At 66.7% G+C, this 56,629-nt stretch carries 55 protein-coding genes and 1 other RNA gene (2 of these 56 only partly in view); 26 read left to right on the forward strand and 30 right to left on the reverse strand.

Translation table 11 applies throughout. The features are described from left to right. The 4 genes from L1787_RS18750 to L1787_RS18765 form a co-directional block, all read right to left on the reverse strand. Window positions 1-88: the beginning of a trans-sulfuration enzyme family protein gene (locus L1787_RS18750; RefSeq protein WP_235710639.1), read on the reverse strand. Its footprint begins 1,055 nt before the window's first position; 88 of the gene's 1,143 nt are visible here — the first part of the coding sequence; it begins with the start codon at window positions 86-88; the stop codon falls past the left edge of the window. Then, complete coding sequence (locus L1787_RS18755; RefSeq protein WP_235710640.1) at window positions 88-828, reverse strand: ABC transporter permease; 741 nt, start codon at window positions 826-828, stop codon at window positions 88-90. The genes L1787_RS18750 and L1787_RS18755 overlap by 1 nt, the downstream gene beginning before the upstream one ends. Continuing rightward, window positions 825-1,535 carry an ABC transporter permease gene (locus tag L1787_RS18760; protein ID WP_235710641.1) on the reverse strand — a complete coding sequence of 237 codons (711 nt, stop codon included), beginning with the start codon at window positions 1,533-1,535 and terminating at the stop codon, window positions 825-827. Before L1787_RS18760 ends, L1787_RS18755 begins: the two co-directional genes overlap by 4 nt. A gap of 92 nt (window positions 1,536-1,627) precedes the next feature. After that, window positions 1,628-2,398 carry a transporter substrate-binding domain-containing protein gene (locus L1787_RS18765; RefSeq protein WP_439648302.1) on the reverse strand — a complete coding sequence of 257 codons (771 nt, stop codon included), beginning with the start codon at window positions 2,396-2,398 and terminating at the stop codon, window positions 1,628-1,630. A 278-nt stretch (window positions 2,399-2,676) separates the two neighbouring features. Between L1787_RS18765 and rplU the strand changes: the two genes are divergently transcribed. The 15 genes from rplU to L1787_RS18835 all read left to right on the forward strand — a co-directional run bounded on the left by rplU (window position 2,677) and on the right by L1787_RS18835 (window position 16,755). Next, a complete protein-coding gene (gene rplU / locus L1787_RS18770; RefSeq protein ID WP_235710642.1) occupies window positions 2,677-2,994 on the forward strand; it encodes a 50S ribosomal protein L21 in 318 nt (105 codons plus the stop codon). Between the two features lie 15 nt (window positions 2,995-3,009). Then, window positions 3,010-3,297 carry a 50S ribosomal protein L27 gene (gene rpmA / locus L1787_RS18775; RefSeq protein ID WP_235710643.1) on the forward strand — a complete coding sequence of 96 codons (288 nt, stop codon included), beginning with the start codon at window positions 3,010-3,012 and terminating at the stop codon, window positions 3,295-3,297. Between the two features lie 325 nt (window positions 3,298-3,622). Continuing rightward, the gene (gene obgE, locus L1787_RS18780; RefSeq protein WP_235710644.1) at window positions 3,623-4,657 is read left to right on the forward strand and encodes a GTPase ObgE; all 1,035 of its coding nucleotides are present in this window, start codon (window positions 3,623-3,625) and stop codon (window positions 4,655-4,657) included. Next, on the forward strand, window positions 4,645-5,808 hold the full coding sequence (gene proB, locus L1787_RS18785; protein WP_235710645.1) for a glutamate 5-kinase: 1,164 nt from the start codon (window positions 4,645-4,647) through the stop codon (window positions 5,806-5,808). The genes obgE and proB overlap by 13 nt, the downstream gene beginning before the upstream one ends. Beyond that, on the forward strand, window positions 5,805-7,088 hold the full coding sequence (locus L1787_RS18790; RefSeq protein WP_235710646.1) for a glutamate-5-semialdehyde dehydrogenase: 1,284 nt from the start codon (window positions 5,805-5,807) through the stop codon (window positions 7,086-7,088). The genes proB and L1787_RS18790 overlap by 4 nt, the downstream gene beginning before the upstream one ends. Before the next feature lie 26 nt (window positions 7,089-7,114). Beyond that, window positions 7,115-7,729, forward strand: a complete 615-nt coding sequence (locus tag L1787_RS18795) for a nicotinate-nucleotide adenylyltransferase (protein ID WP_235710647.1) — start codon at window positions 7,115-7,117, stop codon at window positions 7,727-7,729. Between the two features lie 107 nt (window positions 7,730-7,836). Then, the gene (gene rsfS, locus L1787_RS18800; RefSeq protein ID WP_235710648.1) at window positions 7,837-8,238 is read left to right on the forward strand and encodes a ribosome silencing factor; all 402 of its coding nucleotides are present in this window, start codon (window positions 7,837-7,839) and stop codon (window positions 8,236-8,238) included. Further along, window positions 8,196-8,705 carry a 23S rRNA (pseudouridine(1915)-N(3))-methyltransferase RlmH gene (locus L1787_RS18805; protein WP_235710649.1) on the forward strand — a complete coding sequence of 170 codons (510 nt, stop codon included), beginning with the start codon at window positions 8,196-8,198 and terminating at the stop codon, window positions 8,703-8,705. The genes rsfS and L1787_RS18805 overlap by 43 nt, the downstream gene beginning before the upstream one ends. A gap of 34 nt (window positions 8,706-8,739) precedes the next feature. After that, on the forward strand, window positions 8,740-10,008 hold the full coding sequence (locus L1787_RS18810; protein ID WP_235710650.1) for a murein hydrolase activator EnvC family protein: 1,269 nt from the start codon (window positions 8,740-8,742) through the stop codon (window positions 10,006-10,008). Then, the gene (locus L1787_RS18815; protein WP_235710651.1) at window positions 10,005-11,342 is read left to right on the forward strand and encodes a S41 family peptidase; all 1,338 of its coding nucleotides are present in this window, start codon (window positions 10,005-10,007) and stop codon (window positions 11,340-11,342) included. Before L1787_RS18810 ends, L1787_RS18815 begins: the two co-directional genes overlap by 4 nt. A 393-nt stretch (window positions 11,343-11,735) precedes the next feature. Beyond that, window positions 11,736-12,101 (forward strand): DUF423 domain-containing protein, encoded by a 366-nt coding sequence (locus L1787_RS18820; protein ID WP_255720640.1) that lies wholly within the window; start codon window positions 11,736-11,738, stop codon window positions 12,099-12,101. 2,212 nt (window positions 12,102-14,313) lie between these two features. Next, entirely contained in the window at window positions 14,314-14,784 is a 471-nt protein-coding gene (locus L1787_RS18825) for a helix-turn-helix domain-containing protein (protein WP_235710653.1), read from the forward strand. 188 nt (window positions 14,785-14,972) lie between these two features. Next, window positions 14,973-16,361, forward strand: coding sequence for a class II fumarate hydratase (gene fumC, locus L1787_RS18830; protein ID WP_235710654.1), 1,389 nt, complete (start codon window positions 14,973-14,975; stop codon window positions 16,359-16,361). A gap of 3 nt (window positions 16,362-16,364) precedes the next feature. Then, window positions 16,365-16,547 carry a DUF4169 family protein gene (locus L1787_RS26130; protein WP_369415115.1) on the forward strand — a complete coding sequence of 61 codons (183 nt, stop codon included), beginning with the start codon at window positions 16,365-16,367 and terminating at the stop codon, window positions 16,545-16,547. Continuing rightward, window positions 16,507-16,755 (forward strand): ribbon-helix-helix domain-containing protein, encoded by a 249-nt coding sequence (locus L1787_RS18835; protein WP_235710655.1) that lies wholly within the window; start codon window positions 16,507-16,509, stop codon window positions 16,753-16,755. Before L1787_RS26130 ends, L1787_RS18835 begins: the two co-directional genes overlap by 41 nt. 82 nt (window positions 16,756-16,837) lie before the next feature. Here L1787_RS18835 and L1787_RS26135 read toward each other — a convergent pair whose 3' ends face one another. Both L1787_RS26135 and L1787_RS18845 read right to left on the reverse strand, forming a co-directional pair. Then, a complete protein-coding gene (locus L1787_RS26135) occupies window positions 16,838-20,578 on the reverse strand; it encodes an AsmA family protein (RefSeq protein WP_235710656.1) in 3,741 nt (1,246 codons plus the stop codon). A gap of 139 nt (window positions 20,579-20,717) precedes the next feature. Continuing rightward, window positions 20,718-22,118 carry an FAD-binding oxidoreductase gene (locus L1787_RS18845; RefSeq protein WP_235710657.1) on the reverse strand — a complete coding sequence of 467 codons (1,401 nt, stop codon included), beginning with the start codon at window positions 22,116-22,118 and terminating at the stop codon, window positions 20,718-20,720. Between the two features lie 84 nt (window positions 22,119-22,202). Here L1787_RS18845 and L1787_RS18850 point away from each other — a divergent pair, with 84 nt between their 5' ends. Together L1787_RS18850 and L1787_RS18855 are read left to right on the forward strand one after the other, a co-directional pair. Next, a complete protein-coding gene (locus L1787_RS18850) occupies window positions 22,203-22,694 on the forward strand; it encodes a thioesterase family protein (protein WP_235710658.1) in 492 nt (163 codons plus the stop codon). Between the two features lie 74 nt (window positions 22,695-22,768). Next, window positions 22,769-24,412 carry a chloride channel protein gene (locus tag L1787_RS18855; protein WP_235710659.1) on the forward strand — a complete coding sequence of 548 codons (1,644 nt, stop codon included), beginning with the start codon at window positions 22,769-22,771 and terminating at the stop codon, window positions 24,410-24,412. A gap of 48 nt (window positions 24,413-24,460) precedes the next feature. Here the strand turns inward: L1787_RS18855 and L1787_RS18860 are convergent, their stop codons facing one another. Beyond that, window positions 24,461-26,257 carry an aminopeptidase P family protein gene (locus tag L1787_RS18860; RefSeq protein ID WP_369415116.1) on the reverse strand — a complete coding sequence of 599 codons (1,797 nt, stop codon included), beginning with the start codon at window positions 26,255-26,257 and terminating at the stop codon, window positions 24,461-24,463. Between the two features lie 258 nt (window positions 26,258-26,515). On the opposite strand from L1787_RS18860, the gene L1787_RS18865 reads away from it, so the two are divergent. Continuing rightward, on the forward strand, window positions 26,516-26,737 hold the full coding sequence (locus L1787_RS18865; RefSeq protein ID WP_235710661.1) for a hypothetical protein: 222 nt from the start codon (window positions 26,516-26,518) through the stop codon (window positions 26,735-26,737). A gap of 22 nt (window positions 26,738-26,759) precedes the next feature. Here the strand turns inward: L1787_RS18865 and L1787_RS18870 are convergent, their stop codons facing one another. The 7 genes from L1787_RS18870 to ssrA form a co-directional block, all read right to left on the reverse strand. Next, window positions 26,760-27,689, reverse strand: coding sequence for a 50S ribosomal protein L11 methyltransferase (locus tag L1787_RS18870; RefSeq protein WP_235710662.1), 930 nt, complete (start codon window positions 27,687-27,689; stop codon window positions 26,760-26,762). Window positions 27,690-27,878: 189 nt separating this feature from the next. After that, window positions 27,879-29,525 carry a chaperonin GroEL gene (gene groL / locus L1787_RS18875; RefSeq protein WP_235710663.1) on the reverse strand — a complete coding sequence of 549 codons (1,647 nt, stop codon included), beginning with the start codon at window positions 29,523-29,525 and terminating at the stop codon, window positions 27,879-27,881. Window positions 29,526-29,569: 44 nt separating this feature from the next. After that, window positions 29,570-29,881: a co-chaperone GroES gene (groES, locus tag L1787_RS18880; protein ID WP_235710664.1), complete on the reverse strand. Its 312-nt coding sequence runs from the start codon at window positions 29,879-29,881 to the stop codon at window positions 29,570-29,572. 374 nt (window positions 29,882-30,255) lie between these two features. Continuing rightward, window positions 30,256-31,125 (reverse strand): MBL fold metallo-hydrolase, encoded by an 870-nt coding sequence (locus L1787_RS18885; RefSeq protein WP_235710665.1) that lies wholly within the window; start codon window positions 31,123-31,125, stop codon window positions 30,256-30,258. A 128-nt stretch (window positions 31,126-31,253) separates the two neighbouring features. Beyond that, a complete protein-coding gene (locus L1787_RS18890) occupies window positions 31,254-31,712 on the reverse strand; it encodes a methylglyoxal synthase (RefSeq protein WP_235710666.1) in 459 nt (152 codons plus the stop codon). 9 nt (window positions 31,713-31,721) lie between these two features. Further along, the gene (locus L1787_RS18895; protein ID WP_235710667.1) at window positions 31,722-32,294 is read right to left on the reverse strand and encodes an SspB family protein; all 573 of its coding nucleotides are present in this window, start codon (window positions 32,292-32,294) and stop codon (window positions 31,722-31,724) included. A 321-nt stretch (window positions 32,295-32,615) separates the two neighbouring features. Next, window positions 32,616-32,982, reverse strand: a transfer-messenger RNA (tmRNA) gene (gene ssrA / locus L1787_RS18900). A gap of 186 nt (window positions 32,983-33,168) precedes the next feature. Here ssrA and L1787_RS18905 point away from each other — a divergent pair. The 7 genes from L1787_RS18905 (at window position 33,169) to L1787_RS18935 (ending at window position 39,196) form a co-directional block, all read left to right on the forward strand. Further along, on the forward strand, window positions 33,169-33,414 hold the full coding sequence (locus L1787_RS18905) for an excalibur calcium-binding domain-containing protein (RefSeq protein ID WP_235710668.1): 246 nt from the start codon (window positions 33,169-33,171) through the stop codon (window positions 33,412-33,414). A 10-nt stretch (window positions 33,415-33,424) separates the two neighbouring features. Then, window positions 33,425-34,216, forward strand: a complete 792-nt coding sequence (locus L1787_RS18910) for a thymidylate synthase (protein ID WP_235710669.1) — start codon at window positions 33,425-33,427, stop codon at window positions 34,214-34,216. Next, the gene (locus L1787_RS18915; protein ID WP_235711017.1) at window positions 34,216-34,713 is read left to right on the forward strand and encodes a dihydrofolate reductase; all 498 of its coding nucleotides are present in this window, start codon (window positions 34,216-34,218) and stop codon (window positions 34,711-34,713) included. The genes L1787_RS18910 and L1787_RS18915 overlap by 1 nt, the downstream gene beginning before the upstream one ends. Window positions 34,714-34,855: 142 nt before the next feature. Beyond that, a complete protein-coding gene (hflK, locus tag L1787_RS18920; RefSeq protein WP_235710670.1) occupies window positions 34,856-36,073 on the forward strand; it encodes an FtsH protease activity modulator HflK in 1,218 nt (405 codons plus the stop codon). Next, entirely contained in the window at window positions 36,073-37,476 is a 1,404-nt protein-coding gene (gene hflC / locus L1787_RS26140; protein WP_369415117.1) for a protease modulator HflC, read from the forward strand. The genes hflK and hflC overlap by 1 nt, the downstream gene beginning before the upstream one ends. An 8-nt stretch (window positions 37,477-37,484) precedes the next feature. After that, the gene (locus tag L1787_RS18930) at window positions 37,485-37,673 is read left to right on the forward strand and encodes a DUF2065 domain-containing protein (RefSeq protein ID WP_235710671.1); all 189 of its coding nucleotides are present in this window, start codon (window positions 37,485-37,487) and stop codon (window positions 37,671-37,673) included. Between the two features lie 20 nt (window positions 37,674-37,693). Then, entirely contained in the window at window positions 37,694-39,196 is a 1,503-nt protein-coding gene (locus tag L1787_RS18935) for a Do family serine endopeptidase (RefSeq protein ID WP_235710672.1), read from the forward strand. 84 nt (window positions 39,197-39,280) lie between these two features. Here L1787_RS18935 and L1787_RS18940 read toward each other — a convergent pair whose 3' ends face one another. The 14 genes from L1787_RS18940 to L1787_RS19005 form a co-directional block, all read right to left on the reverse strand. Then, complete coding sequence (locus L1787_RS18940) at window positions 39,281-40,042, reverse strand: SDR family NAD(P)-dependent oxidoreductase (protein ID WP_235710673.1); 762 nt, start codon at window positions 40,040-40,042, stop codon at window positions 39,281-39,283. 9 nt (window positions 40,043-40,051) lie between these two features. Further along, a complete protein-coding gene (locus tag L1787_RS18945; protein ID WP_255720673.1) occupies window positions 40,052-41,014 on the reverse strand; it encodes an acetamidase/formamidase family protein in 963 nt (320 codons plus the stop codon). Between the two features lie 51 nt (window positions 41,015-41,065). Further along, window positions 41,066-41,779, reverse strand: a complete 714-nt coding sequence (locus L1787_RS18950; RefSeq protein ID WP_235710675.1) for an ABC transporter ATP-binding protein — start codon at window positions 41,777-41,779, stop codon at window positions 41,066-41,068. Next, window positions 41,769-42,488, reverse strand: coding sequence for an ABC transporter ATP-binding protein (locus L1787_RS18955; RefSeq protein ID WP_235710676.1), 720 nt, complete (start codon window positions 42,486-42,488; stop codon window positions 41,769-41,771). Before L1787_RS18955 ends, L1787_RS18950 begins: the two co-directional genes overlap by 11 nt. Then, a complete protein-coding gene (locus L1787_RS18960; protein WP_235710677.1) occupies window positions 42,485-43,594 on the reverse strand; it encodes an ABC transporter permease subunit in 1,110 nt (369 codons plus the stop codon). Before L1787_RS18960 ends, L1787_RS18955 begins: the two co-directional genes overlap by 4 nt. Then, window positions 43,591-44,463, reverse strand: coding sequence for an ABC transporter permease subunit (locus L1787_RS18965; protein ID WP_235710678.1), 873 nt, complete (start codon window positions 44,461-44,463; stop codon window positions 43,591-43,593). The genes L1787_RS18960 and L1787_RS18965 overlap by 4 nt, the downstream gene beginning before the upstream one ends. A gap of 147 nt (window positions 44,464-44,610) precedes the next feature. Continuing rightward, the gene (locus L1787_RS18970; RefSeq protein ID WP_235710679.1) at window positions 44,611-45,843 is read right to left on the reverse strand and encodes an urea ABC transporter substrate-binding protein; all 1,233 of its coding nucleotides are present in this window, start codon (window positions 45,841-45,843) and stop codon (window positions 44,611-44,613) included. Then, window positions 45,844-46,455: an ANTAR domain-containing response regulator gene (locus L1787_RS18975; RefSeq protein WP_235710680.1), complete on the reverse strand. Its 612-nt coding sequence runs from the start codon at window positions 46,453-46,455 to the stop codon at window positions 45,844-45,846. Next, a complete protein-coding gene (locus tag L1787_RS18980) occupies window positions 46,452-47,612 on the reverse strand; it encodes a transporter substrate-binding domain-containing protein (protein WP_235710681.1) in 1,161 nt (386 codons plus the stop codon). Before L1787_RS18980 ends, L1787_RS18975 begins: the two co-directional genes overlap by 4 nt. Before the next feature lie 263 nt (window positions 47,613-47,875). Continuing rightward, a complete protein-coding gene (gene pdxA / locus L1787_RS18985) occupies window positions 47,876-50,086 on the reverse strand; it encodes a 4-hydroxythreonine-4-phosphate dehydrogenase PdxA (RefSeq protein ID WP_235710682.1) in 2,211 nt (736 codons plus the stop codon). A 39-nt stretch (window positions 50,087-50,125) separates the two neighbouring features. Next, window positions 50,126-51,040, reverse strand: a complete 915-nt coding sequence (locus L1787_RS18990; RefSeq protein WP_235710683.1) for an SMP-30/gluconolactonase/LRE family protein — start codon at window positions 51,038-51,040, stop codon at window positions 50,126-50,128. A gap of 17 nt (window positions 51,041-51,057) precedes the next feature. Beyond that, on the reverse strand, window positions 51,058-52,356 hold the full coding sequence (locus L1787_RS18995; RefSeq protein ID WP_235710684.1) for a TRAP transporter large permease: 1,299 nt from the start codon (window positions 52,354-52,356) through the stop codon (window positions 51,058-51,060). Window positions 52,357-52,360: 4 nt separating this feature from the next. Beyond that, a complete protein-coding gene (locus L1787_RS19000; RefSeq protein WP_235710685.1) occupies window positions 52,361-52,903 on the reverse strand; it encodes a TRAP transporter small permease in 543 nt (180 codons plus the stop codon). Between the two features lie 5 nt (window positions 52,904-52,908). Further along, a complete protein-coding gene (locus tag L1787_RS19005; protein WP_235710686.1) occupies window positions 52,909-53,895 on the reverse strand; it encodes a TRAP transporter substrate-binding protein in 987 nt (328 codons plus the stop codon). 307 nt (window positions 53,896-54,202) lie between these two features. On the opposite strand from L1787_RS19005, the gene L1787_RS19010 reads away from it, so the two are divergent. Then, the gene (locus L1787_RS19010; RefSeq protein ID WP_235710687.1) at window positions 54,203-55,090 is read left to right on the forward strand and encodes a LysR family transcriptional regulator; all 888 of its coding nucleotides are present in this window, start codon (window positions 54,203-54,205) and stop codon (window positions 55,088-55,090) included. A 31-nt stretch (window positions 55,091-55,121) separates the two neighbouring features. On the opposite strand, the gene L1787_RS19015 is transcribed toward L1787_RS19010, so the two are convergent. After that, complete coding sequence (locus L1787_RS19015; protein ID WP_235710688.1) at window positions 55,122-55,904, reverse strand: cyclase family protein; 783 nt, start codon at window positions 55,902-55,904, stop codon at window positions 55,122-55,124. Beyond that, window positions 55,901-56,629, reverse strand: partial view of an SDR family NAD(P)-dependent oxidoreductase gene (locus L1787_RS19020; RefSeq protein WP_235710689.1) — the 3' portion only. Its footprint extends 504 nt past the window's final position; the window shows 729 of its 1,233 coding nt (coding positions 505-1,233); its start codon lies beyond the right edge, outside the window; its stop codon occupies window positions 55,901-55,903. The genes L1787_RS19015 and L1787_RS19020 overlap by 4 nt, the downstream gene beginning before the upstream one ends.

Consider the following 56,629-nt stretch of genomic DNA (forward strand, 5'->3'; position numbering starts at 1 on the left):
GGTCGATCGGGCCGACGACGCCCCCGGTCGCGGAATTGTGTTGTCCGTTCGCCTGGGCGGCGATGGTCGCGCGTTGCCAATCACTCATCAGCTCATCACTGGCTGCCCGGCGGGGTCAACCACAGCCTCCTTGCGCTCGCGATCGAGGTGACGCGTCAGGCGCCGCTCGAAGATGTCCCACAGGCGCCGGAGAGTCTCAACCAGCACGAGGTAGAGCGCGGCGGCGTAGAAATAGACGTCGAAGCGGAAGGTATCCGAATAGGCAAGGCGCGTCTCGCCGAGAAGGTCGTAGACGGTGACGACCGAGGCGACCGCCGAGCCCTTGATCATCAGGACGATTTCGTTGCCGAACGGGCGCAGAGCGAGAAGCGCGGCCTGGGGCAGGATCACGCGCATGAAGGCGACGCGCCGGCCGACGCCGAGCGCCCGGGCCCCCTCCCATTGCCCTTCCGGCACCGCCAGAATGGCGCCCCGGAAGATCTCGGCCTGATAGGCCGCGGTGTTGAGGCTGAAGGCGAGGAGGGCGCAGTTGAACGGATCGCGCAGGAAATTCCACAGCCCCAGCGTGCGCCAGAGGCCGGAGAATTGGCCGAGCCCGTAATAGATCAGGAAGAGCTGGGCAAGGAGCGGTGTCCCGCGAAAAAGGCCGATATAGAACCACGCGAACGCCTTCAGCCACCAGCGGGGCGACATCCGCGCCGCGGCGACACCCATGCCGATGATCGCCCCGAACGCCACCGACATGCCGACGAGCTGGATGGTGACGAGAAAGCCGTCGAGGAGATCGTCGCCATATTCCGCGAGGATCGGGGGCAGGTACTCGGTCATCGCGCATACCCCCGGCTGAAGCGCGCTTCGAGGAGCGCGAGGATCGCCATCGAGACCAGCGAGATGATGAAATAGATCACGATCGCGACGGTGAAGAAGAAGAACGGCTCCTTGGTCGACCCGACCGCGATGAAGGTGCGCCGCAACAGGTCGGGCAGGGCGATGACCGACACGAGGGCGGTGTCCTTCAGGAGGACGAGCCAGAGATTGGAAAGGCCCGGAAGGGCGAGCCGCATCACCTGAGGGATAAGGATTTTGCGCAGGATCGGCCAGCGCCCGAGGCCGAGCGCTTCGGCCGCCTCGACCTGGCCGCGATTGATTCCGTTGAGCGCCCCCATGAAGACCTCGGAGGCGAAGGAGGCCGAAACCGCGCCGAGCGCGATGACGCCGGCGAGGAAGGCGGAAATCTCGATATGCACCGAGGTGACGAAGGACAGCACCCAGCGGATGGCCATCGACAGGCCATAATAGACGATGAAGAGGGTGATCAGCTCGGGCAGGCCCTTGAAGATCGTCGTGAATATGGTGGCCGGAACGCGCAGGCGCGCATTGTCCGAGCGGCGCATCAACGCGAGGCAAAAGCCGAGAACGAGCCCCACCGGGGCCGTCGTCAGGGCAAGAAGCAGCGTGATGCGCAGGCCGGCGAGGAGCTCATCGCCCCAGCCGTCGGGCCCGAAGCGAAGCAGTCCGAGCAGGCTGTCGTCCATAAGCGGGATATCCGGTGAACTCTTCTATCGGCTGTCTGGACAGGACACGTCGCAAAAAAAGGCGGCCCGTGTGAAGGGCCGCCTCGTCGGCGTCAGTCGCCGTATACGTCGATGTCGAAGTGTTTGTCGTTGATCTGTTTATAGACGCCGTTGGCGCGGATGGCCGCGATGGCCGTGTTGAACTTTTCCTTGAGCTCGGTGTCCTCCTCGCGCACGGCGATGCCGGCGCCGGGGCCGTGGATGATCGGATCGTTCTTCAACACCTCGAGGATCTTGCAGCACGCGCCGTCCTCGGAGTTGACCCAGGTGGAAAGGACCGTCGAATCGTCGATCGCCGCGTCGATGCGGCCCGATTGCAGGTCGAGCTTATATTCCTCCGGCGTGCCGTAGCGGCGAAGCTCGGTGTCGGGGAAGAATTTTTCGGCGTAATTCGCATGGGTCGTCGAGGACTGCGCGCCGAGGATGATGTCCGCCATGGATTCGGGGCTCGCATCGGCGAGGGACGAATCCTTCGGCACGGCGATGGCGGGCGGGGTATTATAATATTTGTCGGTGAAATCGACGATCTCGTCGCGCGCCGGCGTCATCGACATGGACGCGATGATGGCGTCGAACTTGTTGGCGAGGAGGGCGGGGATGATGCCGTCCCAGTCCTGGGTGACGAACGTGCATTCCGCGTTCATCTCGTCGCACAGCGCTTTCGCGATATCGATGTCGAAGCCGACGAGGTTGCCGGCCGAATCGAAATAGTTGAACGGCGGATAGGCTCCCTCAGTCCCAATCCGGAGTTGCATCTTGTCTTGTGCAGCGGCGGGTAGAACGGTCGCAAGGGCGAGGGCTGCGACGATAATCATGCGGTTCATGGAACCACTCCTATCCTGCTCTTTCGATACGCATCTTGACGGTTCGGGGTCGGCATGCAAGCGCTGCGCCGCTTTCGAGACTGTCGGAGTCGCGGATTCCAGAAAAGAGGCGCGAGACGCTTGACTTCGGCCTCTCCCGCTCGTAACTCCCAGCGCTCAGAGTTAAGAACCGCTGCCCGGAGCGCGTCGGCACGGCCGGCGCGCTTGTCGTTGCAACAAGCGTGGCGACACGCCGGCGACGACGAACCGTAGGTAAGCGCAGTCGACGGTGAGGCGAAATGTTCGCGGTAATTAAAACGGGCGGCAAGCAGTACAAGGTTGCCCCCGGTGACGAGTTGAAGGTGGAGACCGTGGCCGGCGCCGCGGGCGACGCCATTTCCTTTGATGACGTTCTGATGGTCGGCGAGGGTGATTCCACCACCATCGGTTCCCCGACTTTGGCGGGCGCTTCCGTGAAGGCGGAAATCGTCGACCAGGTGCGCGGCAAGAAGGTCATCATCTTCAAGAAGCGCCGTCGGCAAAATTCGCGCCGCCGCAACGGTCATCGTCAGCCCCTGACGCTGGTCCGTATCACCGGCATCGAAGCGTCGGCCTAAGGCAGGAGAGCAAGCATGGCACATAAAAAGGCAGGCGGTTCCTCCCGCAACGGTCGCGATACCGCTGGTCGTCGTCTCGGCTTCAAGAAGTTCGGCGGCGAGGCGGTGGAGCCCGGCAACATCATCGTCCGTCAGCGCGGCACGCGTTGGCATCCGGGCGACAATGTCGGCATGGGCAAGGATCACACGATTTTCGCGCTGATCCCCGGCCACGTGGCGTTCCGCAAGAAGCTCGGCCGCACCTACGTGACCGTGAACCCGGTCGCCTCGGAGGGTGACCCGACGGCGATGGCCGCGGAGTAACACGAGACACACGGCAGGATACGGGCGACGCCGAGGCGTCGCACGCTGACGCCGCGCTGATCGGCGCCGAGCGGGCCACGGCTCCCGGCGCCGCATGGATCGGCCGCGGCGTGGCCTTGTTCGTGACATCCAAGCATGAGACGAGGTCGCGCGCGGCCTCCGCCTCGGTGGCAACGGGCCGCCGAGGCTTTTCGTCTGTCCGGCGCAGAGTTCGGGCGCGCTGGCCGCACGTTCGGTGCGGTGACGGCCGCGCGGCAGCGGGCAATCACTATTCGAAGCGCGCGTCCGTCGCGAAGACGCGCACAGAGCGCGCGGGGCGGCGATCATGAAATTTCTCGATCAAGCGAAAGTCTATGTGCGCTCCGGCAATGGCGGGGGCGGCGCGGTCTCGTTTCGCCGTGAGAAATATATCGAGCAAGGTGGCCCCGACGGCGGGGACGGCGGGCGCGGGGGCGACGTGTGGGTCGAGGCCGTCGAGGGCCTCAACACGCTGATCGACTATCGCTATCAGCAGCATTTCCGGGCCGGTCATGGCGTCGGCGGCGCCGGTCGCAACAAGACGGGCGCCAACGGGGACGATGTCGTCCTCAAGGTGCCGGTGGGCACCGTGGTCCTGTCGGACGACAAGGAGGAGGTGATCGCCGACCTCACCGAGGCGGGCCAGCGCGTGCAGCTCCTGCGCGGCGGCAATGGCGGCTTCGGCAATCAGCGCTTCAAATCCTCGGTGAACCAGGCCCCGCGCCATGCCAATCCCGGCCAGAAGGGCGAGGAGATGGCGATCTGGCTGCGGCTCAAGCTGATCGCGGACGCCGGCCTCCTGGGGCTTCCGAACGCGGGCAAGAGCACCTTCCTCGCAGCCGTCTCCGCCGCGAAGCCGAAGGTCGCCGACTACCCCTTCACGACGCTCCACCCGCATCTCGGCATCGCCGAGGTGGACACGCGGCGGCTGGTGATCGCCGACATTCCGGGCCTCATCGAGGGGGCGAGCGAAGGCGTCGGGATCGGCGACCGCTTTCTCGGCCATATCGAGCGCTGCGCGGTCCTCCTCCATCTCGTCGACGCGACGAGCGAGGATGTCGTCGCCGATTATCTGACGGTCGAGAACGAGCTCGCCCTTTATGGCGAGGGGCTCGCCGAGAAGCCGCGTATTCTGGCGCTGTCGAAGATGGACGCGGTGCCGGACGGGGCGGAGGAGAAGATCGCCTCCCTCACAGAGGCGACCGGGCGGCCCGTCATGCTGGTGTCGGCCGCCACCGGCAAGGGCGTCACCGAGGTGCTGCGCGCGCTCGCCGACGTGGTGATCGCGCATCGCGAGGAAGACGCGGCCGCCGGCAAAGAGGACGAAGCATGGCGCCCCTGACGGAAACGATCGAGCAGGGGACGACGGGCCGCGTCTCGGCGGCCAAGCGCATCGTCGTCAAGCTCGGTTCGGCGCTGATCGTGGGCGCGGACGGCAATGTGCGGCGAAATTGGCTCGCCACGCTGTGCGCCGATCTCGCGCGGCTTCACCACAATGCCGACGTCGTCGTCGTCTCCTCCGGCGCGATCGCGCTGGGGCGGACGCCGATCGGCTACGGCAAGCGGCCTTTGCGGCTCGAAGAGAGCCAGGCGGCGGCGGCGGTCGGGCAGATCGCGCTTGCGGCCGAATGGTCGGGCGCGCTCGCCGCCGAAGGGGTGAGGGCGGCGCAGGTCCTCCTCACTTTGCGCGACACCGAAGAGCGGCGCGCCTACCTCAACGCCCGCTCCACCATCGCCGAGCTCCTCAAGGCGCGCGTCGTCCCGGTGATCAACGAGAACGACACGATCGCCACCAGCGAGATCCGCTATGGCGACAATGACCGGCTCGCCGCCCGCGTCGCGGCGATGATCTCGGCCGACTGCCTCGTTCTCTTGTCCGACGTCGACGGGCTTTATACAGCGCCGCCCGCAGACGATCCGGCCGCCGAGTTCATCCCCGAGGTGACGCACCTCACGCCCGAGATCTGGGCGATGGCGGGCGATGCGGGCTCGGCCCTTTCACGCGGGGGAATGAAAACCAAGATCGACGCCGCGCGCATCGCGACGAATGCCGGTGTCGCGATGGCGATCGGCTCCGGCCATGTCGACAATCCGCTCCGCCGGATCGACGAAGGCGGCCGCGCGACCTGGTTCCATCCCCGCTCCGACCCGGTGACGGCGCGCAAGATCTGGATCTCCGGCGCCCTTCAGGTGAGCGGTGCGCTCCTGCTCGACGAGGGGGCCGTCAAAGCGGTCATCAAGGGGCGCAGTCTGCTCCCGGCCGGGGTGCGGTCCGTCGAGGGATCATTCGCCCGGGGCGATGCCGTGCGGCTCCTCGGACCGGACGGGGTGGAGATCGGTCGCGGGCTCGTCGCTTATGATGCGGACGATGCTCGCTTGATTGCTGGGCAGAAAACGAAAACTATTGCCGAACGAATAGGCGCGCGGGCGCGCGCCACGATGGTCCATCGCGACGACATGGCGCTGAACGAGGCGCCGCCGGAGGCTTTGTGAGCGCCACCCGACCCCAGACCCGCGACACGGCGGAGGATCCTGCCTCCACCGTCGCCGAGCTCGGCCGCCGCGCGCGTGCCGCGCAGCGCACGCTGGCGCTCGCGAGCACCGAGGCGAAGCGGGGCGCGCTCGCCGCGATGGCCGCCGCCGTGCGCGCCGACGCGCAGACGATCCTTGCCGCCAACCTCGCCGACCTCGAAGCCATGGACCCGGCGAGCGCCTATTATGACCGCGCCCAGCTCGACACCGAGCGGCTCGAGGCGATCGCCGCCGCGATCGAGGCCGTCGCCGCGCTGCCCGATCCGGTCGGCCGCGTTCTCGCCTCCTGGGAGCGCCCCAACGGGTTGATCATCGAGCGCGTCGCGACGCCGCTCGGCGTGATCGGCGTGATCTATGAGAGCCGGCCGAACGTCACCGCCGACGCGTCGGCGCTCGCGCTGATGTCCGGCAACGCGATCATTCTGCGCTCCGGCACCGACACCGCACGTTCGGCGACCGCGATCGCGGACGCCTTGCGCAAGGGACTTCGCGAGGCGGGTCTCGCCGAGGACGTGATTCAGCTCGTTCCGACACAGGATCGCGCCGCCGTCGGCGCGATGCTCGCGGGCGCCGACGGCGGGATCGACGTCATCGTTCCGCGCGGTGGGCGCAGCCTGGTGGAGCGTGTGGAGCGGGAGGCGCGGGTGCCGGTCTTTGCTCATCTCGAAGGCCTCTGCCACATCTATGTCGACGTGCACGCCGATCGCTCGATGGCGGTCGCGGTGACGCTGAACGCCAAGATGCGCCGGCCTGGTATCTGCGGTGCGGTCGAGACGCTTCTCGTCGACGAGGCGATCGCCGACAGCCACCTTCCGGCGATCGCGAGCGCGCTCGCCGATGCCGGTTGCGAGCTGCGCGGCGACGATGCGGCGCGTGTCATCTACCCGATGCACCCCGCCGACGAGACCGACTTCGCCACCGAATATCTCGCCCCGATCATCTCGATCGCCGTGGTCGGCGGCGTCGAGGGTGCGCTCGCCCATATCGCGCGCTATTCCTCCCACCATACTGACGGGATCGTCACCAACGACGAGCCGACGGCGATCCGGTTCATGCAGGAGGTCGATTCGGCGATCGTGGTGCACAACGCCTCGACACAGTTCGCCGATGGCGGCGAATTCGGCATGGGCGCCGAGATCGGGATCGCGACGGGCCGCTTTCACGCGCGCGGGCCGGTCGGTCTCGAGCAGCTCACGACGTTCAAATATTGCGTCCACGGGCAGGGTCAGACACGGCCGTGAACGATCCGCATCCCGGGTTCGGCGACATGTCGTTGGACCCCTCTTATCTGCGTGTGCCGCGGGCCGGAGCGGGCCAACGCATCGCGTTGTTCGGCGGCTCGTTCAATCCGCCCCATCGCGGCCATCGTCACGTCGCGCTCGCCGGGCTGAAGCGGCTCGGTGTCGACAAGGTGTGGTGGATGGTGACGCCCGGCAATCCGCTGAAGGCGAACAACAATCTCGCCCCCTTGGCGCAACGCATCCATCTGACGGAGCGATATGCCGATCATCCGCGAATGGTCGTCACCGCGTTCGAGGCGACGATCGGAACCCGCTATACCGCCGATGCCATCGCCTATCTGAAGCGCCGCTTTCCGGCCGTGAAGTTCGTCTGGCTGATGGGGGGCGACAATCTCGCCCAGCTCCACCATTGGCTGAAATGGCGCGACATCATGTGGCAGGTGCCGGTTGCGGTGGTGGATCGGCCGGGGGCCTCGCCCTCCGTTCTCGCCAAGCCGGCGGCCGGAATGTTCGCCGATGCGCGCATTCCGGAGGCGGAGGCGCGCCGGCTCGCCGATAAGAAACCTCCGGCCTGGGTCTTTCTTCACGGGCCGCTCGACCCCACATCATCGACTCTTTTGCGCTCAAAGGCGGCGTTTTGAACGGTAAGTCTTGAAAGCGACATGGACAAAAACTTATCTTTTGCATTGGGCGTCCTTCGATTCGAAGGAACGTCCGGGCGCAGTCTATGAAAGGAACCCGCGCACACATGGCATTGACGTCCGATGGGACGGCCCACACGTCCCATAGCGAAGCGTACGGCGATACCGCCGTCCCTCTCGCCGTCGTCCTCGAGAGCCTTGAGGATTCCAAGGCCGAGGACATCGTCGCCATTGATGTGACCGGCAAAACGCCGATCGCCGACCATATGGTGGTCGCTTCGGGCCGATCGCACCGCCACGTGGGAGCAATCGCAGATCACCTTTTGCGTGACCTCAAGTCCGGCGGCGCCAAAGCCGTCCGCGTCGAGGGGCTGAATAGCTGCGATTGGGTCCTGATCGATGCGGGGGACGTGGTTATCCACGTCTTTCGCCCGGAAGTCCGCACCTTCTACAATCTCGAGAAGATGTGGCAGATCGACAGCGCTTCGCAGGTGGAGCTCGTCGTCTGAACATCCTCGTCCTTGCCGTCGGCAAGGCGTCGAAGGGGCCGGAACGAGACTTGTGCGCGCGCTATCTGGAGCGCGCGTCCAAATCGGGCCGACAACTCGGGCTTTCGTCGGTCACCGTGAAAGAACTCGCCGACGCGCAGGGGCCGACGCGCGCGGCGCTCGAGGGCGATCGTCTGCTCGCCCAGCGTCCGCCCGGTGTCCTCGTCGCGCTCGACGAAACGGGGGCGGCATGGTCGAGCATCGACTTCGCGAACCGCCTGCAGACCTGGCTCGATGAGGGCGCGGGAACGGTGACGTTCGCGATCGGCGGCGCCGATGGACATTCTGACGCGGTCAAGTCGGCGGCGAGCCATCGCGTTTCGCTGGGCGCGATCACCTTGCCGCATCTCCTCGCACGCGCCATCCTGCTCGAACAGATCTACCGAGCGGTGACGATCCGGCTCGGGCACCCTTATCACCGCGCTTGATCGGATCACCGCGCTAGATCGGAGCCGCCGCTCGATGGTGACGCGTCTCAGTGTCCTGCCGTTCCTGCTCGCGGTGTGCCTCGCGGCGGCGGTGGCGGCGCATGCGCAAGACGCTGCGGCCCCGGCGGCGGAGGACGAAGCCGGCGCGATCGCGCGCGAGCGACAGCAGCTCCTCACCCGCCTCGACCGCCTGCGCGAGCAGACCGAGGCCACCGAGGCGCGGGCGAAATCATTGAGCGACGCGCTCGTCGATCTGTCCGGGGACGAGGCGAAGCTGCGCCAGCGCCAGGAGGAGACCGCCGCGAAGGTCTCCGACTTGGAGCAGCGGATTTCCGACGAGGAGGTCGCGCTCGAGCAGCTCACCGACGATCAGGCGGCGATCCGCCATCGCCTCGCCGCCAAGCGCGAGGAGCTTGCGACCGTGCTGATGGCCTTGCAGCGTCTCGGACGGCGGCCACCGCCTGCGCTGTTCGCCGGCAATGACGGCGCGATCGGCACGGTGCGGGGCGCCATTCTCCTCAACACGATCCTTCCCTCGCTGGACGATGAGGCGAGGGCGCTCGTCACGACCCTATCGGAGGCGGCGCGGCTCGCGGCCGACGAACGCCAGCGTTGGAACGAGTTGCGGCAGGATCTCGCCTCGCTCCAAACGGAGCGGCAGCGCCTTTCCGAGCTCGGCGAGGAGCTCGAGCGGCGCCGCGCGATCTCGGTCTACGAGCGCGAGCGGGCTGCCGCGGACCTTGCACGCCTTGCCGAGGAGGAGGGGAGCGTCGCCGCTTTGCTCGATCGGCTGACCCGTGAACAGGCGCCGCAACCGCTTCCGCCGAATGAAGATTTCGTAACGCGGCGCGGAAATCTGGCCATTCCGGTTGCGGGGCAAATCGTTTCCGAATATGGCGACCCAACGCAAACTGGGGCGCTTTCGGAAGGAATTACGATTGCGGCGCTCCCACAGTCGACGGTGATATCGCCCTCGGTGGGCAATGTGCTCTTCTCTTCACCATTCCGTGGCTATGGCCATGTCTTGATCATCGACGCCGGGGATGGCTACCATATGGTGCTGGCTGGTCTCGAAGAGACATCGGTGGCGCCGGGGGACCAAATAGAAACGGGCACGCCTCTGGGGCGCATGGGACGGTCGAGTCGACGCTCCACGGTGGCGTCGGCCGGTGTCAAAGGGTCAGCCCTACTTCAGGCAAGACCCGCACTTTATGTTGAGTTGCGCAAGGACGGCGCGGCGATCGATAGTCACGGGTGGTGGCGCGACGAAACCGCAGTCGAAATTGGAAGGACAGGTGGATGATTCGTCGGATTGGTTTGGTGTTGACCGGCGCAGCGCTCGGGGCGGCCACGGTGATTGCTGTCGCAGACCCGGGCGCATTGCTTCCGATGAGCGCGAAGGCGGCCTCGTCGGACACCTATCGTCAATTGAACCTGTTCGGCGATGTGTTCGAGCGGGTGAAGGACGATTATGTCGAGGCTCCGAACGAGCAGGAGCTGATCGCGAACGCGATCAACGGGATGCTGTCCTCCCTCGACCCGCATTCGAGCTACATGCCGCCGGACGATTTCCGCGACATGCAGGTTCAGACCCGCGGTGAATTCGGCGGCCTCGGCATCGAGGTCACGATGGAGGGGGAGTTCATCAAGGTCGTCACCCCGATCGACGATACGCCGGCCTTCGAGGCGGGCGTCCTCGCCGGTGATCTCATCACCCATCTCGACGGTGAAGACGTTGCAGGCCTGACCCTTGCCGAAGCGGTCGAGAAGATGCGCGGTCCGGTCAACACGGACATCGTGATCACCGTTCGCCGCGAAGGTTCGGACGAGCCGATCGACATCACGATCACGCGCGACATTGTCCGCATCCAGTCGGTGAAGTGGGAAGAGATCGGCGACGATATCGGCTATATCCGCATCTCCCAGTTCAACGAGCGAACCTTCGACGGTGTTCGCAAGGCCCTGCGCGAGATTTCGGCCGACGTCAGCGACGACCAGCTGAAGGGCTATGTGATCGACCTGCGCAACAATCCGGGCGGCTTGCTCGACCAGGCGATCTCCGTGTCCGATGCCTTCCTCGACCGCGGCGAGATCGTCTCGACCCGTGGCCGCGAGGAGGACGAGACGCAGCGTTACAGCGCCCGCGCCGGCGACCTCACCAACGGCAAGCCGGTGATCATCCTGATCAATGGCGGTTCGGCCTCCGCCTCGGAGATCGTGGCCGGTGCGTTGCAGGATCACCGCCGCGCGACGATCGTCGGCACCCAGTCCTTTGGCAAGGGCTCCGTCCAGACGATCATCCCGCTGGGCTCCAACGGGGCGATCCGTCTCACGACGGCGCGGTATTACACGCCCGCGGGCCGCTCGATCCAAGCGAAGGGCATCGAGCCCGACGTCGAAGTGATCCAGCCGCTTCCCGAGGAGCTGCGCGGCAAGGTCGAAGCGCGGGGCGAGGCGTCTCTGCGCGGCCACCTCACCTCCGAGGACGGTGAGGACGGCGAGCGGACCGGGTCGTTCGCCTATGTGCCCCGTGAGCGCGATGACGACGAGCAGCTCAAATACGCCTTCGAGCTTCTGCGCGGCATCAAGGTCAACAAGGTGTTCCCGCCGAACCCGAACGAGGGCATCCCGAACTGAGACCGGCGCGGGCGCCACGCGATCGCATGGCGCTGCGCGGTTCCGATCCGCGACACGAGACGGAAAGCGAGCCCTCGGGCTCGCTTTTTTTGTGGACCGACCCCATCCGTCGCGGCGCAGAAGCCCTGAGTGGCTGTCCGAATATTTCCGGCCGAGAAACAATCGTATCACGTCGATCGCGCACGGTTCTTGCTAGGCTCTGTCCGAAAGTGACGATCGAAGGACCGCGCCGGCGTCTGACAGTCGCCGGATCGGCCTTTTTCGTGACAGAGATCGAAGAGCGCCTGTGATGTCCGCATGGATGTGGCAGGTTCTTCGTCGGGGCGCAGGAATCGTTCACAGGCTCGGTGCCGGCGTCGAACGAGGCTGTTTTAGAAAAGACGAGGTTTCTCAATGCGGGTTGTTGTGGTCGGAGCGCTGTATGGCGCCGTCGCGGTTGGGTTGGGCGCCGTTGGAGCACATGTCCTCGACGGGGCCGTCCCGGTGGAGAGCAACGAACTCCTGAGGACAGCGGTGTTCTATATGGCGCTTCACGCGGCGGTCATGGTCGCGATGGGCGCGCTCAAGAACCATGTGCTGCCGATTTTGCTCGGCGCCGCATCCTGGGCGATCGGCGTCGGCGTCCTGTTGTTCTCCGGTTCGCTGATCGCCATGACGCTCGGCGGCCCGATCGAACTGATGTACGTGACACCGGTGGGGGGCGGCTTGTTGATCATCGGCTGGCTGCTCCTCGCCGTCGCGGCCGCACGCCGCATCTGAGCGAGCCGCCTCCGGGGCGCGGAGGCTGTCGAAGGCCGCCGCGATAGCGGTGTTGATGGATGCCCCGCGGCATGAGCGTTTCGCCTGTCGCGGGGTGAGGCGCCTGCAAGGGGCGCGACGCTCGCCGCGGGTGATGCGCCTGCCGCGGGCAAAACGCCTGCCGGATGCGGGGCATTGCGCTTCTCTGAGGATTGCCCTGCACCGTGGTGGCGGCCGAGGTCGCCGGCCGACCGGGCTGGTGGACAGTCCTCGCCCCATTTTGGCGCGTGGCCGGCGAATGCCGCCACCCGTCATCCGGTGAGCACCAGCGCTGCGGCGGTGCTTCGCCGCTTCCTCGCGGCGCCATTCGTCGGAAACCGCGAGCATCGCGCGCTGAATAGGCGCGACCGTGGTCCGATCGCCGCGGCGATCGAAGACTCACCCTGACCTGTGCGGATTGGCAAGCGACGCTTTGGACCTCGCATGATCGGGTTCGCCGCCGCCATCGCGTGGCAGGGCGCTCGCCCGAATCCACCTCATTGCAAGGACTGCCTCACGCCGGTTTGAACCGCGTGGGCGGCGCGGTTCCGCGCTGTGAACCGCGCGAAATCCCCGCCAACGGTCGTGACATATGACCAGTTCCGCGCCGTGACGCGTCACCTTCCCCGAAGTCATCATACGAATGTTTGGCTGGATCTTTGGCTTCCGCCATTGGGGGCAGAAAGAATTTGTTGGTCTACACTCAAATCTAGTAATGACGAAGTCGTCGCCGCAGCAATCGGCCGCGTTGAGGCCGGAAATCGCCGCGGAGGGCGCTATATCAGCTAGCTCAATCCGGCATGAGCATGCCTGCCATGACAACGAGATATGGCCAATCGTCGCGCAATCAGCCTCTTTGACGCACATGCGAGCAATTTTGAATTGTGTTTTGCCGAATAGGAAGAAGCGGGGCGAAGCCGTCGCAGCGTGACCCATTATATTGCATTAAGGCAATTTCGGTTTTCTAAAAATCGAAACCGCCTTTTTCGCTTTGAAAGGTTGTCAGCGCCCGGCGCGAGGAGCGTCACAAAAGAATAACAAAGCGCCGGGGTGGATTACGAAATAATCACAATCGCCATGCGCCCTTCGCATACGACTTATGCGCTGCGGGTAGGCTGGGGCCAGGTTGCGGGTGCGGCATTTTCGGTGCGGCGAGGGGGCACGCGATCTTGTGGATGGCGGCGCGAATTTGCGCGATCGGGCGCGCGGGCCGCAATTGCCGAGGGATGGCGCGCGACGGCACGCGCCTAAAGGCCGACGCAAGCGTCAGCAATCGGTCAGGCTAATCGCAATATTGGGGGAATGGCTGGTGCCGCAGGGGAGGATTGAACTCCCGACCTCACCCTTCTTACCACCTCGGCTTTCGCCGCCGCGTCCACCGACGCGTTCGTGGTCTGGACTATCCCTTCGCCCGCTTCCCGTCGGGAAGGGAGGGCGCCGCCCGTCTAGTCTCTACACCGTCCCGCGGAGCGGGCTTGGCTCGGGATCGGCAACGGCAAGGCCGCCAGCTTTCCCCGAATTTGAGCGGTTTCCACCCCGCGATTTCTCGCGAGGGAGGCAAGATCGTTACCAAGGGTGCGCTCTACCACTGAGCTACTGCGGCAACGCGAGGGGGCATAGCACCGCTTTTGCCGCACGTCCACATCCTTCCGACATGCGGTTGTGGGTAGATGAAAACCAACTGCGCCTTTTAATAGCAGGGGGTAGCGTTCCCAACCAAATGGAGGCATACCACAAAGCGCACAAACGTTCGGATTTGTGCGCGGCCTGCGTTGTTGCAATTTGTTCTGGCTTTTTTGCAGCGACGAAGGCGGAAATGGACAGGCCATTGCGGGCGTTGTGACGGGCCTGTGCGGCAACAAAAATGCGGACCAATCGCGCATTGGCGTTGCGTGATCACGACGTGACGTTTAATTGCATATGCCAAATCGAATGGGGTTTGGCACAACGGAGCTCCATCGGGATGGGCGAATTGGGAAGTATACACTGTATTGGGTTGTCGATTCAGCCCGGATCAGTTACGTCCCCAAAGCGCAATCTCGTCGGCGAAGTAATGTTCATGAATTCAAGTCCATCCTCGTGGGGTGGGGTTGGGCTCGTTGAGTGTTGCAGTGAATCCGTCACGTCCAATTCACTCGGATTGCGCCAATGTGCCCGGCTCAGTCCGAACTGGGACCAGTGAGGATATTTAGGAATGACCAACGCGTCGGCTGAACGGAACACCATGTCGGAGTCGCGACCTGAAAACGTACCGAACCAGCGCTCTGCCAACTCCGTTGACAGTCATGTTGGATCGCGTGTGCGCCTTCGCCGCTTGGAGCTCGGCCTGAGCCAGGAAAAGCTTGCCGATCAACTCGGCATCACGTTCCAGCAGGTTCAGAAATACGAGCGCGGCACCAACCGTATCGGGGCGAGCCGGCTCCATCAGATCGCCCTCGTCTTGCAGGCGCCGATCACGTACTTCTTCGACGGTGCGTCCGAGCACGCGCTGCCGCGCAACAGCGACGCGTCGCCGCTCGCACAGGCGCTCAGCGACCCGGCGACGGTCCGTCTGGTGCGCGCGTTCGCGAGCATCAGCGACCCGCATTTGAAGCAGAAGGCCGTCGGCATCATCGAAGCGATCGCCGAGACCTCGTCGTCCGCTCGCTCGGACGAGCCGGCCTGATCACGGCCGCACCGGCGCGCCCACCTGGCCGAGCCCCTCGGCCGAACGGGACGGCGCGCCGAGGCAGCCTCGAAGCTTGCCGATCAAGGGCTGACACAGCCCGGTTCGCAAAATTACGCGCGAAAGTCGTTGGAAGGGCCGTCCGATCGCTGCTATCTGGCACGTAAGAAATACGAGGCCTTGCGCGGATGAGCACCAGAACCGAAACCGACTCCTTTGGACCCCTCGAGGTTCCCAGCGAACGCTATTGGGGCGCGCAGACCGCGCGGAGCCTGATCAATTTCAAGATCGGCACCGACAAGATGCCGGCCCCCGTGATCCGCGCGCTCGGCATCGTCAAGAAAGCGGCCGCGCTCGCCAACAAGGATCTCGGCAATCTCGACCCGAAGATCGCCGATGCCATCGCCGCCGCCGCCGATAAGGTGATTGCCGGCGAGATGGACGATGAGTTTCCGCTCGTCATCTATCAGACGGGGTCGGGCACCCAATCCAACATGAACGCCAACGAGGTGATCTCGAACCTCGCGATCGAGCGCCTCGGCGGAACCGTCGGCTCCAAGGATCCGGTTCATCCCAACGACCATGTGAACCGCTCCCAGTCGTCCAACGACACGTTCCCGACCGCGATGCACGTCGCCGCCGTCGAGGAGGTGACGCACCGGCTCGTTCCCGCGCTGAAGCACCTGCGTGACGCGCTCGACGCGAAGGGCAAGAGCTTCGCCGGCATCATCAAGATCGGCCGCACCCACACCCAGGACGCCACCCCGCTGACGCTGGAGCAGGAATTCTCCGGCTATGTCGCGCAGCTCGATTTCGCGATCCAGCAGGTCGAGGCCTCGCTCGCCGGCCTCCTGCCGCTGCCGCAGGGCGGCACTGCCGTCGGCACCGGCCTCAACGCGAAGCCGGGCTTTGCCGAGGGTGTCGCCGCCGAGATCGCCGACATCACCAAGCTCCCCTTCGTGACGGCGCCGAACAAGTTCGCCGTGCTCGCCGCGCACGATGCGTTCGTCGCCGCCCATGGCGCGCTCAACACGGCCGCGACCGCGCTCTTCAAGATCGCGAACGATATCCGCCTTCTGGGCTCCGGGCCGCGCTCCGGCCTCGCCGAGCTGTCGCTGCCGGAGAACGAGCCCGGCTCCTCGATCATGCCCGGCAAGGTGAACCCGACCCAGTGCGAGGCGCTGACGATGCTCGCCTGCCGCGTCTTCGGCAATCAGACGACGATCACCGTCGCCGGCAGCCAGGGCCATTTCGAGCTGAACGTCTACAAGCCCGTCATGATCGATGCGTTCCTCCAGTCGGTCCGGCTCCTCACCGACGGGGCGATGAGCTTCACCGATCATTGCGTCGTCGGCATCGAGGCGAACCGGGAGCGGATCCAGGATCTCATGGAGCGCTCGCTGATGCTCGTGACCGCGCTCGCCCCCGAGATCGGCTATGACAACGCGACGAAGATCGCCAAGCTCGCCCACAAGAAGGGGACGACGCTGCGCGAGGAGGCCGTCGGCGGCGGCTTCGTCGACGAGGCGACCTTCGATCGCGTCGTGCGTCCCGAGAAAATGATCGGCCCCGCCTGATCGATGAGCTCTGTCATCAATCTCAGGCGCGTGCGAAAACAGCGTGAGCGGGAGGCCAAGAAGGCCACCGCAGCCGAAAGGCGCGCGACGTTCGGGCGAACCCGAGATGAGAAGGAGCGTGACGACGGCGAAGGCGCGAAACTCAATGCCAAACTCGACGCGCACCGGATCGACCGGTCTCAGTAAGCGCTCGGTGGTCCTTCATGGCCATGCGACCAGCGTTGCGCTGGAGCCGGCTTTTTGGGACGCGCTACAGCGCTGGGCGAGCGAGGAGGGGCTGTCGACGGCCGCCCTCATCGCCTCGGTCGACAGGCGGCGGGAGGCCGGTTCGCTCGCCTCCGCCCTCCGCGTCGCGGTGCTGCGTTGGGCGTTCACCGCAGAGCGAAAAGACTGAGCGAGCAATCGCACGAAAGGCTCGCCCCCCGGGGCGGGCCTTTTTCGTGGGTGACGGCGATGACCGAACGCGGATCGGCGCCTCAATCGGCGCCGATGGGCGCATCTTCGGGCCGCATCGGGAAGGGGCGCGGGTTTGCCGTGTCCGGGGCGGCCGCGTCACCGGCCGAGCGGCGCAATTCCTCGCTCGTCCGCTCTCTGGCGCCCCGTCTCGCCTCGTAAGGGCTCTTCGGCTCGTCGAGGCCGCTGAGTAATGCGCCGATGGCATCCCGTCCGGCCGGCTCAAGCGCCGCGCCGCGCTGGGGGGCGGTCGCCGCGTCGCCGGGGGGCGGGGCGGGCGTCGGATCGGCCTCGTCCGCATCGCCCGCGGGCGGCGTTTCGGCCGAGGTGTCGGCGTTCGGAGCCGCCGGGCCGGCCGCATCTCGATCGGCAGGCGCGGGCGCGGCGGGAAGGGCGGCGTCGCGAGCGTCGGCCTCGGCGGCGAGCTCCTGGTTTTGCTCCTCCACCTGTTCGATCTGGCGCTGGAGGTCACGCAGGTTGAGCCATGCGGCGAGCGCTGCGCTCTCCACGGTGCGATCCGGCGCTGCGAACGGGCCGCCGATCCTCAGCCCGACCGGCGGTGCCCCCGGATCGGCCGCCGCGATCTGCCAGTTGCTCACCATTCGTTGCACCGCAAGATCGATCGAGGCGTCGACGAGCCGGAGCGCTCCGTCCGGCGCGATCGCCGGATCGCGCAGATTGAGGGTTCCGTTGACAAGATCGAGGCGCGCCTCTGCCGTCGTGAAGGCGAGGTCGCCGGCGTCGAGGTGCGCGACCACGCGTTCGCTGATCTGCGCCCCGTCGATCGCCGTGTCGGGGAGGGAAAGCGGCGCCGGGTCGAGGTCGGCGAAGCGGCCGCTCCGCAGCGTGAGACCGCCGCTGCCCGAAAGGCTGTTGACGAGATCGGCGACGGTGTAGCCCGAGGCATCGGCGTCGAGCGTCGCCGTCAGCGCCCCGGTCGCGACCGGGCGACCATCGCGGCGCGGCACGAGGTTGGCGAGCGCGACGTCGGAGAGCGCGACCGACGCATCGAGCCGCGCGAGCGTTCCCTCCCGCGACAGGGTGAGATCGCCCGCGACGGTGCCCCCCGCGAGCATGCCTTCGAGGCCGGCGATCGACAGACGGTCGGAGGTGAGGCCGAGGTCGAAACGGGCATCGCCGATGCGTTGGCCGGCGACGGTGAGTGCGCTCGCGGAGATCGCGAGATCGACGGGGATCGCCGGCAGCAGCGGCGCGCCGAAGGTCGTGGTCGGCCAAGGGGCGGTGTCGTTTTCCGTCCACGCGTCGGGGCCGAGAGCGAGGGTCGTTAGCCGTTCGAGGTCGAGGGGGCCGAGCGTCAAGCGTCCGTCGATGCCGGCCCGGCTTCCCGCGAGGGTCCCGCTGGCGGTGACGCCGGCAAGGCTCGCCCGCAGATCGTCGAGCCGCATCCCGCCCTCGCCATCGTCGCCGAGGGTGCCCGAGAGGCGCACCGGGCCGGCGTCGGGGAGCGTGGTTCCGACAAGGGTGCCGATCGCCGGCAGGGCGGCGGCGGAGGCTTCGAGTTGGCCGTCCCATCCGAGGCGGCCGTCGAAGCGCGCCGATCCGTCGAAACTCAGATGGGCGCCGGCCGCGGCGAGGGAGGCGTCGAGGTCGATGCCGGTGACGGCGCGGCCGTCGGCGGTGAGGCGAAGCTCGCCGGGCGAAGCCGTCTCGAGATCCCCGGCGGAGAAGCCGAGCTGACGCATCAAGGTCACCGCGTCGGGATTGCTGGCCTCGAGGCGGAGGGCGAGGGGGCGCGTTGCCCATTCGCCTTCGAAGGGCGCGCCGGTCGCCGACAGCGACAAGGCGGTGCCGCCGAGTGCGCCGGAGAGCGTCACCGACAGATCCTGCCGCCGCTCGCCGGGCCGCCCCACGACGGAGAAGCGCACGTCGCCCGGCGTGAAGGACGGAACGACCGAGGCGAGCTTCGCGGCAATGTCGCTTCCCGGAAAGACCTGCGCGAGGCCGGCGGCGAGGGCGGCGCCGTCGGCGAGGAGCAAGGTGCCGTCGATCGTCCCGACGGGCGCTTGGGTGAGGTTGCCGATGGTGCCCGACGCGAACACCTGCGCGCCGGCGATATTGTCCGCGACCAAGGCGTCGATCGTCAGCGTATCGTCCCGATAGTCGGCGTCGATCGTCAGCGAGGAGCCTTCCACCGAGCCGAGGCGCAAACGGTCGACCGAAAGGTCGAGGAGGATGTCGGCCCCAGCCTCGGCCGACAGTCCCGCGAGGGAGAGGAGCTGCGAGCTCGACACGATGTCGGCGAGGTTGAGGAGCGGGGCGTTGAGGGCGACGTCGAACACCGCATTTCCGTCCGCCGGGGCGGGACGATAGCGCGCCCGCCCGCTCGCCGCCGTATCCCCGATCCGCACGCGCAGGCGCTGGGCCTCCACGCTGCGGGCCGAGGCGTCGAGATCCGCCTCGATCAGGATCGGCTGGATCACGGTCTCGGCAACCGGCTCGCCGGTCCACCAGCGGATGAGCGTCGTCGGCTGCGAGGCACGCGCACGGATTGCGCCTTGATAGGCCCCGTCCCGGACGATGCCGTTGGTGTCGATCAGACTGTCGCCCGGAAAGAGCGCTTCGGCCCGCTCGATCACGAGGCCGTTGAGCGAGGTGTTGAGCGCGACCGACACGTCGCGCACCAGCGAGCCGCCGGAGACGATCGTACCGATATCGATCTGAGCCGAGAGGGGAAGGCGCGGCAGCGCGCCGCCGATGTCGGCGAAGAAGGGAGAGAGGTGGGCGAGGAGCCGCGTGAAGGCCTCGCGCGGGGGACGGGCCTGCGGCGTCGATACGGCGTCGGACGGATCCTCCCCGGCGAGGACGCGGTCGATCCGGTCGAGATCGACCTGACGCGATTCGAGCGCGATCCAGACGGGCTCGTTCGCAGTGAGGTGATATTCGGCCCGGCCCGACAGCTCCAACGGCGCTCCGGTCGGCCCGTAACGCAGCGTCGTCCGGGAGAGGATGGCGGTCGCGCTGTCGAGCGAGAGGTGACCGTCGATCGTGAACGGCGTCGGCCCATTGCCGGCCATCACGAGGCGTCCACTCACCGACGGGGCGGAGGGCGCGGGATCGAGCGCGCCGTCGAGGGTGATCGTCGGACCGCCATCGGCCGGGGCGAGGCGGGCGGAGAGCGCCATCGTGCCGTTCGCATCGAGCGCGCCACCGGCGATGCGGAAGGCGTTCAGCGTGCCGCCGAGCGCGAGCGAGCCGTTGACGTTGAACGGACCGCGCAGCGAACGGGCGCTGCCGGTGAGGTCGATGCCGTCGAGCGTGCGGGTAATACCGGTTCGTGCATCGTGGATCGAGGCGCTGAGGCCCTCCACCTCGACCTCCTCGACCTTGACGTCGGACGCGTCGAAGAGGGAGCCGAACCGCCGCTCGGCCGTGAGGTCGGGAACGGCGAAGCGTCCATCCGGCTCGACCCGAACGAAGATCGTCGGCCGGTCGAGCCGCATGTCGCGGATGGAGAGCGCGCCGCTGAAGAGCGGGGCGAGGTCGATGTCGAGCTCGACCGTCTCCGCCTCCATCAAAGGCGCGTCCTCGGGGCCGATCCGCACGTCGGACAACCGGATACGCGGGCGAGGGAGAAGGCGGATATCGGCCTCTCCCTCGACGGCGACGCGGGTGCCGAGGACGCGCTCGGCGTTCGCCTCGATGCTGGTCCGGTAAAGCGTCCAATCCACGAAATGCGGACCGACGAGCGCTGCCGTCAGCGCCATAACCAACGCAACGCCGAACGTGATGACGATCCAATTCACGCGATAGCCTCGTTGCCTGACGCGCCCGTCACCGGCGCGGGATCGGGATGGGACGGGATGGTGGCTCCTTGCTGTCGTCGCGGACGATAGGGCGGACGATGGGGCGGAGGCGCGCGCCGAAGCGCGCCTGACCGTGCGATCAGAAGATCTTCCCCGGGTTCAGGATATCGTGCGGATCGAGCGTCGCTTTGATCGCCTTCATCACGTCGACGGTGCCGCCGAGTTCCTGGCGCAGATATTTCATCTTGCCCTGGCCGATGCCGTGCTCGCCCGTGCAGGTGCCCTCCATGCGGACCGCGCGCTCGGCGAGACGCTCCATATAGAGCGCGGCGCGGGCCCGCTCGTCCGCATCGTCCCGGTCGACGAGAAGGAGGGTGTGGAAATTGCCGTCCCCCACATGGCCGACGATCGGGGCGATGAGATCGAGCTCCACGAGATCGGCCCGCGTCTCCTCGACGCACTCGGCGAGGCGCGAGATCGGGACGCACACGTCCGTCGAGATGCCGGCGGCGCCGGGGCGCAGGCCGAGCGAGGCCCAATAGGCATCATGCCGCGCCTGCCAGAGCTTGCTGCGGTCCTCCGGCCGGGTCGAATAGGTGAACGGACCGCCGCCGAGATCCTCGGCGATCGCCGAAACGGCCTCGGCCTGTTCCTTCACGCCGGCCTCTGAGCCGTGAAACTCGAGGAAAAGGGTCGGCTGCTCGGGAAGGTCGAGCTTGGAATAGGCGTTGACGGCGCGCATCTGCAACGCGTCGAGAAGCTCGATGCGGGCGACGGGAATGCCGCACTGGATGGTCATGATCGTCGCGTTGCAGGCCGCTTCCACCGAGGGGAAGGGGCAGACCGCCGCGGAGATCGCCTCCGGGATGCCGGACAGCTTCAGCGTGATCTTCGTGATGATGCCGAGCGTGCCTTCCGAGCCGATCAGGAGGCGGGTGATGTCGTAGCCGGCGGAGGATTTCTTCGCCCGGCTCGCGGTGCGAATCACCTGGCCGTCGGCCATCACGGCCTCGAGCGAGATCACATTGTCGCGCATCGTCCCGTAGCGGACGGCGTTGGTGCCGGAGGCGCGGGTCGCGGCCATGCCGCCGATGGTCGCATCGGCGCCCGGGTCGATGGGGAAGAAAAGGCCGCGATCGCGCAGATATTCGTTAAGCTGCTTGCGGGTGACGCCGGGCTCGACGGTGCAGGTGAGGTCTTCCTCATGCACGTCGAGGACGCGGTTCATGTGGGAGAAATCGATCGAGATGCCGCCCGCCGGCGCGTTGACGTGCCCTTCGAGGGAGGTGCCGACGCCGAATGGGATGATCGGCACGGCATGGGCGCGGCACAGATCGACGATTTCGACGACCTCCTCCGTGCTTTCCACGAAAATAACGGCGTCGGGCGATTCGGTCGGCAGCCATGTCGTCGTATGGCCGTGCTGGGCACGCATCGCCTCGCCGAGGTCGCAACGCTCGCCAAAGCGCTCCTTGAGGATCGGCACCGCCAATGCAATTCCATTGTCGTTGCGCGAAGGGCGTCTTAACGGCAGCGCCATTTTCCCGGTTCCATCGTTGTGAGGCTTTTGCAACACCCTAGCAAAATGCGCCATGATCACAACAGGATCGCAGGAAAGGGAGCCATGCTGAATACCTCCGGAGCCACAGCTCCGCTCGTCTGGTCGGACCCGTTTTCGATTGAGCTCGGGTGGCTGGACGCCAACGGCCATCTCAATATGGCCTACTATCACGTGATGTTCGACCGCACGGTGGACCTCGCGCTCGAAATGATCGGGCTCGGGGACAGCTATCGTGACAAGCACAATGCGAGCGTCTTCAACGTCGAAACCCATGTCGTGTATCGCCGCGAGGTGCAGGCGCACGATAAAGTGAGCGTCAGTTTCCAGCTTCTCAGCCGGGATCAGAAGCGCCTCCACGTCTTCCAGACGATGGTGCTCGAGGACGGCGAACTCGCCGCGACCTCCGAGAGCCTCTTCGTCCATGTGGACCTCAACGAACGCCGTTCGGCGGCGATCCCCGCCGATGCGGGGGCGGCGGCCGACGCCATGATCGAGGCGCACAAGGCGGCCGGCGAACCACCGATGGCGGGGCGCCGTATCAGTCCGCTGTCCTGATGGACGGTGGCGCCGAGCCTTCGGATCCGCAGGAGCGCGGTGAGGCGCCCGGTCGCGCTCCGGCCGGGCGGTTTATGCGTCTGTTGCGAAAGCTGCAGGCCGGGCAAGGCTGGGTGCGCACCACCTATTCGCGGACGGGCGAGAACATTCTCGCCTTCCTCGCCGACCGGAATCCCGTCATGTGGCTCTTCGCCCTTGCCGTCGGCGCGGCGGTGGGGGCGGCGGCCGTGGTCTTCCGTCTCGGCATCGGGGCGGTCCAATGGCTCTGGCTCGGCGAGTTCAGCGAGTACACTCTCGATGCGATCGCCGCGCAGCCTTGGTGGCGGATCGTCGCGGCGACGACTGTGGGCGGCCTCGTGGTGGGCCTCCTCAACACCTATGTCCTCACCGGCCGGCGGCCCGGCGGCGTCGCCGACGTCATCGAGGCCTCGGCGCGGGGCGGTCACGGGGTAAGCGCGAAGAACGGGCTCTGGTCCGCGCTCGCGACCGTCATCTCGCTCGGCGCAGGCGCTTCTGCCGGCCGCGAGGGGCCGGTCGTCCATCTCGGCGCGACGCTCGCCGTCGGGTTGACGCGGATCGCCCAACTGTCCCCTCAGGCCGGGCGCATCATCCTCGCTTGCGGCGCGGCGAGCGCGATCTCCGCCTCGTTCAACGCGCCGATCGCCGGCGTCCTCTTCGCGCACGAGGTGATCCTGCGCCACTATGCGGTGAGCGCCTTCGTTCCGATCGTGATCGCGTCGGTTTCGGGAACGCTGGTCGCGCGTCTTCTCTTCATCGGCGATGTCGCGGCCTTCCAGATTCCGCAATATTCGATCGGCTCCTATTGGGAGATGCCGGCCTTCGCCCTTCTCGGCGTGGTCGCGGCCGGCGTCGCCATCACCTTCCAGTTCGCCCTGATCGTGTTCGACGAGACCGCCCGCCAGATTCGGATGCCGGCGTGGTTCCGGCCGGTGCTCGGCGGGCTCATCGTCGGGACGATCGGCGTTTTCGTGCCGGAAATCCTCAGCGTCGGTTACGAGGCGACCGATACCGCGCTGCACGGCCACTTCGCGATGACCACCATGATCATGCTCGTGGTGGTGAAGATCCTCGCGACCGCCATCACGCTCGCCTCACGCTTCGGCGGCGGCATCTTCAGCCCGTCCCTTTATCTCGGCGCGATGACCGGCGGAGCCTTCGGCCTCATCGCCGCGATGGCCTTTCCGGAGCTTGCCTCACAGCACGGCCTCTACGCGATCCTCGGCATGGGCGCCGTCGCGTCCGCGCTCCTCGGCGCGCCGATCTCGACGACGGTGATCGTGTTCGAGCTGACCGGCGGTTACGCGCTCTCGATCGCGCTCCTCCTCACCGTGTCGATCGCGACCGGGCTGCATCTCGCGGTCCACGGCCGGTCCTATTTCCACTATCAGCTCGAAACGCGCGGCATCGTCCTCGCCAGCGGACCGCACCGCTATTTCCTGAAGACCATCATGGTGTCGAGCTTCATGACGGCGCGGCCCGAGCCGGAGCCGCTGGTCGACGTGGCGGAGAGCAACACGCTGCGATCCAACGACACGCTGGAGACCGCGCTCCGCGGTTTCAATGACACGGGCGCGGACCTCCTTTATGTCGTCGATCCGCGCGAACGGGGCACCCTGGTGGGAACGGTGAGCCACATTCAGGCGCTGCGGGCCTATAACCGCCTCCTCGTCGAGACGAGCGAGGAGGAGCACAAATAGTCCGCGGAGCGCCGGCCGGTGCTCCCGCTCCCCTCGCGGCGCCGCCGCCTAAAGGATCGCGGCGACGGGCCGCGTCCGCGCCTCCAGCCAGTCGCGTTCCTTGGCGTCGAGATCGCCGGACAGCGCGCCGCGGACGCGGGCGTGGTAGCAATCGAGCCAGCCGAGTTCATCCGGCGTCAGGATATTCGGGACGATGAGGCGCGTGTCGATCGGGGCGAGGGTCAACGTCTCGAAGCGGTGCATCGCGATGACACCGCCCGGCGGCACGGTCGCCTCCCGAACGAGGACGAGATTCTCGATCCGGATCCCGTAGGCGCCGGTGTGATAGTCGCCCGGCTCGTTGGAGATCACCATGCCGGGCTCGAGCGCGACGCGGCCGCGCTTCGAGATCGATTGCGGTCCCTCATGCACCGAAAGGTGAGCGCCGACGCCATGCCCCGTCCCGTGCTTGAAGTCGTGCCCCGCGCGCCAGAGGGCGATGCGGGCGAGGGGGTCGAGCTCGGAGCCCATCGTCCCCTCCGGGAAGCGGGCGAGGGAGACGGCGATCATCCCCTTGAGGACGCGGGTGAACTGGATGCGGAACACCTCACCCGGATCGCCGGCGGCGATGGTGCGGGTGACGTCCGTCGTCCCGTCGGGATATTGCGCGCCGGAATCGATCAGCACCGGGTCGCCGGCCTCGATCGTTCGGTTCGTCGAGCGGTCGACACGATAGTGCACGATGGCGCTGTTGGGGCCCGAACCGGCGATCGTGTCGAACGAGATGTCGACCGCGCCGACCTCGCGCCGGAAGGCTTCGAGCTTTTCGACGAGGTCGATCTCGCTTCGGCCGACGGCGTTCTCGTCGAGCCAGGCGAGGAAGCGGGTGAGGGCGACGCCGTCCCGCTGATGTGCGGCGCGCATGCCGGCGAGCTCGGCGGGGTTCTTCACCGCCTTGAGGCGCAGCGTGGGATCGGTGACGGCGGAGAGCCGGCCGCCCGCCTCGATCGCGGCGAGGGCGGCGTCGGAGGAGCGCGCGACGTCCGCCTCGACCGTCAGCCCTTCCGAGAGGGCGGCGAGGGTCGCGAGGAAGGCCTCGGGCGGCACGATGGTGGCGAACGGGGCGACGGCGTCCATCACCGCGTCGGGCACCTTCTCCGGGTCGACGAAGACGGTGATCTTCCCCTCGCGCGGAATGAACACGCGGGACAGCACGAGAGGCGTGTGGGCGATGTCGGACCCGCGCCAATTGAGGAGCCAGCTCACGGCGTCGCTCTCGGCGACGAAGACGGCGTCACCCGTCATCGTCTCGCGGACGGCGGCGATCTTCGCCTCGGCGCTCTCACCGGCGATCTCGATCGGGTGGAGGCGCACCTTGCCGCGGGGCGGGGCGGGGCGATCGGTCCAGATCTCGTCGACGGGGTTCGATTCGAGGTGGACGAGGGTGAGATCCTTCGCGCGCTTTTGCAGCGCCTCGAGGTCGGCCCGGCTATGGAGCTTGGGATCGATGCCGAGGGAGAGGCCGGCAAGGTGCGCCTTCATCCAGGTCTCGGCCGCCTTCGCGTCGCTGACCCGGGTGAAGATGTCGCCCGGCACCTGCGCGTCGGCTTGGATCGTGTAGCGCCCATCGGTGATGAAGAGCGCCGTCTCCTTCAAGATGATGGCGCGGCCCGCTGATCCGGTGAAGCCCGTCATATAGGCGAGACGCTCCTCCGAGGCGGGGAGATACTCGCTCTGATAGGCGTCCTCGTGCGGGACGACGAACCCGTCGACCCCGAGGGCGTCAAAGAGATGGCGGAGCCTGGCGACACGATCGGCCAGGGCATCGGCGGCGACGGAGGGAGGGTCGAAGGTCTGGAACGGCATGGCTGACATTTGCGCGAAGGAAGGCGGCCGGCAAGTCCTCCGATCAGAGCGCGGAGCGCTCATAGCGGCCGGCGGGTGAGCGCACCGTGTGTGAGCAGCGCGTGCACACTTTTGTTGCGTTGCAATATGCGAAGGCAGCCATGCATGGCGGCGCGTTGCGGGAAGTCCCCTGATCGTTAGGTATGGCCCAACGCCGCTGCGCAGCCGACCCCTTTCAAAATGGTTGCTGCAGCGCAGCAGGATTGGAGTAAAGCTGCCATGTCGACTGTAACCGCTCGCGAATTCACCCTTACCGGCTCCGACAAGGAGCGTGGCTTCTTCAGCCGTCTCGGCTCCGGGATCATCGCCTCCCGCAAGCGTCAGGCCGATCGTGCCGTCGCGGCGTACCTGATGAGCCTCGACGACGAGACGCTCGCCCGCCTCGGCTATGACCGTGCCGAGATCGAGGCGCAGCAGCCGGCCGGCTATCCGTTCTACTAAGTTACTGTAAGAACGGCGACAATTAGTCGTCCGCGACCAGGAGAGGGCGCCAGCTCTCTCCTCGCAAGCCCCGCACCGGCCCGGTGTGCGGCGCGCGACGCTTCAAGATCAGCGTCGCCCAGTTCTCGATGACCACCATGTCCTCGAGGCGAAAACCCCGATTGAGATAAGCGGCCCGCACCCGGCGAACGTCGGCGGTGCGCAGGCCCGACAGGATCAGCGTCTCGAGCGCCGAGGCCGCGAGCTTCGGCGCCATCGCGATGAGCGGACGCGCGAGAATGTTGGCGATCACCGTATCGGCGGCTGCCACCGGCCCCGCCGCCACGGTCACGTCGATCGGGAAATAGTGCCGGTTTTCCTGAACGTTGCGCTTTGCGACCCGCACCGCGATCGGGTCGATATCGCTCGCGATCACCGCTTCGGCGTCGAGCCGGTCGGCGGCGATCGCGAGAACGCCCGACCCCGTGCCGACATCGGCCACCGTGCCGAGCGGCCCCTTGATCGCGACCCGCTCCAGCGCCATCAGGCAGCCCTTGGTCGTCGCGTGATGCGCCGTGCCGAAGGCGCGCCCGGCGTCGATCTCGATCCGCCAGCGCGAAGGCGGCACCTTGTCCCTGTCATGCGAGCCGTAAATGACGAATCGGCCCGCTTTCACCGGGTGGAGCTGGCGCTGACTCTCCGCCACCCAATCGCGTTCGGCGAGCGCATCGAACTCGAACGGCGGCAAATCGGGCAAAAGAGACCTTGCCGCTGAGAGAAAGCGGTGTTGCGCGGATTCGTCAGCCTCCTGAAACAGCACATCAATTAGCCACGGCGCGTCCTCGTCGAGCCGGTGGACCGACACGATCGGCTCGCCATCGTCGACCAGAACGTCGAGCGTCTCGAGGGCGATCATCGCCTGTTTCTGGAAGGCGTCGCCGACGCCGATCGTGCAATAGGCTCGCGTGACCATGGCTCTCTTGCGAAATTTCGAGGGGGAGGGCGCAACTGTGCGCAAGGGTGTAGCGCGCTTTCGGAGCGGGTGAAATCCACCGGCTCGGAGAGGGCGCCGTCGCCGGCATCGCGGCGAGGGGCCGAAACGAAAAGAGCCGCGCAACGCGGCGCGGCTCTCTCCTTGTCCGATTGGACGGGTCGGTCGGACTTAGAAGTCCATGCCGCCCATGCCGCCCATGCCGCCGCCCGGCATCGCCGGCGCGCCGGAGTCCTTCTTCGGCGCCTCGGCAACCATGGCCTCGGTCGTGACGAGAAGGGAGGCGATCGACGCCGCGTCCTGGAGGGCGTGACGCACGACCTTGGTCGGGTCGATGATGCCCTTCTGGATCAGGTCGCCATATTCCTCGTTCTGCGCGTCGAAGCCGTAATCGTCCGTGCCGTTCTCGAGGATCTTGCCGACGACGATCGAGCCTTCAACACCGGCATTCTCGGCGATCTGACGGACCGGAGCCTCGAGCGCGCGAAGCACGGTCTTGATGCCGGCCTGAACGTCCGGGTTGTCGGAGGACAGCTTGGAGACGGCCGCCTTGGCGCGCAGGAGCGCGACGCCGCCGCCTGGGACGATGCCTTCCTCGACGGCCGCACGGGTCGCGTTGAGGGCGTCGTCGACGCGGTCCTTCTTCTCCTTCACCTCGACCTCGGTGGCACCACCGACGCGGATGACGGCCACACCACCGGCGAGCTTCGCAAGGCGCTCCTGGAGCTTCTCGCGGTCGTAGTCGGAGGTGGTCTCTTCGATCTGCTGCTTGATCTGCGCGACGCGGCCCTTGATGTCTTCGGCTTCACCGGCGCCGTCGACGATCGTGGTCTCGTCCTTGTTGATCGTGACCTTCTTGGCGCGGCCGAGCATCTCGATCGAGACGGACTCGAGCTTGATGCCGATGTCTTCGGAGACGACCTGGCCACCGGTGAGGATCGCGATGTCCTGGAGCATGGCCTTGCGGCGATCGCCAAAGCCCGGCGCCTTGACGGCCGCGACCTTCAGGCCGCCACGGAGCTTGTTGACGACGAGCGTCGCGAGCGCCTCACCTTCCACGTCCTCAGCAATGATGAGGAGCGGACGGCCGGACTGGACGACGGACTCGAGGATCGGAAGCATCGCCTGGAGGTTGGAGAGCTTCTTCTCGAAGATGAGAATGTAGGGATCGTCGAGCTCGACGGTCATCTTCTCGGCGTTCGTCACGAAATACGGCGAGATGTAGCCGCGATCGAACTGCATGCCCTCGACGACCTCGAGTTCGGTCTCGAGCGACTTGGCCTCTTCGACGGTGATGACACCCTCGTTGCCGACCTTCTGCATGGCGTGGGAGATCATCTCGCCCACTTCCTTGTCGCCGTTGGCCGAAATCGTGCCGACCTGGCTCACCTCGTTCGGCGTGTTGATCGAACGCGAACGGTTGGTGAGGTCCTTGATGGCCTCGGCGACGGCCATGTCGATGCCGCGCTTCAGGTCCATCGGGTTCATGCCGGCGGCAACCGCCTTGGCGCCTTCCCGAACGATCGCCTGGGCGAGAACGGTCGCCGAGGTGGTGCCGTCGCCGGCGAGATCGTTGGTCTTCGAGGCGACCTCGCGGACCATCTGGGCGCCCATGTTCTCGAACTTGTCCTCAAGCTCGATTTCCTTGGCGACCGTCACGCCGTCCTTCGTGATGCGCGGGGCACCGAAGGACTTCTCGATGACGACGTTGCGACCCTTCGGGCCGAGCGTCACCTTGACGGCGTTGGCGAGAATGTCGACGCCGCGGAGCATCTTGTCGCGCGCGTCGGTCGAAAACTTAACTTCTTTGGCTGCCATCGTGGGCTCCTAAAACTGTCGTTTCTAAGGTGCGTGCGCGGAACTTACGCGGCGGCCTTCGCGGCGGCGCCCTCGACGACGCCCATGATGTCGCTCTCCTTCATGATGAGGAGATCTTCACCATCGAGCTTCACCTCGGTGCCGGACCATTTGCCGAAAAGGACGCGATCGCCAGCCTTGACATCGAGCGGCGTGACCTGGCCCTGCTCGTTGCGAGCACCGGGGCCGACGGCGACGACTTCGCCTTCCTGCGGCTTTTCCTTGGCGGTGTCGGGAATGATGATCCCGCCCTTGGTCTTCTCTTCGGACTCAATGCGGCGCACAACGACACGGTCGTGCAGCGGACGGAAGTTCATGTCTGTCCTCATGGGGTCAACGTCGATCTTGACGCTGTTAGCACTCACCCGAGAGGAGTGCTAGCAGTTGAGGCGCAGATAGTTTGGCCTCGCCGGCGTGTCAACGGGAACGACACGAAGTTTTCCGAGTTTCGCGAGCGCGCGAGGGGCGTTTGATAAGCCCGAACCGGGAGCCCCAAAGGAGCCACGCGTGCCTCCGGTCCGCGAGCGCGAAACAGTCGCGCGGCGGGTTCCGATCACCCTCCACATAGGCGGTATCACGTTGCCGTGTTAGGGGCGCGGGCCGACTTTCTCCGATTTCCTCGCCGATAGAGCCCGGAATCGGCCGGGGTTGCGACAAAGCGCGCCCGCGAGAGCGCGCGGCCACCCGCGGATCAGAACGGGATTTCGCGTGACAGGACGAAGAGCGTCGGATGCTCGGGCAGGGTGTTGAGGGAGAGGCGCAACGTGTCCTCCGGGAACATCATCACGTTGAGGCCGGCATTGCGCGTCTCGCTCACGAAGGCGGACAGCGTATATTGGCCGAACCAGTGCATCGGGATGACGACCGAGGAGCGCAAGCGATCAACCACGGTCATCATGCCGGCATGGTTCATCGTGTAGGTCCCGTCGATCGGAACGAAGACGATGTCGAGCCGGCCGATCTCGGCGATCTGCGCATCCGACAGCATCTGATGAAGATGGCCGAGATGGCCGATACAGAGCCCGGCGGTCTCGAAGATGAAGATCGAGTTGCCGCTCTCCTCGAGGCCGCCATAGCTACGGATATCCGTCGCCACATTTCGCACGAGAACGTCGCCGAAGGTGAGGAAATGTTCCGCCTTGCCACCGCCCGGATTCCAGCCGCGCAGCACGTGCTCGATCTCGGGGGAGGGGGTGTTGGTGTAGTGGCTCGAATGCGCGTGGTTCATCGTCGCGATATTGGGCGCGGCGCCGGCCCCGGCAGCGCCGTTATAGTCGGTCGCGATGACCACGCCTTCCGGCGTCTCGATGCGGAAGGTCGAATGGCCGACATAACTGATCGCCACTTCATAGGCGGAGGCTTGGGCGAGGGTGATGCCGGGCCCGCCCGCGAATGCGGCCGGAATGAACCGTGCGTCGGGAAGCGCGCGGGCGATCGCCTGACAGTTCGACACCATCTGCGCCGCGGCGGGGGATAGGAGAGTGACGAATGCGGCGAACGCCGCGACGAGGCGCAGGCCCAAGATCCGAGCCATGAGATTGCGGCCACACATGACGTCCATATGCGTCTCCAAGGTTCGCCGACCTCGAACACGATAGGGGCGTTGCAGAATTTGTCGCCTCACAAAGGCTTCAATACGCAGAGGTCTTGTCTGCGCATCAGCTTTAATACTCGGAAAAATCAGGCCGGCTAGGCGACGTCCCGCCGTTTGTCGAGACGCTGTGTCGCTGCCGGAAGCGCCTTGACGAGGTGCGGACGCGGATAAAGGCGATCGATCAGCTCGGAGCGGATGATGAAGTCGGCGCTCGCCTCGTTGATCGCGACAACGGTCTCCGACAGCGCGGCGACGCGCAGCAGCGGTGCGGGATCGATATCGTGGGGCTGGCGCGTCACCGGATCGGTGAAGAAGATCAGGATGTCGATCCGGCCCTCGGCGATGAGGGCGCCGAGCTCCATGTCGCCACCCAGAACGCCGGAGCGCAGGCAGTCGAGCTGCAGCCGGGTCTGCTCCATCAACAGGCGGCCGGTGTTGCCGGTCGCCGTCAGGTGATGGCGGGTGAGCGATTTCTCGTTCGCGAACGCCCAGGCCGCGAGCGGCTGCTTCGCGGCGTCGTGGGCGCAGAAGGCGATGCGCTTTTGTCCTTCCATGGACGGAGTTTAGGTCTTCTTTCGGAACGCGTCGAGGGAGACCACCTCCGCGCCGGAATTGGGCGCGTTCTCGTCCGGCTCGGCCTCACCGTCTTCGCCGGCGGGGGCCTCTCCGGTCGCCGCCTCGCCGGGTTCGGCCGCGCGGGTCGGAAGGGAGGGGATCGGCGAGGCCTCGCCATCGGCGACGGAGGCGTGCTCGGCCGTCTCCTCGGTCTGCTCGCCATTGTTCGACGGGTCGAACTGAAGGCCGAACTGAACCGACGGATCGAAGAAGCCTTTGACCGCCGCGAAGGGGACGAGGAGCCGCTCCGGCACGCCGCCGAACGACAAACCCACCTCGAAGCCGTGATCGGTGACGGCGAGATCCCAGAATTGATGCTGCAGGACGACGGTCATCTCCTGCGGATGCTGCTGGCGCAGCCGGGACGACATGCGCACGCCCGGCGCCGTCGTGTCGAACGCGATATAGAAGTGATGCTCGCCGGGAAGACCGCCATCGGCGACCTCGCGCATCACTTTTCGCACGACGCCCCGAAGCGCGTCTTGGACCAAAACGTCGTACCGGATGAGGTCGTCTGCCACCGTCAGCCTCCAATGCCCCGCCGGATTTAGCGCGTCGGGAGAGCCAATCCAATGCGGTATTGACGGATTAAGGTCCATTTATGCCGCAGCGCGCCTGAGATGGGCCCGGCGCCGGCGAGAACCAGTCCCGTAAAACGGCTTTGAACCGAGTTGGTTGCACTTTGCGTACCAAAGCCGGCCCATCGCGTGGTTTTCCCCGGATTTGATGCCGAGTGCCACCGTGTGGGGCACACTCCATGAGTATGCCGCGCGCGATGAGCTCGCCGGGCGCGCTCGATGAACGTGCCGTGCACGCTCGATAAAACGGAAAGGGGAGAGAGAAGCGAAGGCTTCTGTTGCCAGGTGCCTTCAAACCCCGCCTCCTACTTGCGGTAGGAGGGCTTAAATCGAGGTGTCACGCCGCATTACGCAGCGAGACGGGCCTCAGCATAGTTGTCATTCGCAACTACAAGGTTCGGTCCGATAACGGTGGTACCATACCGAGCGAAAGAAAAGCCTTTACACCCTCGTCGATCCTATTTCGCCCCCGCCGAAACCCCGCCGCGTCCCTGAGGATCGCGGGGCTTGGGTGGAGGCGCCGGGTACCGCCCCCGGGTCCGAAGAGCTTATTACGCAGTCCGTTTATCGCCATAGCCAACCGTCGCTGGCAGAACGGAATGTAGGGGGAAACCACTCGGAAAAAAAGGGGGGTGGCGCGCACCCGCTCTCGCCGAGGCGAGCCACGGGAAATGCTGACGCCGCGGACGAGAATTGCGGTGACAATCCGCGGCGAAGGCGCGCGAATCCTATCCATGCGGCAACCCGCCGCCTATTCCGGATTGAGCCGTTCGCTTCCATTTTTCCAGAACGGCCGTTGTTGAACGGCGAATATTTTATGATCCATTTTTCTCCCGCCACGTGGCTTCGGCTCGCCATCGCGCTCGCCGTGACCACGGTTCCCGGCGCGGCCGTTGCGGCCACTTGCAAGGACTACAGCACCTGCCGGGAGGCGGTGGTGAATTGGTGCGCGGGCCGTCATGCGCGTGCGGACGGCGACGGTGACGGCATCCCGTGCGAGAATGTCTGCGGTTCGCGCGCCGAGGTCGAGGCGATCATGCGCGAGATCGGCTGCAACAGATGAGGGGGCTCGGATGAAGGCCTATCATGAGCTACTGAACCGCATCCTCACCGAAGGGGTGCGCCAGGCGGACCGCACGGGCGTCGGAACGCTGTCCGTCTTCGGCCATCAGACGCGTTATGATCTGTCCGCCGGTCTCCCGGTGGTGACGACCAAGCGCGTGCATCTGAAGTCGGTCATCGCCGAACTCCTCTGGTTCATCGCCGGGGAGACCAACGCACGCACCCTCAACGCGCGCGGCGCGACGATCTGGGACGAGTGGGCCGACGCCGACGGCGAGCTCGGACCGATCTACGGCCGCCAATGGCGCGCTTGGCCGACCGAGAACGGCCCCGTCGATCAGCTCGCCCGCGTGGTGGAGGGGATCAAGAGCGATCCCGCCTCGCGCCGGCACATCGTCTCGGCCTGGAATGTCGGCGACCTCGACAAGATGGCGCTGCCGCCGTGCCATCTCCTCTTTCAGTTCCATGTCGGCGCCGGCCGGCTGTCCTGCCAGGTCTATCAGCGCTCCGCCGACGCGTTCCTGGGCGTGCCCTTCAATATCGCCTCTTATGCGATCATGACGCACATGATCGCCCACGCGACCAATCTCGAACCCGGCGATCTCGTCCACACGCTCGGCGACGCGCACCTTTATCTCAACCATCTCGAGCAGGCCCGGCTGCAATTGTCGCGCGAGCCGCGTCCTCTTCCGCGCCTCGATCTGTCGGGCGCGCCGCGAGACCTCTTCGCCATCACGGCGGAGGATATCCGCATCGAAGGGTACGACCCCCATCCCGCGATCAAGGCGCCCGTCGCGGTTTGATGGTGGGAGAGGGCCAGCCCGTCACGCTGATCGCGGCCGTCGCGGAGAATGGCGTCATCGGTCGCGGTCTTGCGATTCCCTGGCGCGTGTCGAGCGATTTGCGGCGGTTCAAAGCGCGGACCACGGGCAACACGATCATCATCGGCCGCCGCACGCACGAATCGATCGGCAAGACGCTGCCGGGGCGGCGCACGATCGTCGTCACCCGCCGGCCGATCGACGGGGTCGAGGCGGCGAAAAGCCTCGCCGAGGCGATCGCGATGAGCACCACGCCCGTCTTTCTCGCCGGGGGCGCACGGATCTACGCGGAGGGGATGGCGCTCGCCGACGGGATCGAAATCACCCGCGTTCACGCCACGCCGGACGGCGACGTCCACTTCCCGCCGATCGATCCGGAGCGCTTTCGCCTCGTCGACATCGTGCCGGGCGAACAAGGTGAACGAGACGAATTTGCGTTCTCATTCGAGACTTATGCTCGCACCCCCACCGGCAATTGATTGAAAGAACGCCGATCCCCAGCCTATAAGGCGGGTTCGCGTGGCGCATTTCGCCGCGTTTGCGGAGCAAGCGCGAATGATTATCTGCGCATGCAACCGGCGAAACGCCGGTCTCATCATCGAAGCGGCAAGGGGAGCGGGGATGCCCTGGAATAACCAGTCGGGCGGCAAGGGTGGCGGACCCTGGGGCGGTGGAGACGGCCCTTGGGGTGGCGGCGGTCCCAACCGCCCGAATCCTTGGGGGGGCAACAACAACGGACCGCAGCGCGGTGGCGGCCAGGATCCACAAGGGTCTCCGGACCTTGAGGAGCTTTTGCGTCGCAGCCAGGACAAGCTGCGCCGGGTCTTCCCGCGCAAAGGCGGCGGCGGCAACAACAACAATCAGGGCGGTGGTCCCTCGCTCGGCGGGATCGGCGGACGCGGCATCGCGCTCGCGCTGGTGGTCGTCGTCATTCTTTATGGCTTGACCGGGTTTTACCGCGTCGGCCCCGGCGAACTGGGTGTCGAGCTCGTTCTCGGGCGCTATCAAGGCACGACGCAGCCGGGCCTGAATTACAATTGGCCGTACCCCTTCGGCGAGGTCTATACGCCCGATGTCCTGCGTATCCGCGAGGTCAATATCGGCTCGCGCGGTGACGGACGGGGCCAGGGCCAGGACGTGCCGGAAGAAAGCCTGATGCTGACGGGCGACGAAAACATCGTCGACGTCGACTTCAAGGTGCAATGGCGCATCTCGGACCCCGCCAACTTCCTCTTCAACATCGAGGATCCGGAAGGCACCGTGAAGCAGGTCGCCGAGAGCGCGATGCGCGAGGTCGTCGGCCGCCGCAACATTCAGCCGATCCTCACCCAGGAGCGCCAGCAGGTCGAACAGGACGTGCAGACGCTCATGCAGGCGACGCTGAACGAATATGGCGCCGGCGTGCAGGTGAGCCAGGTGCAGATGCAGAAGGTCGACCCGCCGCTCGAGGTCATCGACGCCTTCCGCGACGTGCAGGCTGCCCGCGCCGACCAAGAGCGCTTCCAGAACGAGGCCGACGCCTACGCCAACGAAGTGGTTCCGCAGGCACGCGGTCAAGCGGCGCAGATCGTCGAGGCGGCGAACGCCTATCGCGATCAGGTCGTCGCCGAGGCGACCGGTCAGGCCGACCGCTTCGTCTCCGTGCTGACGGAATATGAAAAAGCGCCTGACGTGACCCGTCAGCGTATGTATCTCGAAACGCTGGAGCGCGTGATGGCCGGCACGGACAAGGTCATCATCGATCAGCCCGTCGGCAACGGCTCCGGTGTCGTCCCCTATCTGCCGTTGGACCGCCTTGACCGCGCCCAGTCGCAGCCGACCGCCCAGGGAGCCCGTTGATGCGCGCCGGCCTCATTGGAATCGTCGTGATCATCGCCATCGTGGTGGTGGTCGCGCTGAACTCGCTTTTCATCGTCAATCCCACCCAGCAGGCCCTCGTCCTGCAGTTCGGTGAGGTGCGTCAGGCCATTCGCGAGCCTGGCCTCAACGCCAAGATCCCGCTCGTCCAGGAGGTCCGCTTCCTCGACCGGCGTAATCTCGACCTCAACGTGCCGGCGCAGGAAATCATCGCCGCCGACCAGAAGCGCCTCGTGGTGGACGCCTTCATGCGCTACCGCATCGCCGATCCGGTGCGCTTCTATCAGACGGTGAACAATGTCCGCGAAGGTGCCTCGCGCCTGTCGACGTTCGTTCAGGCCTCGCTCCGCGCCGTCCTCGCCGACGCGACGTTCGAGGCTATCGTGCGGGACAACCGCTCCGACCTGATGCACCGCATCCGCAACGACGTGTCGAACCGCGCGGCCGATATCGGCGTCGAGATCGTGGACGTGAGGCTCCGCCGTGCGGACCTGCCGGAGGCGAACTCGGAGGCGATCTATCGCCGGATGCAGACCGAGCGTCAGCAGGAAGCGCGCGAGATCCGCGCCCGTGGTCAGGAGGCCGCCCAGCGCCTGCGCGCCGCGGCCGACCGTACCGCGACGGTGCTCCGCGCCGAGGCGCAGCGTGAATCGGAACAGATCCGTGGTCTGGGTGATGCGCAAAAGAGTGCGATCTTCGCCAACGCCTACGAGCAGGATCCGCAATTCTTCGCCTTCTATCGCGCCATGCAGGCCTACGAAGAGGGCTTGAGCTCGCAGGACACGCGCCTCGTGCTGTCGCCCAATTCTGAGTTCTTCCGCTACTTCAACCGCCCCTTCGGCGAGGATCCGATGAGCGGTGCGACGCCCGCCGCGGCCCGCACCGGGACGGGCGGCGAGACCGGAGCGCCGAGCGCCGGGGCCGACACGTCGAGCCTCACCCCGCCTGCGGCCGGGCTCGAAGAGGACGCCGCCACGGCCGAGGCGGAGGAAGCCACCGACGCCATGGCCGCCGAGGACGAAGCGGCGGCGATCGAGGCGGAGGCCGACGCGGCCGCTGCTGAGGCGGCCGCCGAACCCTCCGAGGCGAGCACCGACGCCGCGGTCGACACGGCCGCCCCGGCGACGTCTCCGGCGGCGGATGCTGCGGCCGAAGGGCAGGCGGGAGCGAATCCCGCCGCCGATGACGCAGACGTGACAGGCGCCGGCGCAAGCCCCGCGCAATCCGGCGAAAGCGATGCGAGCGCCACGACGACCGGGTCCGACACTGCGTCGGGCGCGGCCGACCAACGCCCGGATACCGCAGCGGGCGCGGCCGATAGCGCCGGTACGTCGACGACGAACGCCGACGACAATGGAGCGGCGGCGACCGGTCAGGCTCGATAACGGGCCGCATGACCGACCTCCTGTCTGCGCTGGGGCTTGTGCTCGCCGTCGAAGGCGCGCTCTACGCCCTGGCGCCTCGGGCAATGCGTGACATGATGAGCAGGATCCTATCGACCCCGACCGACACGTTGCGGATCGCCGGTCTCGGAGCGGCGATCCTCGGGGTGGGATTAGTTTGGTTGGTGCGCGCCGCATGACGCGGCGCATGGAGGACCCGATGACTGCGATCACCCGCCGCTTGTGCGCCGCTCTCGCGGGCGCCGTTCTGGCGCTTTCCCCCGCCGTCGCGACACTCTCTTCCACGAGCGCGATCGCGCAGGAGACCGGCCCGCGGTCCGTCGCCGATCTCGCCGAAGGTCTGCTCGGGTCGGTGGTCAACATCTCCACTTCCCAGCGCGTCGCGACGGATCGGCCGACCTTGCCGACCCCGCCGGACGGCGCGAACCCGGACGATTCGCCTTTTCAGGAATTCTTCGACGACTTCTTCGATCAGGACGAGAATTCCCCGGACCCGCGCCGCGTCCAATCCCTCGGCTCAGGCTTCGTCATTTCGGCGGACGGCGTCGTCATCACCAACAACCACGTCGTCAAGGACGCCGATGAGGTGACGGTGAACTTCGCCGACGGTCGCCAATATCCGGCCGAGATCGTCGGCCGCGACCCGAAGACCGATCTCGCCGTCCTCAAGATCGAGCCCGACGAACCGCTGACCCCGCTGGAGTTCGCGGCCTCTGAGCGCCTTCGCGTCGGCGATTGGGTGATGGCGATCGGCAATCCGTTCGGCCTCGGCGGCACGGTCACGGTGGGCATCATCTCCGCCCGCAACCGCAACCTGCAATCCGGCCCCTATGACGACTTCATCCAGACGGATGCGGCGATCAACCGGGGCAATTCCGGTGGCCCGCTGTTCGACATGCAGGGCAATGTCATCGGCATCAACACCGCCATCATCTCGCCGAGCGGCGGTTCGATCGGCATCGGCTTCGCGATCCCGTCGGAGATCGCGCAGAACGTCATCGGCCAGCTCCTGGAATTCGGCGAGACCCGGCGCGGTTGGATCGGCGTCAGGATCCAGCCGGTCACGGACGATCTCGCCGACAGTTTCGGCATGGACACCCCGCACGGTGCGATGATCGCCGGCGTCACCGAGGACGGACCGGCCGACAAAGCGGGCATCAAGGCCGGCGACGTCGTCGTCCAATTTGACGGGCGCGCCGTGCCGACGATGCGGGAGTTGCCGCGCATCGTCGCCGAGACGCCGATCGGCAAGCATGTCGACGTCGTGGTGATGCGTGACGGGGAAGAGGTGAACATCGCCGTCGATCTCGGCCAACTCGAAGAGACCGAGGCGCGCGCCGCCTCCGCGACGGCCGAAACGGACGCCGAGGAGACCGACACCACCGAGGCCGAGAACGAGGGCACCGCCGTGCTCGGCATGGTCCTCGCCCCGCTCGACGACACACGGCGGGAATCGTTCGACATCGACCCCGACATCGACGGCGTCATTGTCCTGATGGTCGAGGAGAACAGCCGGGCAGCGGAAAAGCGGGTGGTCGCGGGGGACGTGATCCTCGAGGTCGGCCAGCGCGTGGTCGCGACGCCGAAGGACGTGCTCGACCAGATCGAGGCGCTGAAATCGGACAGCCGCAAGACCGCTCTTCTCACCCTGTCCAACAAAGACGGCGAGTTGCGCTTCACCGCCATCCGCCTCGAGGACTGACGCGCCGCCATCACCTCCGGCCTGAAACGAAAAACGGCGCCCCGATCGGGGCGCCGTTTTTTTTGGGGAGCGGGGCGCCCCGCTTTAGAGCTGGACGCCGCGGGTGAGTGCGCCGTCGACGAGGAGGTTGGTCCCCGTCGTGAACGAGGAAGCGGGGCTCGCGAGGAAGACGACGCCGCGGGCGACCTCCTCCGGCTTTGCCATCCGGCCGGTCGGGTTGAGGGCGAGGGCCTCGGCGAACAGCTCCGGATTGCCGGTCTCGATCTGGTTCCAGATCCCGCCTTCGAAGTAGGTGTTGCCCGGCGAAACGGCGTTCGCGCGGATATTCTTCGCGGCGAGCTTCACCGCGAGGCCGTGCGTGTAGTGGACGAGCGCGGCCTTGTAGGCCCCATAAGCGGGCCCGGTGAAATCCGTCTCGCGGCCGGACACGCTGGAGATCGCGGTGATCGACGCGGCCTTCGACCGTTCGAGATAGGGCATCGCCGTGTTGACGAGGCGGACCGTGTGCATGAGGTCCGTGTCGAACCCCTTCTTCCAGGCCTCCTCGTCGTCGGCGACCGCGAGCGCGGAGACGTTCGCGACCACCATGTCGAGCCCGCCGAGCGCGTCGGCCGCGGCGGTGACGAAGGCCTCGAGCGCCGCCTTGTCCGCGACGTCGACGGCCTCGCCATAGGCTTTGACGCCCTTCGCTTCCAAGGCGGCCACGGTCTCGGCCACCTCGTCCTTGTTGCGGGCGCAGACGGCGACGCTCGCCCCCTCGGCGGCGAAGATCTCGGCGCAGTGCCGGCCGATCCCCTTGGTGCCGCCGGTGACGAGCGCCTTCATTCCCTTGAGACCGAGATCCATGGTGTCCCCTCAGACGAGATATTTGCGGGCGATCGAGGCACCGACCGTATATTTTGGGTCGACCATGTTGCCGAGCCGGACCTTGCCGGCCATCGTCAGCAGCATATAGGCCTCGTTGATGTGCATCCCCGTCTCCGCGGCGACGAGACGGCAGAGCTCACGATAGGCGATGCGCGAGGCATCCTCCAGCGGGCGCGCGCTGCCGATCGTCATCACGAACTCTTCGTTTTCGAGCCGCGGCCAAGCGATCGTGTGGCCCTTGATGAGGTCGACCTGCAGCTCGACCGTCGCCGGCATCTCCATCGCGACGCCGCAGAGCTCACCGTCGCCCTGCACGGCATGGCAATCGCCGACATAGAGGAAGGCGCCGGGCGTGTTGACGGGTAGGTAGATGATCGCCCCCGGCGCCACGTCCGGAAGGTCCATGTTGCCGCCATAATAATCCGGCTGGAGGGACGAGATCGCCTCGATTTCCGGGCTCGTCCCGATGGTCCCGATAAAGGGCTCGTAGGGAAGGGTGATCTTGTCGGACCAGTAGACGCCGTTCTCGTCGAGGCGGACTTTCTTCACCTTCTCCGGCAGCGGATCGTTGAGAAGGGCGGTGTCCCCGGTCGCGACGAGGCCGCCGAACTCGGGAATGAGGCAGGTCGTGCCGACCGGCTGCGGCCCGCGCGGCTTCACCGAGTTGATCTTGACGGCGAGACAGTCCCCTTTCTCGGCGCCCTTCACATAGATCGGGCCGGTTTGGGGGTTGAGGTAGGGAAAATTCAGGATCTTCGAGGGCTGATCGCTCTCGGAGGTGATCTTGCCCTCGAAAGCGTCGTGCGTCTCGACGGTGACGACGGCGCCCGGATCGACCTCGATCACCGGGTCGACATAGGGGCCGTAGACATAGTGGAATTTGCCCTGGTCGGCGATGGTGATCGAGTGGGTCGTGCGGGCCTCGCCCTTTGCGACACCGCTCTTGGCCATCAGTGAGGTTTCGAACCAGCTCACGTGTTTCACTCCGATTGCGAAAGGTCTTCAGAGCGCGAGGTGTCTGCGGACGACATCGCGCGAGGTGATCTCTTCCGGGCCGAGTTTTGCGACGATGCGGCCCTTGTCGATGACGAAGCCGCGCCGAGCCATCGACACGATGAGATCGAGATTTTGCTCCACGAGCAAGACGGCAACGCCGGTTTCGGCGTTGAGGCGTTTCACGTTGTTTGCGATCTCCTGGACGATCGAGGGCTGGATGCCCTCCGACGGCTCGTCGAGGAGCATGAGGCGCGGGGCGCCGATCATCGCGCGGCCGATCGCGAGTTGTTGTTGCTGGCCGCCCGACAGCGTTCCCGCCGCCTGCCGTGCCCGCTCCTTCAGGATCGGGAAGAAATCGTAGACACGTTGATAATTCGGCTCGGATCGGCCGGCGCCGGCAGTCTCGCCGACCATGAGATTCTCCGAGACGCTGAGGCGCGGGAAGACCTCGCGCCCTTGCGGAATATACCCGATCCCGACCTTCGCCCGCTTGTCGGCGGGAAGCGACGTCACGTCCTCCCCGGCGAAGCGGATCGTCCCGTCCATCGGTGAGAGGAGACCGATCAGCGTCTTGAGGAGCGTCGTCTTGCCGACGCCGTTGCGGCCGATGACGGCGACGATCTCGCCTTCCTCGACGCTGAGATCGATGCCCTGAAGGACCGGCTTGCCGCCATAGCCGCCGCGCAGCCCGCTGACCGAGAGAAGCGTCTCACCCGCCATGGCCGCCTCCGAGATAGATTTCGGCGACGCCTTGGTGGGCGATGATGTCCGAGACGGTGCCTTGCGCGAAGATCGCGCCGAAATGGAGGACGGTGACGCGCGAGGCGATCTGTTCGACGAAGGCCATGTCGTGCTCCACGGCGAGGATGGTGATGCCTTGCGCGTTCAACTCGTGCAGCATCTCGCCGGTCTTGTGGGTCTCGTCCGGCGACATGCCCGCCGTCGGCTCGTCGAGAAGGAGAAGCTTCGGCTCCACGCCGACGGCCATGCCGATCTCGAGCCATTGTTGCTGACCGTGCGACAGCGCGCCGGCCGGCTCGGTGGCGACGTCAGCGAGGCTCACGAAGTCGAGGACGCGGGCGATGGTCGCCTCGAGATCGTGCCCGTGCAGGTGGTTCTGGAAGGCGATCGTGAGGTTCTGGTGGACGCTCAGCGCCTTGAAGATGCCGGGCACCTGGAACTTGACGCTGATCCCCTTGCGGATGCGGGCGAACGAACGGGCATCGGTGATGTCCTCGTCCATGAAGAGGATCTTGCCGCCGTCCGGCCGATGCTCGCCGAGGATGAGGCGGAAGAAGGACGACTTGCCCGCCCCGTTGGGGCCGATGAGACAGTGCATCTCGCCCTTTTCGAGGGTGAAGTCGATGTCGCGGGCGACGTGGACGCCGCCGAAGCTCTTTTTCAGCTTCTCGGTCTTGAGGATCGTCATGCGCCCCTCCGTTTCGTGAGGCGGTCGACGAGATTGGCGAAGCCGAGCACGATACCCTCCGGCGCGAGGAGCACGATGAGGACGAGGAGCGCGCCCATCGCGACCAGCGCATATTGGCTGCCATAGATCGTCAGCGTCTGGAAAAGGGACAGAACGAGGAGCGTTCCGATCAGCGTCGCCGTGATGTCCCGTCGGCCGCCGACGGCGACCCAGACGACGGGGAGGGCGGCCGCGGTAAGGCCCATCGAGTTCGGTGTGATGTACTGGCCCCAGGCCGTGTAGAGGACGCCCGAGAGCCCCGCGAGCGCGCCGCCGACCACGAAGGCGAGGAGCTGGTAGAGCCGGATGTCGTAGCCGAGCATCTCCGCCCGCTCCGGGTTCTCGCGGATCGCGACGAGGACGTTGCCGAACCGCGAGTTGAGAAGCATCCGCAGCCCGAGATAGACGATCACGGTGAGGGCGAGGAGCACATAATAAAGCGGCCGGTCCGGCCAAAGCGCGATGTCGCCGCCGAACCAGGGCACCGTGAGGGGTGGCATCCCGGTCATGCCGTTGAAGCCGTTGAGGCGGGCCGAGCCGATCGCCCATTGCGGCCCGGCGGTCTGGGCCATGAACGTCTCGAAAACGAGCGTGACGGAGAGCGTCACGATGCCGATGAAGACCCCGCGGATGCGGCCATAGAACATGAAATAGCCGAGCACCGCGGCGAACACGCCGGCGAGCGCCACGGCGATGACGAGCGCGATGAAGGTGAAGCCATAGGTCTCGCCGACATTGATCGTCAGCACGCCATAGGCGTAGCCCGCAAGGCCGAAAAAGGCGGTCTGGCCGAAGGAGAGCGCGCCCGCATAGCCCCAGATGACGGACAGCCCCATCGCCATGAACGTCCAGACGAGGAAGTAGGCCGCGTTGCCGACCGTCCATCCGTCGGCGAAAAAGGGATAGGCGCACGCCGCGGCGACGACGAGGACGAAGATCGTCCAGAAGGCGATGCCGCTGCCGAAGGTTTGCGGGCCTTCGAGATGGGACAGCCAACGCCTTGCCCGCGAGCGGCGGGCGATCGGGGCGCTGTCGACGAGGCTTTTCTCGTGGGAGATATCGGTCATCGACGGTTCCCCAGAATGAGGCCGGACAGACCGTTGGGAAGAACGCGGATCACGAGGATCACCGCGACGAGAAGCCCGATCTGGCCGAAGAACTGGCCCTGCCAGGCGGTGAGGCCGGCGCGGATCACGCCGAGGATCGCCGCCGCCGGGGCCGCGCCGAGGAAGATGTCCGCCCCGCCGACGACGACGGTCACGAAGCTCTCCACGATGAAGGTCGCGCCCATCGTCGGCACGAGCGTCATGGTCGGGGCGTAAAGACCGCCCGCGAGGCCGGCGAGGGCTGCACCGAGCGCGAAGGTGAGGGCGTAGACGCGCCGCGTGTCGACGCCGAGGGCGCGGGCCATCTGCGGCGCGGCGATGGTCGCGCGGGCGATCACGCCATAGCGCGTGCGATAAAAGAGGAGCCAGAGGACGAGGAGGATCAACACCGCGGCCGCCATCAGCACGATGCGGTAGGTGGAATAAGAGAGGGCGCCGACCTGAACGCTCCCGAGGGGCGTGCCGATCCCCTGCATCGTCGAGCCGAGGACGATGAGGACGCCTTGCGTCGCGATGAGGCTGATCCCCCATGTGGCGACGATGGAATCGAGCGGACGGTGATAGAGATGGCGGATGACGAGCCGTTCGATCACGAGCCCGACGAGGCCCGCCGCGATCGAGCCCGCGACGATCGCGAGCGGCAGCGGAACGCCCATCCGCGCGACGGCGACCGTGACGTAGGCGCCGCACATGATGAACTCGCCATGGGCGAGGTTGATCACCCCCATCATCCCGAAGATCACGGCAAGGCCGGCCGCGGAGAGAACGAGAAAGGCGAACGCGTCGCCGAATTGGTAGATGATGGCGAAGGCGGTCGAGAAGAAATCCATCCGCTCTGGTCCTCGTGATGTCCGTTATGGCGAAGCGTCCGGTCGGCGGCGCAGGGGGCGAGCGGGCCGAGGCCCGCCCGCGTCGCTCGCGCCGGCAAGCGCGCCGGACCGGCCGGCGCGCTTGCGTGTTCGACCGGATCGTCGGCTTTATTGGGCCGGCGGATTGGACGGGGTGTATTGGGCCGACGGATCGTTCTGCGTGAGGTCGCAGCCGGCCTCGCCGAGCCAATAGGGGTCGATGTCCTCCCACACCGTCGGGAAGGAGATCGAATGATCGTCCTCGACCTTCGCGAGGTAGATCGTGTGCGACATATGCTGGCTCTTCGGGTCGAGGCAGACATTGCCGGACGGCCCGTCGAAGCAGACATCGCCCTTGGCGAGCTCGGCGCGGATCGCGTCATGGTCGGTCGACCCGGCGCGCTCCACCATCTGCTTGTAGAGATACATCGCGATATAGGAGTTCGCCGCTTCCTGGTTCACGTACGGCTCATCCGGGAATTTCGCGTGGAACTTGTCGAGGAATTCCTTGCTCGCCGGCGTGTCGACCTCTTCGATGTAGTTGGTCGTCACGTACATGTTCGCGAGCGAGGGCGGGGTGAACCGCTTGTGCTCGTAGCCTTGGCCGACATTGACGGAGGAGGCCATCGGCTTGCCGAGGTTGGCGGAGGCGGCCTGCTCGTAATAGGAGGCCTGCGCCGCGCCGACGAGGAGCGTCACCACGAAGTCGGGATTGGCTTCCTGGATGTTCTGGATCGTCTGCGAGAATTGCGAGACGCCGAGCGGGATGAACTCCTCGCCGACCATTTCGCCCCCATTCTCGGCCACGATATTGCGCACCCATTCGGCCGAGATCTGACCGAAATTATAGTCCGCGGCGATCGTGTAGACCTTCGGTCCGTAGGTCTCCATCATCCAGGGGATGAGGGTGGAGAATTGCTGCTCCGGCACCGCGCCGGTGACGATCATGTTGGCGTCGCAGACGCCGCCTTCATACTGGTTGTTGTAGAAAGCGAGGCCGTCGAACTGATTGACGATCGGCCGGTAGGCCTCGCGAGAGGCGGACGAGAAGCCCGCGAACACGACGTCGACCTGGTCGCGCTGCAGGACGCGGCGCATGAATTCCTGATAGCGCCGGTTGTCGGACTGGGTGTCGTAGACGACGAGCTCGATCGGGCGGCCGTCGATGCCGCCGGCCTCGTTGATCTCGTCGGCCGCGAGCTCGATCGCGTGGACCTTGACGGTGGTGGCGGCGGCGAAATCGCCGGACTGATCCTCGAGGACGCCGATCTTGATCGGATCCTGCGCGAGAGCGGGGCCGGCGACGATGGCCGCAATCGCGGCGGTCGCCAACAGGCGCGTGGGACGGAAGGTGCTGGTCATCTACATCCTCTTCGCATTTCGGGTTTCTGGGGCGGTTTGGTCGTCGTCATCCGCCTGTTCGATCAGCTCCCGCGCGACGTCCTCGACGGGAACCCGCCGGCGCATCGCGTCGGTCCGGAGCGATTGGAACGCGGCGTCGTCGTCGAGCCCGTCACGGCGCATCAGATGGAGGATGGCCTTGACGATCGGGCGGCGCCCGGCGAGGCGGCGGGACAGCGCCGCACGCTCGTCCGCTTCGGCCTTCCGGCGCGCGTGCTCGGAAAAGGCGACGACGAGGGCGGTATAGATGCCGGAGGAGCGCACCGGCTTGATGATGTAGGCCGCCGCCCGCCGCTTCACGACGCGGGCGAGCCGGCTCGGCGCCTCGACGCCGATGAGCGCGATGAGGGGAATGTCGAGCGGCTCGGCCGCGCCGTCGATCCCGTCATCGGCGTCGAAGAAGACGACGTCGAAATTCGTGATCGGCGGCTTCGCGCCGTCGGCCGGATCGCAGAGCGTCACCTCGAGGCCGAGCTGTTGCAGCGTCGCGGCGAGCGTCGCGCGGCCGCCATCGTCGGCATGGCAGACGAGGGCGTGGGCGCCACGGAAATTGCGGACCACCGGCGGGGTCATCGCACGATCCTCAGTTTCGGGGCGGAACGGGTCGGGCGCTGCTGGCGAAACTCCTCCTCCCAGACGAGATAGGGGTCGGGTTTCACGGGACTGACGCTTTCGGTCAGGATCTCGAAGGTGCCCTCGCGGGTGGAGCGGCCGATGCGGGTGCGCATCGCGGCGTGGTGGTTGTCGGGATCGATCGTGACGGGCCCCTGCGGCGCGGCGATCGACAGACCGGCGACGGCCTCGCGCACCGCGGCGAGACCCGGCTCGCCGGCGATCTCGACCGCGCGGGCGAGGACATGGGCCGCGACATAGCTCGCCTCCGCATCAGCCGAAGGCAGGCCGAGCTCGGGATAGCGATCGCGCCAGATCGCCTTGAAGCGCTGGTTTTCCCGCGTCTTCACGGTGGAGAAATAGACGCTCGACGAGAGGTGTCCGTCGCACGCGTCGGGCCCGATGGAAGCAAGTTCCGGCTCGGCGAGGCTGCAACTGACGACCGGCATGTCTTGCGCCTGGTCGAGGCCCTCGGGCATCGCGTCGCGGAAACGGCGATAGAAGGCGTAGGCGGATTCGCCGATCAGCGTGTTGAAGACGAAGTCCGGCCGCAGGTCGACGATCTGTCGGATGACCGCGTCGAGATCGGTGTCGCCGACGGGAAGATAACGCTCGCCCACAATCTCGCTGTCGGCCGACGTCAGGACGTCCCGCAGGATCCGGTTGTTCTCCCACGCCCAGATATAGTTCGAGCCGATGAAATAGGCGCGGCGCCAGCCGCGGGCGAGCACATAGCGCGCGAGCGGCATGACGTGCTGGTTCGGCGCCGCGCCGGTATAGATAACGTTGGCGCTGGTCTCGAACCCCTCATAGTGGGACGGATACCACAGCAGCGCGTCATGCTTCTCAAAGTATGGAAGAACATCCTTCCGGCTCGACGAAGTGTAACAGCCGATGACGTGCTTGATTTTCTGGTTGTCCAGGATGTCGCGCGCCGCATCGATATAGGCGCGCGGCTCGCCGCCGGGATCGGCTTCGGTCGGCTCGAAGGCGACGGGGCCGCCCGAGGTGTTGATCTCGTCGATCGCGAGGCGGGCGCCCGCCCGCATGTGCTCGCTCACCGCGGCATAGGAGCCGGAGCGCGAAAACAGCAGGCAAACTGGGACAGTGATCGCCAAACCGCCCTCCGAAAACAAAAAAGCCCCCTGCGCGGCTGCGCAAGAGGCTCCATTGCCGGACGCTCGAAGCGTCTCGAAAATCCGTTCAAGTGAGCGACTGCCTCGCCGTTGAGGTCGTCACGTCGCTTGATTTGAAGGTCCGTGAATAAGGATCGGAAGTCAACAGAGATGTTGCTGAAATATTAAACCAACGCCGCTCGATTCTGAGCAACACGCTTACCAAGGCCGCAACGGGGGTCGGAATGCCTGAGACACTCGTCCCGTTACGCATCGCGGGCGAGGCCGGTGAGAACGGATGCCTCCCGAAGGGCCGCGATCAGACTGCGATCGTCGGCGATCCCTTTGCCGGCGATGTCGAAGGCGGTGCCATGGTCGACCGAGGTGCGGATGATCGGCAGGCCGACCGACACGTTCACCCCCTCGTCGAGCCCCATCACCTTGACCGGACCGTGGCCCTGATCGTGATACATCGCAACGACGAGGTCGAAATCGCCGCGCGCGGCCCGGAAGAAGAGCGTGTCGGCGGCGAGCGGGCCGGTGACGTCCCAGCCTGCCGCGTTCGCCTCGGCGATGGCCGGCTCGATCTTCTCGGCCTCCTCGCCATGGCCGAAGAGGCCATGCTCGCCCGCATGAGGATTGATGGCGCACACGCCGATCCGCGGCTCGCGGCCGAGCATTTTGAGGAGCGCCTTGCGCCCGCGCTCGATCGTGCGGAGGACGAGCCCCGGCTCGATCTTCGCGATCGCGTCGATGAGGCCGATGTGTGTGGTGACGTGGATGACGCGCAATTTCGGCGTCGTCAGCATCATCGAGACTTCCGAGGCGCCGGTCATCGAGCCGATCAGCTCGGTGTGGCCGGGGAATTTGTGGCCGGCCGCGTGGAGCGCCTCCTTGCTGATCGGCGCCGTCGCGATGGCGTCGACCGCGCCCTTCACCGCCAGATCGACGGCCATGGCGATGCAATCATAGGCGGCCTGGCCGGCGACCGGGGAGACCGCGCCCCAGGCGAGCGCTTCGCCGACCGCGCATGCCTCGACGAGGGGGATCGGCCCCGGCGGATCGCGAAGGTCCGCGCCGGCCTCGACGATGGTGAAATCGGGTGGCGCGATTCCGGCGGCGCGGGCGGCATAGGCGATGCGGTCGGCATCGCCGACGATCACCGGCTGGCAGATCTCGAAGAGCTCCGGCCGGGCGAGCGACTTGGCGATGACCTCCGGGCCGATGCCGGCGGGGTCGCCCATCGTGATGGCGATAGTGGGCCGGGTCATGGTGTGTGTCTCCTTCGAAGGGCGGGCGTGAAGTGCGGCGCCGATCCGCACGAACGTGTCGTCCGTCCCGAACCCGCCGGCCTTGAGAACGATGCGAAGAGGGCCCGCCGGTCCGTCGGCCTCGCCGAAGGGCACCCCCGGCTCGATTTCGCCGATCAGACGGACGGCTGCAACGCCATAGGCGGTCAGAATGCGCCGGGCCGTCGCGCCGCCGGTGAGGACGAGGCTGGCGCCGGTCGGAAGCATCGCCGGCAACCCGGCGACCATGGCGTCGAGCAAAGCGGGATCGAGACCGTCGCCGCCGGTCGCGGGCGACAGGGTGACGATCGCATCGCCGCCGGCTGCGAGGGTGGCGGCGAGGCGGGCCGCATCGGGCGGCGCGATGGCGCCGGACGGCGAGGCGACGACCCGCTCGCCGCATTCGATCCGCGCGGCCTGCGTCCGGCTGATGCCCGTCGCCGAGCCGATGACCCAGAGGATGGGGCCGGCGAAATCGGCGTCATCGCCATGCTCCGGCGCGCCCGCGACCAATGGGGCGAGCCCGCGAGCGATGCCGCCCGAGCCGACGAGGCGGGCCGATGCGTCGACGTCGAGCGCGGCGCGGGCGATCGCGTCGAGGTCGCGTTCGTCCACCGCGTCGGGAAGGAGAATGTCGCAATCGGCGGCCCGGATCGCCTCGCTTAACCCGCCGCCGCGGACGGTCGCGAGGGAGAGCGGGGCCACGCGAAGACCGCGCGCGGCGAGGCGCGCGCTAAGGTCGGACGCGCCGGGCGCCAGATGCTGCGAGCGGCCGAACGCCGTTTCTTCGACCAGGACGCCGCCGAGCCGGGCGCAGCCGCCCTCGAAGGTGCGCCCCAGCGCCGGGAAGGCGGGATTGACGATCACCGGCCCAGCGCCGCCGGCGCGCGCCATGGCGGCGACCCCGTCCTCGATATGGCCGCGCAGGGTGGAATCGATCTTGAGGACCCGCACGCCCCGATCGCCGACCGCGGCGAGCGCCCGCTCCAGCGCCGAAAGCGCGGATGCGGCGGGCGCATCGCGCGTGTCGAGGTCATAGGCGACGACGCCGGCGCGGCGGGGGGCGCTCCCGTCCGGTGCACCGAGGCGCACTTCGACATGGGCGGTGCGCGCGAACGCCACGGCGCAATCGGCCGCGCCGGTGAGGTCGTCGGCGAGGATCGACAGATGCGGGAACGGTGTGCCCATCACGGAAGACTATGCTGAGGCCGCCGCCGCGTCGATCGCTCACATCTCGCCGAAGAGGGTCGCGCCGACCGTACCGGAGGCCGCCCGCAGGATCGTGCCGGACTCCGATTCGGTGATGAAGAGGTCGCCATTGCCGGGTCCGCCGAAGGCGGCGTTGGTCGTATGGTCGCCCTCATGGGAGACGACGCGGGCGACGAATTCGCCGCGCGGGTTGAGGAGCCACACGCTTCCGAGACCGATATGGCAGATCGCGAGCCCGCCATCGCGGTCGATCGCGAGCCCGTCCGGGCCGCCGCCGCCCGAAAGCTGGATGAAGACGCCGACCTTGGCGACGCCGCCGTCCGGCAGCAGAGGCACGCGCCAGATCGCGTTTGCCCGCGTCACCGCGACATAGAGCGTCTTCTCGTCGGGCGAGAGGACGAGGCCGTTGGGGCTCGGCACATTGTCGATCAGGCAGTCGACCGTCCCGTCGGCGCGGATGCGGAACACGCGGCCCGTCGGGTCGTGCATCCCGGTCATGCCCTGGTCGGTGAAATAGAGGTCGCCGGTGGTGGAGAAGGTGAGATCGTTGACCGCCTTCAGCCGCTCCAGCCGGTAACGGTCGAAGAAGCGTTCGACGGTCCCCTTCGCCGGGTCATAGACCATGATCCCGTTGCGATAGTCGGCGATGAAAAGCCGGCCGTCACGATGGAAAGCGAGGCCGTTCGGCTCGCCCTCATAGGTGATCACCGTCTGGAACGCGCCGTCCGGGCTCACCTTGAAGATGCGGCCATAGGCGATGTCCACGCACCACAAATTGCCCTCCCGGTCGAACGCGGGGCCTTCGAGGAGGGAGTGCTCGGGCGTCGTCATCGGTTGGCCGTCGCGCCATTCGGACGGACCGCCGGTCCGCATGTCGTCCGGCAGGCGAGCGAAGGGCGCGGCGTCGATGACGCGCGGGTTCATGAACAGCATCGAATGGGCCTCGGCATTCAACCGCGCATCGCCTGCGGCAGGAAGAGCGCGATGGAGGGGAAGACGTAGAGCAGCAACGCGAAGCCCACGATGATCAGCGCGTAAGGCAGCGAGGCCCGCGCGATCGTCCCGAGCGGCGCGCCGCTGACCGATTGTATGGCGAAGAGATTGAGCCCCATCGGCGGCGTCAGCGCGCCGAGCTCGATGAGGAGGACGAGAATGACACCCATCCAGACGACGTCGTAGCCCATCGCCAGGAAGACCGGAAACAGCACCGGCACGGTGAGAAGCATGATCGACAGCCCGTCGATCAACATGCCGATGATCGCGTAAAGGACGATCAGCATGCAGAAGAAGGCGAACGGCCCGAAGCCCGCTTCGGCGAGCGTCGTCGACAGGCCGCGGCCGATGCCGGACTGCACGATCGCGAAGGACAGGAACTGCGCGTTGATGGTGATGAACATCACGACGCACGAGCTGACGACCGCATTGCGCACGGCCGCGCCCAGCGCCTTCACGGTGAGGTCGCGATAGAAGAGGCCGAGAAGGAGGGCGAGCGCGCTGCCGAACCCGGCCGCCTCGGTGGGGGTCACGACGCCGGCATACATGCCGCCGATGACCGCGCCGACGAGGAGCACGACGGGCAGCGTGTCGAGGAGCGCGCGACCGCGATCGCTGCGCACTTCGTCTTTGTCGATGGGGGCGAGACTCGGGTTGAGGAGAACCCGGATGAAGAGATAGGCCGAGAACAGGAGCGCGAGGAGAAGGCCCGGCACGATGCCCGCCATGAAGACGTCGAGCACGGAAGCCTGGCTGATCGTCGCGTAGACGATCATCGGGATGCTCGGCGGGATGAGAATTCCGAGACATCCGCCGCCGGTCAGCGATCCGAGGGTGATCCTGTCGTCATAGCCGCGCTTGCGCATCTCCGGCACGGCGACGGTGCCGACGGTGAGGGCGGTGGCGACGGTCGAGCCGGCGAGGGCGGAGAAGGCCGCGCAGCCGACGATATTGGTGTGCGCGAGGCCGGCCGGGAGCGGCCCGAGAAGCGTGGCGACGCCGCCATAAAAGCGCTGGGCGAGCCCGCTGCGCAGGATGATTTCGCCCATCAGGATGAAGAGCGGGATCGCGACGAGGGTGAAGGATGTCCCGGTGTTCCAGATGATGTCGCCGAAGGTCGGCCACAGGCGCGTGCCGGACGCGAGCGTGATCCCCATGATGCCGACGAAGCCGACGGCGGTGCCGATCAGCGCGCCGCCCGCCAGAAGGGCGATGACCACGATGCCGTAAATGAGAAGGGCGGTCGTCCAATCCATCAGATCAGGTCCGATCCTCGAAGCCGAGAAAGTGCCGCATCGCCTCTTCCGCGAAGGAGAGAGCGAGGAGTGCGAAGCCGATCGGCAGAACGGACTGCGGGATCCACAGGGGCGTTTCGGAGGCGTAGGAGGAGGTGGAGTTAAAGAGGAAGCTGAGCGCGAACGTCTTGTAGCCCGCATAGGCCGAGAAGATCGCGAGCACGGTCGAGAAGAGGGCCGTGATCCCGAGAAGGATCCGGCCGGCCCGCCCTTTGAGGCGCGAGAGCGCGAAGTCGACGCGCAGGAGCGCGCGCCGGCGGTGGGCGTAGATCAATCCGGTCAAAATCATCACGACGAAGCCATAGCCGGCATATTCGTCCGAGATCAGCGTCGACGTGCCGAAGAGATAGCGCACCACGATCTCGACGTTCATGACGACGAGGATGGCGACGAGGGTGAGCCCCGCGATCCAGAGCGCGACGATGGCGACGGCATCGAGACCGCGGCGGAGACCACGGGCCCATCGCGGTTCGGCGACGGACCCGTTTTGACCGGACGATGTGGGCAAGTGCGTCAGGCTCCGCAGGCGCCGCTGACGCTCGACAGGAGACGGTCGGCAAGCTCGCCATTCTCCGACACCCACTGTTCCCTGAGCGGGCTCGTCAACTCGCGCGCCTTGGCGATGTCGGCCTCGCTCGGGTCGATGAGCGTCATGCCCTCGGCCTCGAGGTTGGTCTTGGCCGCGGCGGCCGCCTCTTCGATGCCGGCGCGGAACTTGTCCTGCCAGGCGGCGGCGGTGTCGGCGAGCGCCGTCTGCGTCTCGGGGGAGAGGGCGTCGAACGCGGCCTGGTTCACGGCGATGAGCTGGTTCGTCATCGTGAAGTTCAGCATATAGCCGTACTTCGTGACCTCGTAGAACTTCCAGTCATAGGCCGGGACGACGGCGGTGATCGCCCCGTCGACGACGCCGCGTTGCAGGGCCGGAATGACCTCGGCCGGGGTGATCGACACGCCCGAGCCCCCGAAGAGCTCCATCATCTCGGCCTGCATCCGGTTCCAGGTCCGCACCTTGCGGCCGGCGAGATCGGTGATCCCGTCGACGCCGTCTTTGAGCCAGATTTCTTGCGGCGGCATCGTCCAGGCGGTGAGCGCATTGACGCCGAATTTGGAATTGAGCCGCTCGTTGATGATCGGCAGTGCCTCTGCGGTGGCCGCGTAGAAGCCGTCCATCGTGGTGCAGAGGAACGGCAGCACGAACACGTTGAGGTCCGGCACGTCACCCGCGACGGGGCCGACGGCGAGGTCGGCGATCTGGACCTGCTGCGTCGCGAGCGCCTTGAGGACGTCGGAGTTTTTGTACGGCAGCTCGCCGCCAGTATAGACCTCGATCACCAGGTCGCCGTTGGTCGCCGCCTTCACGTCCTCGGCGAACGCGCGATAGAGCTGGGTCGGCTTGTCGTTGGTGGTGAAGGGGGTGAAGAGCGTCCACGTCTCAGCCGACGCGGGGCCGGTGAGACCGATCGCGACGGCTGCGGTCGCGAGAAGGGCTTTGCCCATCATGTTGCGTTTCCCTCGTTCGATATGGGCGGTTCGGCCCGTCTTGGACTTGGTGGGCCGCGGCCTCAGGCGCGCGGCCGGGTGGTTGAGCGTGACGCTCGTGCGGCTCCGTCTCACCAGGAGGGCGAAGCCTCGTAAGCGCGCCGGTCGGCGTGTCGCCCGGCGCGCACGGCAACGCCCTGCGAGGGGCGGGTCGCACCGACGAAATCATGCTCCGAATGTCGGCGGCAGGTTCTCCTGCAGGATCCATCATTCACAGGGAGCAAAATGTGTCTAATGCAAAGCGAGAGCCGTGTCATAACGTAAGGCTATGTCACGCCTCAGCATCCGTCAGCTCGAGATCGTCCGCGCCATCATGCGGACCGGCGGTCTCACCACCGCTGCGAGCGCGCTCGGGATTTCCCAGCCCGCTGCGAGCCGTCTCCTGCGTCATGCGGAGGACAGTCTCGGTTTTCCCCTGTTCGAGCGCCGGGCCAACGGATTGCGGCCGACGCACGAGGCGAAGGCGATCTATCCCGAGATCGACCGCGTCTTCTCCGATCTCGAATTCATCGAGCGGACGGCCGGCGATCTCGCGCGTCTTCAATCGGGCCGATTGCGGGTCGCGGCGATCCCCTCGATCGCGCTGACGGTGCTCGCCGACGCGCTCGGCCTCTTCCGGCGGACCCATCCGGGGGTGACGGTCGCGATTGAGACGGCACTCAATTACGAGGTCGCCGACCTCGTGCTCGATCGGCGGGTCGATCTCGGCCTCGCCTACATGCCGACGCGGGTCGACGATCTCGCGGTGGAGGAAGTGGGTCTCACCTCCGTCGTCCTCGCGGTGCCGAAGGGCCATCCGTTCGCGAACCGCGATTCGGCCAGCGTCGCCGAAATCCCGGACGATCCTTTCATCTCGTTTTCGAGCACGTTGCCGATCGGGGAATATATCTCGTCGGCGCTTCGGGCGGCGGGCGCCGAGCGGCCGGTGGCGATCGAGGTGGGGCATTCCTTCCTCGCCTGCGTCCTCGTGCGTGCGGGGGCGGGGATTGCGATGGTCGACCGGCTCGCCGAGCGGAGCGGGCTGTTCGGCGACTTGGCGTTCGTCCCCTTCGATCCCCCGATCCCGATCCGCGCGGCGCTCCTCACGCTGTCGGATCAGGAGCCGTCGCTCGCGGCGCGCGCGTTCTGCGAGACGCTGCGCCGCGTGCGGGATTGAGGCGGCGCGTCGTCCTGCCGGCCGCTCCGCCTCAGGCGCGCGGCACGAAGGCGAGAACCCGCAGCGGGCTTCCGCTCCCCCGCCGGATCTTCAACGGCGCGGCGACGAGGACGGCGCCCGTCGGCGGCAGCTTGTCGAGATTGGCGAGACATTGCAGTCCGTAGCGGTTCGCGCCGTGGAGCGTGTAGTGGGCGGGGTAGGGTGGGTTCAGATAACTCGCCTGGCCGGCATCGGTGCCGATCGTCTCGGTGCCGAACCCCAAAATGTCCCGCTCTTCGACGAGGAAGGCGACGCAGCGCGGGTCGGGGCCCGGCGTGTGCTGGCCATCGGCGGCGAAGTTCTGGAAGGCGACCGGATCGAGCGCGCGGCGCGCCCAGCCGGTGTGCATCAGCACCCAGCTTCCGGGGGCGATCCGCCCGTGCTCGGCCTCGAAGGCGAGCACATGGTCGACGGTGAGGAGAAAATCCGCGTCGGCGTCCGAGGCGGCAACGCAGTCGATCACCGCAGCGGGGCCGACAAAGCGCGCGGGCGGGATCGTGTCGACCGTGTTGTCGGGTTGATTGCGGCCCGAAATCCAATGCGCCGGCGCGTCGAAATGGGTGCCGGTGTGTTCGCCGCAGGAGAAGTTGTTCCAGTACCAGGCCGGCCCGCGCGCATCATAATGCGAGATCTCCTCGATCCGGAACGGCGCGGAGGGCACCGTCTCGGAGGGCAAGGTGATGCGCGGAAAATCCGGCGACAGCGTGTGCGTGAGGTCGACGATCTCGACCGCGCCGCTCGCCAGCTCGGCGAGAAGAAGCGGCAGCGCGCTCATGCCCCGGCCTCGGCGAGCTCGCGGGCGAAGGCGGCCGGATCGTCCCGCCAGCGCGCATACCATTGGCGCGCGACAGGATCGGGAAAGACGTCCTCCACCCCGGTCTCGAGCGCCTTCACCGTGGCGCGGGCGAGCGCATCGGGCGCGATCTTGGGCGGCAGATCGAGCTGGTTCCAGCCCTCGTCCACCGGTCCGGGAAAGACGTTGACGACGCGCAGCCCGCTCGCCCGCATGTCGGCCCGCATTCCCTGGGCGAAGGCATAGGCGGCCGCCTCCGCCGCCGAATGGGTGGCCTTCGCCGGAGAGGCGACGAGGGCGGTGATCGAGAAGAGGTTCACGAAGGCGACCGCGTGGTTCGGTCCCTCGGCGGCGCGGGCGGCGAGCGCCGGGCCGAACGCACGGGCAAGGCGGAGGAGGCCGAAATAGGTGGTCTCCATCTCGGCCCGCGCGCTCTCGACGCCCATTGCGCCGAGCGCACGGCCCGGCCGGTGATAGGTGGCGGTGTTGACGACGATGTCGGTCCGCCCGCCGATCCGTCCGGCAAGGCTCGTCACCGAATCGCCGTCGGTCACGTCGAGCGGGAGGACGGTGACGGCGGGGTGGGCGATCGCCTCCTCATAGCCCGGCACGACGCCCCACGGCTCGGCCCGCCCGGCCCAGACGGTGGCGGCGCCCGCGGCGCACATCGCCTTCACCATGGCGATCCCGGCGGGGGACGCGGCGTC

It is taken from the genome of Acuticoccus kalidii (genome assembly GCF_021556395.1).
GTDB classification, from domain to species: Bacteria; Pseudomonadota; Alphaproteobacteria; order Rhizobiales; family Amorphaceae; genus Acuticoccus; species Acuticoccus kalidii.

Coding starts and splice junctions, on each gene's coding strand:
- L1787_RS18905 (WP_235710668.1), top strand. CDS start 33,169: ATGATCCATTTTTCTCCCGCCACGTGGCTTCGGCTCGCCATCGCGCTC.
- rplU (WP_235710642.1), top strand. CDS start 2,677: ATGTTCGCGGTAATTAAAACGGGCGGCAAGCAGTACAAGGTTGCCCCC.
- L1787_RS18885 (WP_235710665.1), bottom strand. CDS start 31,125: ATGGACGTCATGTGTGGCCGCAATCTCATGGCTCGGATCTTGGGCCTG.
- L1787_RS18765 (WP_439648302.1), bottom strand. CDS start 2,398: ATGAACCGCATGATTATCGTCGCAGCCCTCGCCCTTGCGACCGTTCTA.
- L1787_RS18940 (WP_235710673.1), bottom strand. CDS start 40,042: ATGGATCTCGGTCTCAAGGGAATGAAGGCGCTCGTCACCGGCGGCACC.
- L1787_RS18815 (WP_235710651.1), top strand. CDS start 10,005: ATGATTCGTCGGATTGGTTTGGTGTTGACCGGCGCAGCGCTCGGGGCG.
- L1787_RS19015 (WP_235710688.1), bottom strand. CDS start 55,904: ATGAGCGCGCTGCCGCTTCTTCTCGCCGAGCTGGCGAGCGGCGCGGTC.
- L1787_RS18820 (WP_255720640.1), top strand. CDS start 11,736: ATGCGGGTTGTTGTGGTCGGAGCGCTGTATGGCGCCGTCGCGGTTGGG.
- obgE (WP_235710644.1), top strand. CDS start 3,623: ATGAAATTTCTCGATCAAGCGAAAGTCTATGTGCGCTCCGGCAATGGC.
- L1787_RS18865 (WP_235710661.1), top strand. CDS start 26,516: ATGTCGACTGTAACCGCTCGCGAATTCACCCTTACCGGCTCCGACAAG.
- L1787_RS18960 (WP_235710677.1), bottom strand. CDS start 43,594: ATGACCGATATCTCCCACGAGAAAAGCCTCGTCGACAGCGCCCCGATC.
- L1787_RS18970 (WP_235710679.1), bottom strand. CDS start 45,843: ATGACCAGCACCTTCCGTCCCACGCGCCTGTTGGCGACCGCCGCGATT.
- hflC (WP_369415117.1), top strand. CDS start 36,073: ATGCGCGCCGGCCTCATTGGAATCGTCGTGATCATCGCCATCGTGGTG.
- L1787_RS18990 (WP_235710683.1), bottom strand. CDS start 51,040: ATGCTGTTCATGAACCCGCGCGTCATCGACGCCGCGCCCTTCGCTCGC.
- L1787_RS18965 (WP_235710678.1), bottom strand. CDS start 44,463: ATGGATTTCTTCTCGACCGCCTTCGCCATCATCTACCAATTCGGCGAC.
- L1787_RS18835 (WP_235710655.1), top strand. CDS start 16,507: ATGCCAAACTCGACGCGCACCGGATCGACCGGTCTCAGTAAGCGCTCG.
- L1787_RS18975 (WP_235710680.1), bottom strand. CDS start 46,455: ATGACCCCGCCGGTGGTCCGCAATTTCCGTGGCGCCCACGCCCTCGTC.
- L1787_RS18870 (WP_235710662.1), bottom strand. CDS start 27,689: ATGGTCACGCGAGCCTATTGCACGATCGGCGTCGGCGACGCCTTCCAG.
- L1787_RS18950 (WP_235710675.1), bottom strand. CDS start 41,779: ATGGCGGGTGAGACGCTTCTCTCGGTCAGCGGGCTGCGCGGCGGCTAT.
- L1787_RS19005 (WP_235710686.1), bottom strand. CDS start 53,895: ATGATGGGCAAAGCCCTTCTCGCGACCGCAGCCGTCGCGATCGGTCTC.
- L1787_RS18935 (WP_235710672.1), top strand. CDS start 37,694: ATGACTGCGATCACCCGCCGCTTGTGCGCCGCTCTCGCGGGCGCCGTT.
- L1787_RS18855 (WP_235710659.1), top strand. CDS start 22,769: ATGCGTCTGTTGCGAAAGCTGCAGGCCGGGCAAGGCTGGGTGCGCACC.
- L1787_RS18755 (WP_235710640.1), bottom strand. CDS start 828: ATGACCGAGTACCTGCCCCCGATCCTCGCGGAATATGGCGACGATCTC.
- L1787_RS18825 (WP_235710653.1), top strand. CDS start 14,314: ATGACCAACGCGTCGGCTGAACGGAACACCATGTCGGAGTCGCGACCT.
- L1787_RS19010 (WP_235710687.1), top strand. CDS start 54,203: ATGTCACGCCTCAGCATCCGTCAGCTCGAGATCGTCCGCGCCATCATG.
- L1787_RS18930 (WP_235710671.1), top strand. CDS start 37,485: ATGACCGACCTCCTGTCTGCGCTGGGGCTTGTGCTCGCCGTCGAAGGC.
- L1787_RS18810 (WP_235710650.1), top strand. CDS start 8,740: ATGGTGACGCGTCTCAGTGTCCTGCCGTTCCTGCTCGCGGTGTGCCTC.
- pdxA (WP_235710682.1), bottom strand. CDS start 50,086: ATGGGCACACCGTTCCCGCATCTGTCGATCCTCGCCGACGACCTCACC.
- proB (WP_235710645.1), top strand. CDS start 4,645: ATGGCGCCCCTGACGGAAACGATCGAGCAGGGGACGACGGGCCGCGTC.
- fumC (WP_235710654.1), top strand. CDS start 14,973: ATGAGCACCAGAACCGAAACCGACTCCTTTGGACCCCTCGAGGTTCCC.
- groL (WP_235710663.1), bottom strand. CDS start 29,525: ATGGCAGCCAAAGAAGTTAAGTTTTCGACCGACGCGCGCGACAAGATG.
- L1787_RS18955 (WP_235710676.1), bottom strand. CDS start 42,488: ATGACGATCCTCAAGACCGAGAAGCTGAAAAAGAGCTTCGGCGGCGTC.
- L1787_RS18945 (WP_255720673.1), bottom strand. CDS start 41,014: ATGGCCAAGAGCGGTGTCGCAAAGGGCGAGGCCCGCACGACCCACTCG.
- groES (WP_235710664.1), bottom strand. CDS start 29,881: ATGAACTTCCGTCCGCTGCACGACCGTGTCGTTGTGCGCCGCATTGAG.
- L1787_RS26130 (WP_369415115.1), top strand. CDS start 16,365: ATGAGCTCTGTCATCAATCTCAGGCGCGTGCGAAAACAGCGTGAGCGG.
- hflK (WP_235710670.1), top strand. CDS start 34,856: ATGCCCTGGAATAACCAGTCGGGCGGCAAGGGTGGCGGACCCTGGGGC.
- L1787_RS18760 (WP_235710641.1), bottom strand. CDS start 1,535: ATGGACGACAGCCTGCTCGGACTGCTTCGCTTCGGGCCCGACGGCTGG.
- L1787_RS18845 (WP_235710657.1), bottom strand. CDS start 22,118: ATGGCGCTGCCGTTAAGACGCCCTTCGCGCAACGACAATGGAATTGCA.
- rpmA (WP_235710643.1), top strand. CDS start 3,010: ATGGCACATAAAAAGGCAGGCGGTTCCTCCCGCAACGGTCGCGATACC.
- L1787_RS18850 (WP_235710658.1), top strand. CDS start 22,203: ATGCTGAATACCTCCGGAGCCACAGCTCCGCTCGTCTGGTCGGACCCG.
- rsfS (WP_235710648.1), top strand. CDS start 7,837: ATGGCATTGACGTCCGATGGGACGGCCCACACGTCCCATAGCGAAGCG.
- L1787_RS18795 (WP_235710647.1), top strand. CDS start 7,115: ATGTCGTTGGACCCCTCTTATCTGCGTGTGCCGCGGGCCGGAGCGGGC.
- L1787_RS18995 (WP_235710684.1), bottom strand. CDS start 52,356: ATGGATTGGACGACCGCCCTTCTCATTTACGGCATCGTGGTCATCGCC.
- L1787_RS18860 (WP_369415116.1), bottom strand. CDS start 26,257: ATGCCGTTCCAGACCTTCGACCCTCCCTCCGTCGCCGCCGATGCCCTG.
- L1787_RS18915 (WP_235711017.1), top strand. CDS start 34,216: ATGGTGGGAGAGGGCCAGCCCGTCACGCTGATCGCGGCCGTCGCGGAG.
- L1787_RS18910 (WP_235710669.1), top strand. CDS start 33,425: ATGAAGGCCTATCATGAGCTACTGAACCGCATCCTCACCGAAGGGGTG.
- L1787_RS18890 (WP_235710666.1), bottom strand. CDS start 31,712: ATGGAAGGACAAAAGCGCATCGCCTTCTGCGCCCACGACGCCGCGAAG.